The following is a 50,709-nucleotide window of genomic DNA, read 5'->3' as shown; positions in this document are numbered from 1 at the left end:
ATTATATTACTACATATGAAAATATTATTGATAATAAAGAAGAAGCTTATATTAGACTGTGTGACATGAAGTCTTATATGTATTGGTTTAAATGTGATTACTCTCAAGCAATAAATACATGTGAGGAAGCATTGTATTTACTAGAAAAAGCAAAGCAAGATGAYAAGTATAATATTGCTCATACTCTTGCTCTTTCACAACGAGATAGTGGTAACCTGGAAGATATTAAAAAATCTTTAAAGTATTTTAGAGGTGCAACAAGTATTGAAGAACTTCTATCCACAGACAACATAACCAAGTCGAGTGATGGTCCAATGCTTGGTAATGTAGGAAAATGTATGTATCTAAGTAGAGATATGGATGGTGCCTTAGTTTGTTATGCTAAGTCATTCTACTACTTGTTTGAGAGTGATTCATACAACAGGCTTATAAATTTAGGCTATGCATCTTTTTGGCTAGCTGATTTATTACTTGAACTTGGAAAGAATGAAGCGGCATATTACTTTTATAGTTTTGCTTTTGAATCATGGAGTAGTTCATCTCCTGTGTTATCTAACAGAAATAAGTCAAAAATTACTAAGTTTGAAGACAACTCTACATATCGATCAATATCTTCTCAGGAATTATGGCGAATAGAAAAATACTGCAACAGTTGGATAAAGAACCATCTCGGATTAAACTAAAATTCCATGTTATGCAGAACGATTTATGTTCTGCTTACCGCCAATGTACTTTTGAGCCTTAGCCGTTAAATTAAAGTTCATAGTTAGCTAGTATCGTCAATGAATGATGCTAGCAGTTGTCTTAAACGAGGCTTCTTATCTATGGTGTTTAGGGGGGCTTGTAATCCCCTAAACTATTCCTTCATATTCAAACCGTACAACGATTAGCTCTTAACTGTTATAAAAACCTTTAAATCCAGAGCTTTGAAAGTCGTATTGATTATCTTAAAGGCATACGCTGTGTCATCGTCGATTTCAAATGCTTTACACTCTGGTTTTCTGTTACCACCGAGCAAATTCCACTTCGACATCTTCGAGACTAAAAGAACTATCAAGTTGCTCTTCTAAAAGAAATGAGCCATTTGAGGGCGATCGAGTTCCCCCTGAACTCGACCTGTTCCAGACGCGCAAGCAAAGGCGTTTGGTTTCTGGCGTACTCATAAATTAACCAATTTCAGTTTGTTGTGTAAATAATCAATAGCTTGGCAATTGATAGGTAGGTCGTATTTCGTTGTGCAAAAGCATAGAAATGAATGATGGCGAGAGTGAGGGCTGAACTCATGCAAGGGGGCTGGCGTATTGAAGCGAAAGGGCTGACACAATATGAAACATGGCTTGTCAGTTAATAATATCGTTAAATTTAAATTTGTAGGGATTTATAACTAGCTAGTGGGGTGTGCTAGTTTTAAGAGTTGGTCATCTTTTATTCTAGTGTCATACACTGATTTTTATTTATCTACTGGATTTAGCGTCTGAATTATTAATTATGACGGGATAAATGATTGTTTAATGTTGATTTGGCAAGATCTTTAAGTATCCTTAGTGTGAATAAAATGTTAAATATCGAAAGTTAATTAACAATCATGAAGGAGTCGATGATGTTACATGCTCACGAAAATACCCTACATATTACCCACCTCAGTAACCACGCGGTTGAGGAGTTGTCACCTTCATTCTCTCAGCTACCAAGCACAGAGCATGCGGATGGCCAGTTCAGATTGAGAAGGTACTCAGTGGTTGAATTCAGTCATGGACAAGTCGTTGAGCTAGACAAACATAACTTTGTTCAGTCTGAAGACATTAATCACTTTCAAGGTGACGTCGTTCGTCAGTTCGAGCCGATTGAAACACAAATTCTCAGCAGCGAAGGTATGCAAGAGATGTGTGAGCTTTTTATTGAAACCAATGGGCTTGAAGACGGGCAAGAAATTGAAATTCATCAAATTCGTATTGCCGCTATTTTTGAAGAGACACAGGTTGCACCCGAAGGTGTCCACCAAGATGGTTTTGACCACATCGCGATCATTGGTGTTACTCGCCACAACATCGTTGGTGGTGAAGTGATGCTGTACCAAGATAGCCACGAAGCGCCATTTTTTAGAAAAGTACTTGAAGATGGCGAAGTCGCGATGCTTGCTGACAGTAAGCTGTGGCACAACGCACAACCGATTCGCACCATAGACCACGATGAGATGGGTTACATGGATGTGTTTGTACTAACGGCTAAGGATGCGCGCAATGTCCTTCATTCTTAATAATGTACGCCAGCAATTTAGCGCGTTAGGCCAATATCACAATGGCAAGCCAGTTACTTTCTTTGATGGCCCAGGCGGTGCTCAAGTGCCTGAGAATGTTTTAGCTTCAATGAGCGAATACCTAGGGCATTTTAATTCCAACTTAGGCGGTCACTATTTTTCTAGCCAGAAAACGACAGGTATGATGCAGCAAGCTCGAGAGTCGGTTCAAGCGCTACTGAATGCGGAATCATCTGACAACGTTGTGTTCGGCGCGAACATGACCTCGCTGACTTTCCAACTGAGTCGAGCGATCAGCCGCGATTGGCAAGAGGGTGATGAAGTTATCGTCACCGCGTTAGACCATTACTCAAATGTATCGAGTTGGCAGCAAGCGGCAGACGATAAAGGTGCGATTGTTCGCCAAGTTCGCGTAGACGAGTCGGATTGCAGTTTGGATATGGCGCATTTTGAGTCACTACTTAACGAGAAAACCAAACTTGTCGCAGTCACGTTTGCTTCGAATACGACAGGCTCGATTGTCGACATGGATAAAGTTATTGAGCTTGCACACCAACATGGCGCGCTGGTGTATGTCGATGCCGTGCATTACGCTCCACACCATCTGATCGATGTCCAACAACTGAAGTGCGACTTTTTAGCGTGTTCGGCGTATAAGTTCTTCGGCCCGCATGTGGGTATAGCTTACATTGCACCTCAATGGCTGCATACGTTAAAGCCTTACAAGGTTGAGCCTGCCACTAACATTGGCCCAGGTCGATTTGAGACAGGAACACAAAGTTTCGAAGGCCTTGCGGGTGTGATTGCGGCGGTTGATTACTTGGCACAGTTTGGTGAGCCTACCGACTCATTACGTTCTCGCTTAGAGCAAAGCTACGCGCTTTATAACAAGCATGAAAGCCAGCTGAGTGAGTACTTCCTAAAACGGTTGGGTGATCTGGAAGGTGCAAAACTCTACGGTAAGACGGAGTTTGATTCGAACCTGAGAACGCCAACGTTCGCCATCACCTTTGATAACCACTCTCCAGAGTTCATCGCTAAGAAACTGGGCGAGCATAATATCTGTGTGTGGAATGGGCATTTCTACGCGTTAGGGCTAGTGAAACAGCTGGGTATTGAAGAGCAGGGGGTGGTGCGTATTGGTTGTATGCATTACAACTCGATTGAAGAGATCGACTTATTGTTCAATGTACTGGAGAGTGTTTTAAGAAGTCGCTAACGCCTTTACACTAATAAAACGAACAAAGAGCAGACGTCTCTCATGAATATTGAGTAGGAAGTCGGCTCTTTTTTAATTTAACTCCCCGATCTAGCTCGTCCCGTTATTAATCGCCCCTTTTAAAAGCGTGGTCTCATTAAAACAACTATTTCACGAAAGTTCATGTATCAGATCTGTGGGCCGATTTCGGGATCCGTTTTGGTCCAGTTATTGAATTAGGATCAGTGGCAGAAAGCGAATCGTTCGTTTGATTGCGACTGGTTCGGGAATCTCATTTAACGCCAGATGCTTTATTTTTGAGATGTGAGCCGAATAATGGCAATAAAAATCTTGTCTGATTTTAATACATTGTATTGCGATTGAGTTGTAGAGAAGTGTGCAACAGTACGATATACTACATGCAATATTAGTGCCTCTAACGCATGAGAAGTAGTGTAATAGCGTTGGCAGGTTGTGTCGTTACGTTCCAGTATATGAAGTGTAGTTAGAGTGCGGAGTTGGCAATGCCTTCAATAGATTTCGAATCCACGTACGGTGTTATCATTATTCAAGATATGAATATTGTTAGCGTTGATGCTAATTATGCTCGCATCTATGGGTATCAGTCACCTGAGGATCTGCTTACCAATAGCAATAGCTTTCTGGATTTGATATCAGAAGATTATCACGTTGCGGCGTGTCAAAATTACCGAGACACCATGTCGGGACAACGTGAACCGAGAGGGCATACTTACACCAATGTTGATCGCAATGGTAGAGAGTTCACGGTGTTTACTATCGATCATCTGACCGAGTGGCAAGGTCGGCCTGCACTGCAAGTGACGGTCATTGATCTTTCCCCTGCGATTGAGCTGCAAAATTTAGTGCGTAAGCAAGATCAAATGTACTACGATATGATCATGCAGTCAGCACAGGGCATCATAGTTCACCGAGATTTCAAGCCGTTAATGGCCAATCCCTCATGGGTAAAACTCCAAGGCGGAAAATCTATTGAGCAAGCTTTACAGCTAGACTCTATCCTCGATCTTATTCCACAGAACAATACCAATGACATCCGCAAACATTACCAAGCCATTGTCTCTGGTGAGTTATCGGGAACGAGTACCGTTGTTGAAAACATTGGCTTCGATGGTATTCATCGATTTTTTAATATTTACGACAATGCGATCACTTGGGAAGGGGAAGTCGCCATTCAGGTTGTGCTTGAAGATGTGACTCAAAAGGTCTTGTTGGAAAAGCAATTGGTACATCAAGCGAACTACGATGAAATGACCAATTTGTTCAATCGCAGAGCGATTTACGAATGGTTTAGGGCACACCTTGTTTCTGATGAACATCTCGCATGTATGCTGCTTGATATCGATGATTTTAAATTGATCAATGATACATACGGGCACATGGTTGGTGATGAGGTTATTAATGTATTGGCTGATATTACCAAGCGAAATGTCGAGCAAGTGGGTGGGGTTGCCGGTCGATGGGGGGCGAAGAGTTCATCGTCTTTATTCCAAATGCATCACCCAAAGTTTCGCATCAAGTATCCGATCAGATCTGCCACCAATTTAATCAAACCGAATTTAAAATTGGCGAGCAAACTCGTTTCAATGTGAGTGTGAGTATCGGAGTCAGCGATAGCCGGTCTTGTGAAGGCGCAGTTTCTATCGATGCACTTGTTAACCTAACGGACCAGTCGCTTTATCAAGCGAAAGCGTGTGGAAAGAACTGCGTATGCAGAGCTTAAGTGACAATTTAGCCTTTAACTTCAACCACTCAAGCTAAATTGTCTTGATCATATAAAATGCTCTGAAGTGTTTGCAGGCTTCAGAGCGATTCTATTCTAGCGACGAGTAATGGTGCGCTCAATTTTTGAGGCGCACACGTTGTGCTCATTATGCAGAGACTTCAACTTCATAAGATCCAAACTTACGAATGTTAATCACACCAGTATCTAAAATAAGGTATTGGCCTTTGATGCCTTGTAGAACACCGGCCACCTCTGGGTTTTTGTCAAAGTTATTCGATACGATCTTCACTGGATGCTGTTCAACAGGATAGCTCAATGAAGTGACATTTTCGCTTAGAACCTCGATAGCATCCTCACCGAATGTCGCTTTGATCTCTTGGATTTTATCCTCAACTAATGGCAACAGTTCTTTGGCTTTTTCTACCAACGCCATATCATCACTATCGCCTTTCAGCAGCGTGCGCCAATTGGTTTTGTCGGCAATGTATTTTGCTAACTCAACTTCAATCAGACCGGAAATTTGACGCGTTTTTACCTTCAATATAGGCAGGCCTTGAGTGGCGCCTTGGTCGATCCAGCGTGTTGGAATTTGAGTATGGCGAGTGATACCGACCTTAAGGCTAGACGTATTTGATAGGTAAACGAAATGGTCAACCATACAGTTTTCTTCACCCCATTGAGGCTCACGACAAGTGCCTTCATCGTAGTGACAAGTTTCTGGTTTCATGATGCACATATCACAGCTTGCGAGTTTTTTCATACAGACAAAACAGTGGCCCTGAGAGTAGCTTTTCTTAGTTTTTTTACCGCATGAGCAACAAAAAATATTGCCAGTATGGGTAAGGTTGATGGTTTTACCCATCAGAGGGTTTAGCTCGACAAACTCTTCACCGATTGGTAAACGGTAGGTAACCGTACCATCGAGCGAAGCACTCATTTTTTTAAGCGTTCCTTTTGCTAATAAAGACATGACATTACTCGTTGTATTTTGATTATTATTTCGTCGACTAACATACGTTGTAAGCAAGCGTTGTGGTTAACGATGATTTGCGATGAGTATAACAAATAGAGCCTGATTTAATACGCTATATTACCGAATTGTTGTTATGGTAAGCACTCGCCTTAGATGAAGGTATGACATTTTTTTGAAGCATGGTATAACGTTATTGAGTAAATCATTAGTATGAGAAATGTCGACATACTTGACTTGTTTTATATCGTTCAATCCCTGGTTTTGGGACCTTGATCTGGAAGTTTAGACGTGAAATGGACCCATAAGATAGTTATCTTTTTAGTTATCGCAACGTTTGCCATTGTGCAGTATTACCGTGTGAACGGGAATCGTGTGGTAACCGAGATTACGCCGGATGATTACAAATTTATGGCGACCAACGATCAAGTTAATAACGGAGCCAGCACGTCCGAATTGTCCTATGAAAATGGCCAATATGTTCTCGATTGTGAACTTAAAAAATCGGACTATCCTTGGCCTTATTGCGGCCTATCGATTCATATCGATCCTGATATTACCCGCGGCCTTGACCTTTCCCAATACCACCTCTTTAGATTCAATATTGAGTATCAAGCAGAGGGTGACTCTCGTCGCCGTTTACGAACTTATCTGCGTAATTATAACCCTGCTTACTCTGTTCCTGATGATGAGTACACGCATAAGTACAATGGGCTAGAGTTTTCTGTTGACGGGGATGGTGGAGTGATTGAAATCCCTATCGCTAATCTTCAGGTGATGACATGGTGGTTAGCCGACAATAATATTTCACTAGAGCATTCAGCCCCTGAATATTCAAACGTTAACATGGTTGAGTTCGCTACAGCCTCTGGAGCTAAACTTGGTCATCACCGAATTGTGATAGACAGCATTGAGTTTGAAGGTTCGTACATTACCGCAGAAAACCTGTTCTTAGGCTTATTGTTCATTTGGGTCAGCACGGGTATTGTGTTTTTACTTTCAGAGCTGAACAGTGCACGTAAACGTATGATTATCGCTGAGAGAAGGCATCACCATTTGGAAAATGTGAATCAATATCTGAGAGAGCAAAATGATGAGTTTTCTGAAATGGCACACTATGATGAATTAACGGGCACTCTTAATCGACACGCGATTCGAGATTGGTTAGGAGTGCAGTCGCAACACGTTAAGCTCGGTCATGGTAAGCTCACGGTGTTGTATATGGATATTGATTACTTCAAGCATGTGAATGACAAATTCGGACATCAAATGGGTGATGATATTTTACGTGAGTTCAGTATGGTGGTCGGCCGTTCGATTGGCGCAACGGATAAGTTAGTGCGTTGGGGCGGCGAAGAGTTTATTGTATTTTGTCCTGAGATCGGAGCGGATGAAGCGTTGTTGAAAGCGGAAAAAATTCGATTGTTAATTTGCCAACACCTTTGGATACACGGTGATCCGCTGACATGCAGTATTGGCGTTGCCGAGATGGAACCCCATAGAGTGGCTGACACCATTGAGCGCGCTGATGAGGCTCTATACCAAGCCAAGCGCTCAGGGCGAAATCAGGTGTTCTTGAGTCACTAATCTGAACATTGTTTCGATTCGTTTATGAGCCACGCGTGCACATCTGACGTGTGGCGTTTTTATGGCAACTGGTTGAGTCGCCTTTGTTTATTTGTGTGGATAACGTACAAAAATGATCTCGTTGTTCTTTAAATGCCTGCTGGGTGCGGCCGCAGTTTTATTGATTGCGTTGCTGTCGAAGAGTAAGAGCTTTTACATCTCTGGTTTAGTACCGCTGTTTCCGACCTTTGCTCTGATTGCTCACTACATTGTCGGCACGGAACAAACCATGGTGGAGTTGCGCACAACAGCACTGTTTGGCCTGTTTTCGCTAGTGCCCTATGCCGCTTATCTTAGCGCTGTGTATCTGTTTAGTTATCGCTATAACTTAGTATCGACACTTTCGTTAGCGACCTTAGTGTGGATATTGTGTGCTTCAATGTTGCTGCTAGGTTGGACGCGTTTGATGCCAAGTACGATTTGAGAGCCTCGTTTTATTGGTGCCCTAACATCAAGAGTGGTGCTTATTCGGTACGAGGTATATTGATTTGATGCCGGGTCAGACTTTATTAGAAGAATGTTACCCAAGTTAATTAAGGCGTATTGGTATATTTTTGCTTAACAATGGGGGAAGTGTGGGGCAACAAATTCCACATAGGTCTTTTTCTATATATCGGTCTCGGCTGGGTGTGCAATAGGGTTTGCAGTGGGGTCAGCAATAGGATTAGGAATTGGCAACGGCTCCTGCTTTGGATTGGGTTGGATGGGCTCTTTAGGACCAAGAAACTTTGGTGTCGTCCCCATAATATACAGATCAAGAAACGCTTTGGTGCGCGCAAAGACTTCACGTAAACGTATGGTTGATCCTGAATGATGAGTCGGCCCTGAAACGGCTAAACATTGAGCATGAATATCGTAAGAGCTTGCGATGAGCAGGGCTCTTTCACAATGGAACTTCTGAGTAATGATCAGGAAGTTATCGGTATCAAATATCTTCTTAGCTCGAACAATTGAATCCAAAGTTCGAAAGCCCGCATAATCGAGGTTGATGCGCTCCTCAGGAACTCCCGCTCTCAAGAGATCACGTTTCATTGTCCAAGGTTCATTGTAGGAACGATGAGCGTTGTCACCACTGAGTAGGAACTGATTGACCTTTTTATGTTCAAACAACTCAATCGCGGACTCAATTCGGTATTTATAATAGTCGTTGAGTGTTCTCCCTAAATATTTACTGGTGCCTAATACGACAGCAACGTCCACCTTAGGCACTTCATCAATATCATAGATAATACGATCTTTTGCCTGCCATGAAACCCAGTAATCAATGGCAATAACCGACGCGCAGCCAACTAAGAAAACCAGAAAAGCGCCAAACAGACACGTTTTTAGCTTCGGATAAGTTTTTAGTAAGTATTTACGGTAACTATGAGAATCAAATTTCACTCTCGGCATAACCCTTTGGCTGAGCATTCATTTTTGAGGGTTCGATAATACCAAATAAAAATGAGAAAAATCAGTTAAAAAGACAGACAGCAGAAAGAAAAAAGCCCCTGCAATTGCAGAGGCTCAGGTTAAGAAAGGTTCGTCCGATTAATTAGAATGCAGTACGCTTGTAGCGACGGTAAACCGGCTGCCAGAAGTGCTGGTTAATCGCTTGTTGCAATGCTTCTTCTGTGATCTCTAGTGCAACACCTTGTTCAATCGCTTTCTTACCAACGGCAAGCGCAATCTTCTTCGATACGGTGTGGATCTCTTCCAACGGCGGCAGTAGGGCGCCTGAGCCATTGATGGCGAGTGGAGAACACGTTGCTAATGCACGGCTTGATTCCATCAGCATTTCATCCGTGATGCGTGCAGCGTTCACAGCCAGTACTCCTAAGCCGATGCCAGGGAAAATGTAGCTGTTGTTACACTGAGCAATTGGGTAAGTGGAACCGTTATGAGTGACTGGTTCAAATGGGCTACCAGTTGCAACTAGCGCTTGGCCATCCGTCCAACGAATAATATCGTTGGGTGTCGCTTCAACGCGGCTCGTTGGGTTAGACAGTGGAAACACGATAGGGCGTTCACAGTGCAGGTGCATCTCTTTGATGACTTCTTTGCTGAATAGACCTGGCGCACCTGAAACACCCACTAATACCGTTGGTTTAGCATGACGAATGACATCGAGCAGGGAGAAACCAGCGCCATCGCTTTCCCAGTTTTGGGTGTTTGCGTTGTTTTGTACTAGGCGTTGCTGGAAATCGAGCAAGTTCTGCATACCTTCCTGTAGCAGGCCCCAGCGATCAACCATGTAAACTTGAGAACGAGCTTGTGCGTCACTGATTCCTTCTGACACCATTTGCGCGATGATAGCTTCTGCAATACCACAACCCGCAGAGCCTGCCCCCAAGAAGGTAATGCGCTGTTGTGAAAGTTTGCTGTTTGCAGCTTTACATGCTGCGAGCAGAGAACCAACCGTCACAGCAGCTGTGCCTTGGATGTCATCATTAAAACAACAGATACGATCTTTGTAACGCTCAAGCAACGGCATTGCGTTCTTTTGTGCGAAATCTTCGAACTGAACCAGAGCATCGGGCCAGCGGCGTTGAACGGCTTGAATGAATTCTTCAACGAACGCATCGTAATCAGCCCCTGTGATACGAGGGTGACGCCAGCCCATGTACATTGGGTCGGCCAGTCGCTGAGGGTTGTTAGTACCCACGTCAAGTACAATTGGCAGCATGTAGGCAGGGCTGATACCACCACAAGCGGTGTAAAGAGCTAGCTTACCAATTGGAATCCCCATGCCGCCGATGCCTTGGTCTCCCAAGCCAAGAATGCGCTCACCGTCCGTAACCACGATAACTTTAACGTTGTGGTTTGTCGCATTATTCAGTAGGTCATCGATACGTTCGCGGTTCGGGTACGAAATAAATAGCCCCCGACCACGACGATAAATATTTGAGAAGTTCTCACATGCTGCGCCAACCGTTGGCGTGTAAATGATAGGCATCATTTCAGAGATGTGGTTTTGAACTAAACGATAAAAAAGGGTTTCATTGGTATCCTGAATATTACGAAGGTAGATATGCTTATCCATATCATTTTCGAAATTACAATATTGTTTGTATGCTCGTCCTACTTGTTCTTGGATTGTTTCGGTTGTTTCTGGTAACAAACCTTCAAGGTTAAAAGAGCTACGCTCTTCAGCAGTGAATGCGCTGCCTTTATTCAGAAGAGGGGTGCTTAATAGTGCAGGACCTGCATAAGGGATATACAGAGGGCGTTTATCGTTGTTCATTAGATGCCTAATATGGGAGAAAGGGTAACTGAAAAATGATAACGGTTTAGTTATACAATTGTAAATAGTTTCCCTCCGATCTGCGCAAACAAAGTGCTATTCTTACTTGTGCTCCACACTTATCGAATTTGACTGCCACAATTCGTTCTGCTCACGCTTTTTTGGAAGAAAAGTCTAAGGTGTCCCTTAGACTTTTAAATAGAGATTTACCGTTAAGCGATTAACAAACAACCTTGATCGCTAATCCACCTTGAGAAGTCTCTCGGTATTTAGCGTTCATGTCTTTGCCTGTTTCGAGCATTGTTTCGATCACTTTATCTAAAGAAACAGTAGGAGCAGAAGAGCGTCGCAGTGCCATACGCGTTGAGTTAATGGCTTTTACTGCGGCAATACCGTTACGCTCGATGCATGGTACTTGTACTTGGCCAGCAACAGGGTCACAGGTCAGGCCTAAGTTGTGCTCCATTGCGATTTCTGCCGCCATACAGACTTGTTCAGGGCTACCACCCATCAGCTCTGCAAGGCCTGCCGCAGCCATAGAACATGCCACGCCAACTTCTCCCTGACAACCCACTTCAGCACCAGAGATAGAAGCGTTCCGCTTGTAAAGACCCCCGATCGCGCCAGAAGCCGCGAAGTAACGGATGTAGTCCTTCTCTGTGACCGTTTGGATGAACTTATCGTAATAAGCCAATACTGCAGGGATGATGCCACATGCACCGTTTGTTGGAGCGGTGACGACACGACCGCCTGCTGCATTTTCTTCGTTTACTGCGAACGCAAACATGTTCACCCAATCAACAACCGTCATTGGATCATTGGTTGTTTTTTCTGAAGTGATCAGAAGTTGGCGCAGTGAAGCTGCACGACGAGGTACACGCAGTGGACCCGGCAGGATACCTTCAGTATTCATACCTCGATCCATACATTCACGCATCGTTTTCCAGATGTTCGCGAAGTAAGTACGAGACTCTTCGTCTGAATGGTAAGCCGCTTGGTTTTTCATCACCAATGTACTAATTGAAAGCCCGCTCTCCTTACATTGATTAACCAGCTCTTCCGCTGTGGTAAATTCGTAAGGCGTTTTGATTGGATTTTGTTCTTCTTTGCCGAAGTTCTCTTCGTCAACGATGAAGCCGCCGCCAATCGAGTAGTAAGTCTTTGAGTATGCAACTTCGTCGTCAACCCAAGCATGAATGCTCATACCATTCTCGTGTAGAGAAAGGTTGCTGGTTTGGAAGTTCATACCGCCATCGCGTGGGAACGATACGGTATGACAGTGCATGCCAACAGGAAGGCGTTCAGTTTCTTCTACGCGAGCAATGAAGCCCGCAATCGAATCGATATCGACTTTCTCTGGGGTGTTGCCAGCAAGACCCATGATGATTGCGATATCTGTGTGGTGACCTTTCCCTGTCAGTGATAATGATCCATATACGTCCACGGTGATTTTAGTGATGTCGCGCAATTTTCCCATTGAACGTAGGTCATCAATAAATTCTTTACCCGCTTTCATTGGTCCAACTGTGTGTGAGCTCGATGGACCAACACCGATTTTATAGATATCAAATACACTAATCATAGCGATTACCTCAAAAGAGAACCTCCCAAGGGGAGTAGGGAGGCTCATTTATTATCATTATATTTTTTGTCTAATCTCGCGATATAAGATGGGTGTCATCTTATAAAAGGCTTGAGATCAAAGCGCGCCGTAGATTACAGAACTAATAGCGGCTAAACCACATAAAGCTGTAAAGATTTGTACAGGAGCTGATGTTTTGTACTTAGCCATCGCTGGGACTTTTTGCATCGCGAAAATCGGCATTAGGAACAGGATAGCGGCAATCATTGGCGCACCCATGGTTTCAATCATGCCTAAGATGCTTGGGTTAACGACAGCAACAATCCAGGTAGTAACAACGATGAACGCAAGAGACGCTTTTTCAATCGTGCTGATTGATGAACCTGAGCGAGACTTGACGAGGCCAACAAGACCTTCATGAGCGCCTAGGAAGTGACCGAAGTAGCTAGAAGTAATGGCTGCAAACGCGACTAGAGGCCCCATGTAGGAGATAAGTGGCGACTCATGAACGTTAGCTAGGTACGAAAGAACAGAGATATTTTGCGCTTGTGCTGTAGCGAGTTGCTCTGGAGATAGAGAAAGTACGACAGAGAACACAAAGAACATGACAAAGCCCATCAGCATCATTGCCGCACCACCAGTGATCGCGTCCGTTTTCTTAACTGCGTCTTCACCGTATACACGACGTTGCTCTTTAGAGAATTGTGAAATGATTGGGCTGTGGTTGAAAGAGAACACGATGATTGGAATAGCAAGCCAAATAATAGAAGGCATTGCTGACCATTCAGGACTTGTTTCCATCATTGAAGTGTTCCAATCAGGGATGAGGTAAAAAGACAGGGCGAGTAGGATGAATACCAGTGGGTAAACCATCGCGGAAGTTGCTTTCAACATCAACTCTTTGCCGAAGACAACACCGGCTGTCATCGCCAAGATTAGTGCACCAGAAAGAAGAGGGCGTGGAATGGCTGCCATCCCTATTTGGTTTACTAGGAAAGAGTCAACCGTGTTGGTGATACCAACACCGTAAATAAGAACGATTGGGTAGATGGCAAAAAAGTATGCAAAAGTAATAAGGTTGGCGCCAGTCTTACCAAAGTGTTCTTCAACTGTATCTGTAATGTCGGCTTCTGGGTTCTTAGAAGACAAGACAAAACGAGCCAGAGATTTGTGTGCGAACCAAGTCATTGGTGCCGCGATTAGCGCTAGGATAACTAATGGCCAAAAACCACCCGCACCTGCTTTGATTGGAAGGAATAGTACGCCAGCACCAACGGCTGTACCGAATAGTGATAAACACCAGGTAAAATCTTTATAGTTAAACTTGCTTGAATCATTAACGGCATTTGCCGAAGAAGTTGTTGTGTTCATGTTAAATTACTCATTTTTTGGGAACAGGAAATAAGTTGGCGCTGATTTTGCAGAATTTTCTTCTACAAAAAATAGATCTAAATCATGTAATGAAATGGCGTGTCACATGATATGCGAAAAACGGATTTTTGATCACGAAAATAGCGTGCCACAGGTGATTTATGTTAATGCTTGCTATTAGTTTTATTTATGTGAGAGATGAAATTGAGTGGCTTTATAAGAAGGAAACGGTTGCGTAAAATGGCATTAATAAATTTGTTCTATAGAAAGTCTGGGTTTTGTTAACAGATATCAAACAAAATGTAGTTGCTATGTGGTTGGTTGCAATACGTGCTGCTGCATAGATTGAATAATTTGCGCCGTAACGCCCCAAATGAGGTGCTCTTGGAAGGGCATTGCAAAAACACGATGTTTGATTTTCTTAAAATTGACGGTATGGCTATGAAGCTTGGCTTGGTCTAAAACATAAGAGGCAGGTACTTCAAAAATAGAGGCAACTTCGTTCTCATCAATAATCGCTTGGTAATCAGGATCGACCATTACAACAATGGGGGTCACTGAGAATTTACTTATGGTACTCAAAGTGGGTAATTGTCCTACAATCTCAACTTGATCCGAACGAATTCCGACCTCTTCGTGGAGCTCTCTGAGTGCAGTGAATTGCAAAGAAGGGTCAGAGAGTTCATGTTTACCTCCGGGAAAGCTGACTTGACCGGGGTGATGCTTTAAATGAGCAGCTCTTTTCGTAAAAATAACATGTAAACCATCTTCTCGTTCCACTAAACCGACCACCACAGCCGCTTTACGCAATTGATCGCCACTGATATGCGAAACACGTTCTATTGACTCGGGATGATAGCCAACCGTAGGGATGAGTTGGAATTGTTGAAGGAAGTTTTCTTTATTCATATCAATCCAATATATTGATTATTTTGAGTTTAAGTATAGACATAACCGTGAGCTGATTACCAATATTGAGTTTTTCTTCATTTACTTTGTCTCTTTCGCCATGAATGGAGCGTCATGAGTGCCACTTTATCGATCAACCTCCTCAAAAGGGTGATTTTTTCTCTATTTAATTATCTGCATATAGGCAAGTAGCGTTATCTAGGTCATAAAATTGGGTGACGAAACGTCGATTTTTTGTTTAAGAATTTGATAATAACAACTTAGTGGACCATTCTAAAAAGAAATAACAGGAAAGGTAAGCGATGAAAGGAATCATATTCACCGAGTTTTTAGATCTTGTCGAAGACAAGTTTGGGTTAGAGCTTTTGGAAGAAGTTCTAGAAATGTCAGAAGATGAAGGCATTTATACGTCGGTTGGCAGTTACGACCACAAAGATCTTGTTAGGTTGATTATCAACTTGAGTAAGAAAACCGATATTGATGCGGCAAGCTTGCAACGGGTGTTTGGCCAGTCTGTATTTAAGGACTTACTGGCCTCTTTACCGAATAAAGCGAGCCTTGCTCACAGCAATACCACCTTTCAATTTATTCAGCACGTAGAGCGCTACATTCACGTTGAAGTGAAGAAGCTCTATCCGGATGCTGAGCCACCTGAATTCAGTTTTATCACCACGACCGAAGCACAACTTGTTTTTGACTATAAAAGCGCAAGGTGTATGTCTCATGTCTGCTTAGGACTTATAGAAGGGTGCGCTGAATATCACGGTGAATCTATCGCAGTGGAGATGACACCGCAAAATGATGACCAAAGCGTGGTTAGGTTTCATCTCAAAGTAGAAAAGTAATATGGATCTGGCATCTGCCCTAGAGAAGAAGCTTAAGCGTCAAATCGCGGCAAGGAAAGCGGCTGAAGGATTGTTGGAACAGAAGAGCCTCGAACTGTTTGAGGCTAACCAACAGCTTGAGCTTGCTTTGCGTCAGTTAGAAAAGCGCTCCAATGCGAATATACGCCGTATTGAATTCCAAGAACAAATCGACAACCTGTTGATTGATTTTGGACGCGCGTTTCTAAGAAATGATCTGGATGATGTCATGCTCTCTGAGTTAACAACGAACGTGACCAACAGCTATTTGATCGAAGCCAGTCGTTTAATTTTACCCCCCAAGCTCATCCCTCAGTTACACACCTATGATTATGGCGACGAAACCGTTGAAGTGTTAGAGCAAGACATTCAAGAGCCGCATTGGCAAGCCAATCTACTGACTGTGCCTTTAGAGGTTGAAAAAGTAATCGTCGGCGCGTTAATCGTGAAAGTCAGGTTATTAGACCAAGACTACGAGTTTATCGAAAGCCAACTGTTGTTAGTCACGGACCTCATCTGCAGTGCTTTAACCCATCAACTTGCGATTAACCGCAATATTGAATCACGTCAACGAGCGGAAGAGTCTGAAAGGGCTACGCGTGACTTTGTGGCCATGATTAACCATGAGTTAAGAACGCCACTTAATGGTTTACTCGGCAGTGCAGAATTGCTCAGTGATACCGAACTGAACAGCTCTCAACGTGAGATAGTGAATAACTTAAGTCAATCAGGAGAGTTTCTTAGAACCATCATTAATGACTTACTTGATTTCAGTAAAATCAATGCAGGGATGTTGGAGCTTATTCCAAAGAAATTTGCGTTGGGTGATTTAAGAAATACAATTGAAAGTATCTTCGTTAATCGCGCAATAGAGAAGCAGCTGGAATTTAATATCAGTGTTGCAGCAAACGTTCCCTCACATTTTCAAGGCGATTTGGAACGCATCACCCAGGTGTTTGTGAATCTAATCGGTAATGCGATTAAATTTACAGAAAAAGGGTATGTGAACGTTGATATCAAGTGGCACAAAAACCAGTTTGTTTTCTCTGTGGAAGATACCGGGGTCGGGATTGCAGAATCGGCGCATAAAACGCTGTTTGAACCTTTTACGCAAGCGGATAATTCAAGTAGTCGAAATTATGAAGGCACAGGGCTGGGATTAGCGATTTGTCGCAAGCTGGTGGCGCTGATGAATGGCGATATTGGCGTGACCAGTGTCGTTGGTTCAGGCACCAAATTTACTATCTCGATGCCTCTACAAGTTGTCGACGTCCCCGTTGAGAGTGATCGTGTAGGCAAAGACTTCGAGTCAGAGACTGAATTGTCACAGCTTAAAGTACTGGTAGTTGATGATATTAAGATGAACCAGATCATCATCCAACAAATGTTACGCAAACATGAGATTGACCCCGCCATTGCAAGTAATGGTGTCGAAGGGGTTGAGCTCGCGTCACACAATGAGTTCGACATTGTATTTATGGATTGCAGAATGCCTATCATGGACGGATTTGAAGCCACAGAGAAGCTAAGAAAGGAAGGCTATTCCAAGTCTATAGTCGCTTTGACTGCCGGAACGACACTTGAGGAACGGGAACGTTGTATTCAGTGTGGAATGGATGACATTCTTAGTAAGCCTTATACCGCCATCGATCTTAAAGAGGCACTTATTAAATGGGGTGTCTCTGCTGTTAAGGTCGCTTAAACACGTGAACAAAGTGTTGTCAGTTAAATACTCTTAATTAAGCCTAAAAAACCGAAGGCTCTTGCGATCCTTCGGTTTCTTTTCATACCGTGTTTTTGCCAGTCGTTAAGCTGTGGTACTTAGCTGTTTTCAAGTACCGGTAAAATACGGCTCAGCTTATCCAGTGTTTCTTGATATTCAGAAGCGCAATCACTGTCAAATACCACACCACCGCCAGCCCAAGCATAAAGCGTGTTGTTCTCTGCGACTAATGTACGAATGGTAATGCTGGTGTCCATTCTATTATTTCGACTGATGTAACCAATACTGCCGCAATACGCTGAACGTCGGTGTGGTTCCAACTCTTCAATGATCTGCATCGCACGAATTTTTGGTGCGCCCGTAATCGAACCGCCAGGGAAGCAAGCTTTTAACAAATCGGTTGCCGAATATCGATGATCAAGGTCAGCCCGGATGGTACTCACCAAGTGATGGACGGCTGGAAAGCTTTCGACCTCAAAGAGTTTGGGCACGTGAACGGTTCCTGGTTTCGCCACTCGCCCAATATCGTTGCGCAGTAGGTCAACGATCATCAGGTTTTCTGCTAAGTCCTTCTCTGCACAAGTCAAATCTTGAGCGTAGGCATCATCAATCTCAGGATCGTCTGAACGTGGGCGCGTTCCTTTAATTGGCTTTGTTTCAATGACATTATCTTTAAGCTCTAAGAAACGTTCTGGCGAAACACTGATGATTGCGCAGTTAGCCAAACGGATGAAGCTAGAAAATGGCGCAGAGTTATCTTGCTCTAATTTCTCGTATGCTAGCCACTCGCTGCCTTTGTATTGAGCATGAAAACGTTGCGCTAAATTGATTTGGTAACAGTCTCCCGACAACAAATACTCTTGAACACTATCGAATTTGTCGGCGTAGTTCGGTTGACTCATGTTGGACTGCCATGGCGTGGTTAATCCAAAAGCTTGATGATTGGCGGTTATCTCTTCACTATTTTTCTCTTGCTGTTGAGATAGCCAAGCCCAATGGGAATCAATATTTTGTCCAACGATACATGCAGTACGTCGTTTGTGATCGACCACAATCGCCCATTCATATAAGCCTATTGCCATATCAGGGGCGTCAATATCGCGCACAGCAAGGGCAGGGAGCTTTTCAACTCTGCGCCCTAAATCGTAACCCAAATAACCTAAAGCCCCGCCAATGAACGGTAATTCAGGGTGTGCTTTGATTGATGGCAGTAACTGTTGTTGATATTCATCGAGCAGATCAAAAGGATCTGCGCTTGATATTTCGCTTTTTCCGTTAACCGTGATGGTCGTTTTGATGCCGACTGTCTCGAAGGTGGCGATAGGTTGAGCCACCAAAATGTCGTATCGACTGTCTACATGGCATTCTGAGGCAGAGCGTAATAACATTGCCCACGGTAGGTTTTCAATATGAGAAAACAACTGTTTAGATAAAGTTGATTGATATTCAAGCGGCTTGATTTGGATAGAGCGAAATTCGTTGTTATTCATTTGTTTAATTTGTGACAAAGAGTTCGATCACTGCATGGCGTGTGGGAGGAAGCAAGAGTATCATAAATTGGAAATAAAATGGGCTCTTGATCAGAACGGCGTCAGCTTATGATTTCGTTTAAAGCTATGCAAGTCATCGCACAGGCAACGAAATACAGCTCAATAGAATAAAAAGCCAAGTGGACGACTCTGGCAAAACAAAGCCGTCAACTTAAGAGCTCACATGGAACCAGAACAATAAAGAGGCATGCAATGACGGTTATTCGTAAGCAAGATGTGATCAGCAGTGTCGCTGATGCACTTCAATACATTTCTTATTATCACCCTTTAGACTTTGTCCAAGCCCTAGGCAAAGCGTATGAGAAAGAAGAGAGCCAAGCAGCAAAAGATGCAATCGCTCAGATTCTGATCAACTCTCGTATGTCTGCTGAAGGTCATCGTCCCATTTGTCAGGATACAGGAATTGTTACTTGTTTCGTGAATATTGGTATGGATGTTCGGTGGGAAACGGATCAAACAGTACAACAGATGATTGATGAAGGCGTTCGTCAAGCTTACAACAACCCAGATAACCCATTGCGTGCATCTGTCCTAATGGACCCTGCAGGTAAACGTATTAATACCAAAGACAACACACCCGCGGTTGTGCACATTAATATGGTGCCAGGTAACAAAGTTGAGATTCAAATCGCCGCTAAAGGTGGTGGTTCAGAAAATAAAACTAAAATGGTGATGCTCAACCCTTCTGATGATATTGCAGAATGGGTTGAGAAGACGTTACCAACAATGGGGGCTGGCTGGTGTCCTCCGGGTATGCTAGGTATCGGTATTGGCGGTACAGCGGAGAAAGCCGCAGTGCTTGCAAAAGAGTCTCTTATGGAACATATCGATATCCAAGAGCTTATCGAGAAAGGCCCTGAAAACGCAGAAGAAGAGCTTCGTTTAGACATCTTCAACCGTGTCAATAAGCTGGGTATTGGTGCACAAGGTCTTGGTGGCCTAACAACGGTTGTTGACGTGAAAATCAAAACAGCACCAACGCACGCAGCCTCTAAACCAGTATGTTTGATCCCGAATTGTGCGGCAACGCGTCATATCCACTTCACATTAGACGGTAGCGGCCCAGCCGAACTCACACCACCTAAGCTAGAAGAGTGGCCAGACATCACTTGGGAAGCGGGCGAAAATACACGTCGTGTGAATCTTGATGAAGTGACGAAAGAAGACGTACAAGAGTGGAAGACAGGTGAAACGGTTCTTCTGTCGGGTAAGATCTTAACGGGTCGTGATGCCGCTCATAAGCGTATTCAAGGCATGCTTGAAAATGGCGAAGGCTTACCCGCTGGCGTTGATTTCAAAGGCAAGTTTATCTACTACGTGGGTCCTGTAGATGCCGTCGGTGATGAAGCGGTCGGTCCTGCGGGTCCAACCACGTCAACACGTATGGATAAGTTCACGGATATGATGCTGAACGAAACCGGCATCATGGGCATGATCGGTAAAGCAGAGCGAGGCCCTGCAACCGTTGAATCAATCAAAGAGCACAAAGCGGTGTATCTAATGGCGGTTGGTGGCGCTGCGTATCTTGTTGCAAAAGCCATTAAAAAAGCCCGTGTTGTCGCGTTTGAAGATCTCGGTATGGAAGCTATCTACGAGTTTGAAGTTGAAGACATGCCAGTCACTGTGGCAGTTGATTCTCATGGTGTGAACGCACACCAAATCGGCCCTGACACTTGGAAAGTGAAAATTGCAGAAGCTGAGAAAGCGTAATTAACGAACGCCGAAAACATGCAAATTATCCTGTTTTGAGTGTTTGAATTGTAAAACAGGACTGAAAGTGAAGAATAAAAATGCAGCATTATCTGCACTTTTGTCATATTATCAATGATATAGTGATAAACACATCGTTTGATATAAGAACATAGGAGAGAGGAATGCCTCGTTTTATTCGGATCCTACAGATTATCTTGGCAGTGGTGATAGGTGCTTTTATTGGTTACGACCTGATCTTGAAAGGGATCAGTATCTTTGATAATAAATACGTGACAATTACTTGTGCGCTGTGGTTAATTGCAGAGATAGCACTATTTGTTATCTACAAGTTGATTGAAGACGATTAAAAGTCGGATATCGTAAGAAATTCTAAAGCCCCTGATTATGAATGTAGTCGGGGGCTTTTATTCATCTAACATTAAGAATGTGTATTGCATACTAATCAGCAAAACCACCAATATTCAACAATCCCTTGAGGGAGCAGTCAGTCGGTTAACGCTGCAACTTTTAATACTCGTTAACTGAACTATTACGGAGTCGTTCAAATGAAACACCTAGCTCAAGAAATGAGTGACTTTATCAGTAGAGGAACGGATTCTCACCTTAGAGTCGCGGTTACGGGACTCTCTCGTGCGGGTAAAACAGCGTTTATTACTTCGTTGGTTAATCAGCTTCTTCATACTTCTACTCACAAAAATTTGCCGCTTCTTGCATCGGCTAGAGATGGCCGGATTATTGGAGCAAAGCGTGTACCACAACATAATATGATGATCCCACGCTTCTCTTATGACGAAGCCATGGAGTCATTAAACACGCAGCCTCCAGAGTGGCCCGTGCCAACACGTGATGTCAGTGAAATTCGTTTAGCCATCAAATATAAGCCAGCGAAAGGTGCCAAGAAGCTACTGAGTAAAAACAGAACGTTGTATCTCGATATTGTTGATTATCCGGGCGAGTGGCTACTTGACTTGCCTCTGTTGGATATGGATTTTGATACTTGGAGCCAATCTCAGTTTGCGGCATTGAAAGGCGATAGAGAAACTTATTCGCGAGACTGGAATACCCTGCGCGGTGAGATTGATTTATTGGCAGAAGTCGACGAAAAGAAATTAGCCGCCATTGCGGATCGCTACACTCAGTATCTTCATGCGTGCAAGCGCCATGGTTTGCATTGGGTACAACCAGGGCGCTTCGTATTACCGGGTGAGCTTGAAGGCGCGCCTGTGCTGCAATTTTTCCCGTGTGTGGCGCCTGAGGAGCGATTTTCTAAAACCAGCAACTATGCGGTACTGAAAGCGCGTTATGAAGAGTACCAACAGAAGGTCGTCAAAGCGTTCTACAAGAATCACTTTGCGACCTTTGACAGACAAATCGTACTAGTGGACTGTTTGCAACCACTCAACGCGGGCTATGACTCTTTCATGGACATGCGTGGTGCGTTAGAACAGTTATTGAAGAGCTTTAAATATGGTCGAAGCAATATATTAAGACGTCTATTTGCGCCGAAGATCGACAAGATCTTGTTTGCCGCGACCAAAGCCGATCACGTGACACCGGATCAACATCCGAACTTGGTGTCACTGTTACAACAGATGGTGCATCCGGCTTGGCAACAGGCCGCGTTCGAGCACATCGATATGAGTTGCATGAGCATCGCATCTATTCAAGCGACAAGTGCAGGGTATATTTCATCAGGTGCATCAAACGTCCCTGCGCTGCAAGGTGTGACTTTAGATAATGTCCCTCAAACCATGTATCCCGGTGAGGTGCCGCGCAAACTGCCGAATAAACAGTATTGGGAAACCAACCAATTTGATTTCACAAGCTTTAGGCCGATGGAACAACACTCTGATGAACCTTGCCAGCATCTAAGAGTCGACAAAGTTATAGAGTATCTCATTGGCGATAAGTTGAAGTAAACGAGGTAATCAATATGAGTGAATTAAAAACGAAACAGGTCTTTGATGAACCGTTGAAGGCCTCTTTTGATGAGCAAGACAAGAGCACAGTTAGCCCGGAATTGGGCGCTCAGCAGCTATTCTCCGAACAAGAAAAATTCGTACCAGTTGCACCACAAGTTGAAACGGAACTCGATGGTGAAGCCGAACAACAACTGGAACAAGTGATTCGTCCAAGTAAGAAGAAAAAGCGCTTTGTTTCTGGTTTGTTGATCGCGTTTTCAGGCTTAGTTGGCTGGCAAGCGATTGACTCAGTCATCACCGCGATTCAATCAGCAGACTGGCTTGCGCTCGGTTGGGCTGGTTTCATTGCTGCGATGGCTTCGTTGGGCTTGGGCGCAATAGGCAAAGAATTGTGGAAGCTGCGTTCACTGAAAGACCACTTCACTGTGCAACAACAGAGCGAAGAGCTATTACGAAGTCAAAGTGTCGGTAAAGGCAAAGCATTTTGTGAAAATATCGCTAAACAGGGCGGTATTGTTGCCGAGTCTCCAGCGTATGATAAATGGCGAAACAGTATCAATCCTGCACATAGCGATGCGGAAGTGTTGGATATGTATGATGCGCTCGTTGTGAGTCAGCAAGATAAGCTCGCGACTCAAATCGTCATTAAATTCTCAACGGAATCTGCGGCTTTGGTTGCGGTTAGCCCGTTAGCGGCGGCCGACATGTTGCTGGTGGCGTGGCGCAACTTTACGATGATAGACAAGCTTGCTGATGTCTATGGTATTGAGCTTGGTTACTGGTCGCGTATTAAGTTGTTCAAGTTGGTCTTGATCAACATGGCCGCTGCGGGTGCCAGTGAATTGGCGATAGATGCAAGCATGGACCTGGTCTCAATGGACCTTGCCGGTAAAGTCTCTGCAAGGGCTGGACAGGGCTTAGGTGTCGGTATTCTAACTGCACGATTGGGTTTAAAAGCCATGACGTTACTTCGTCCGATACCTTGGCATAAGGATCGAAAAGTAAAGTTATCAGACCTCCGCAGAGCTGTCCTTTCTGAAATAAAGCGTATTACTTTGAAATAAAAGTGCATAGCGTTGAAATAAGTGTATGAGACTTAAGCCGTTTAATCAGCAAGAGTAAACATATGTTTACTCTTCTTCTTGACTGAACTTAGAGCTTAATCCACACTACTGTCAACTTATCCTGACACCTATAATAGGACTATCTGTGCGTCTTGAAGTATTGTGTGAAGACAGACTCGGCTTAACACGTGAGTTGCTCGATATCTTGGCCTCAAAAAGCATCGATTTAAGAGGCATTGAGATTGATATTAAAGGCATTATTTATCTTAACTGCCCAGATATTCATTTTGATGCTTTTAGTGAACTTATGGCTGAGATCCGCCGAATTTCAGGTGTTAAGGATGTGCGTAAAATCCAATTTATGCCGAGTGAAAGGCATAACACCGAACTGATTGCACTGCTCGCAAATTTACCTGATCCCGTGATTGCTATTGACCTGAAGGGTTCTGTCGATATGGCAAACCACGCGGCACTGAACCTCTTTGATAAGCAAGAAGAGGAAGTGATCGGCGAACCATTGGCAACGTTCGTTCCTAGCTTTAATTTTGCTCGCTGGATCGAAGGCAATGTAGCACGCCATCGAGAAGTTGTGGTGCTAAACGGCTTAGATTTTTCTATAGAGATATTGCCGATTTATCTTGGCGGCGACGTCAACGAAGCGGTGCTAGCGAGTGCCGTCATGACGATTCGCTCTTGCAACCAAGAGATGAACGCGACAGATGTTATCCCAGAACAGAATAATCTAGGGTTTGAACATTTTGTTGGTGTCTCTAATCGTCATAAGGTCTTGATCAGTCAAGCGAAAAAGCTATCCATGCTAGATCAGCCTCTGCTTATTGAAGGGGATACCGGAACCGGTAAAGAGATGTTGGCGAAAGCGTGTCATAACCGTTCAAATCGATCTTCATTCCCTTTTCTGATTCTAAGCTGTGCGTCGATGCCGGATGACGTCGCTGAAACGGAATTATTTGGTCATGCTCCGGGTTCGTTCAATCATGAACAAGGCCACAAAGGCATCTTTGAACAAGCCAATGGCGGTACAGTATTTTTAGATGAAATTGGTGAAATGAGCCCACATCTACAAATCAAATTACTGCGCTTTCTGCAAGATGGTTCATTCCGTCGTGTAGGGGAAGAAGAAGAGATGCACGCAGATGTTCGTATTATCGCATCAACGCGTCACCGCCTTTCTGAACTCGCAGATTCAGGTTCGTTTCGTGAAGATCTGTTCTACCGCTTGAATGTATTGACTCTATCGATCCCCGCTTTGCGTGAACGCTCTAACGATGTCGCGCCATTGTTGGAACTTTTTGTTGCGAAATACTCGCAGCAGCTCGGCATGCTTAAGCCTAAACTCACTCAAGAGTTGATCGACCAGCTCAGTAATTATCAATGGCCGGGTAACATCCGTCAGTTGGACAACATGGTCTTACGTGCACTCACCGAGTTGGATTCAGATACGTTAACCGTTGAGCAGTTTCATTTGCCACAGCTTGATACCATGACGGCTGGAATGGCGAACTTAAGCTTAAACGGCTCGCTTGACGAGATCATGAAGGATTACGAATCGCAGATACTCGAGAAGCTTTATCAGTCGTTCCCATCGAGCCGTAAATTGGCAAAACGTTTGAACGTCTCTCATACCTCAATTGCGAACAAGCTTCGTGATTATGGGATCAGAAAGAACGGATGAAACCGAACAAGTTAACGGGTTAAGAAACAACAAATGGAAGATTTAAGTACACCAGAACGCGTTTACATGCGCGATGGGAACCTCATTCTACGTACTGCGGAAATCGAAGACGCAAGTATGATCAGTGAGTACTTTCAGATAAATAAAGAGCACCTTAAAGCATGGGAGCCTACTCGTGAAGAGGCGTTCTTCATAAGAGAAGGTTGGGCGCAACGACTGATTAAGTTAAGCGAGCTTCATAAAATGGGGCTCGGTTATTACTGTTTACTGATCAATGCTGACTCCAATGAGATGCTTGGCACAATATCTTTAGGCAATTTGTCTCGATTCCCGTTCTATGCGTGTAGTGTGGGTTACTCACTGGCTGAACGCGCACAGGGCCAAGGGTACATGCGCAGAGGCTTGAGAATGGCAAAAGACTACATGTTTAATGTGCAGAATATGCACCGCCTTATTGCAACTTACATGCCTCATAATGAGCGCAGTGCTAGTGTGTTGGCACATTTAGGTTTTGTCCGTGAGGGATTTGCTAAAGATTATTTGCAGATCAACGGTAAATGGGAAGACCATATATTGACGGCGTTAGTTAACCCAAATTGGCAAGACAAGCGCGTTCTTTAGACATAAAGCGTCATTAGACGTAAATACCCGTTCAACCGAAATACAGGTTTAGCGGCAGCGAATATCTAAACGATGCTCAAGTCGCCGCTGCACCAAAAAGAACAGATAGGCATGGTTATCCATTCGCCTGAGAAGATATTTGAGGAAATTTGATGTCATACACCACTTTGGACGAATACCAAAGAAAATGGATTTTTACTCACCAGTCGATGCCTTTGCCAATAGAGGACTTGGAAAAAATTAAGCCAATGACACAGGCAAGAGCGTCTCAGTTTTGGAAAGAGAACGTAAGCCCTCAAAGCCCAGACGCAGAGAGACTCAGTTCACAAGACTGGCCACGCAAAGCGTCTAACTGGAAAGAAGAGATCAGCTGGATGGCAAATTGGGAAGCCGACGAACCGGACATGCCAGAAGAGATCCTTAACTTTATCGATTGGCAAGATGACGTAACGGTTTATTTTTGTTACGAAAAATACAACATCCTTGAAACGAAGTGGTCAGTGTTTAAAAAACATTGGAAGAATTTTTTGTTCTATGATGATGGTCCTATTTTGTTGGGGCGCCGTCGTTCTGAAGCGCTTTGGTTCGCTACCAACGGCACGGTGAAAATTGGCAACCGTGCATAAGTTAAGCGTGATATAACCAAGTCAAGCGTGAGGGAATGAAACGGGTAGCGTGTTGACGGTATCGATAGGAAGCGAGTATTTAGCTCGCTTTTTTTGTACGTGATGATCTTCGAGATGCATAAGGAGTGACTGGTATTTGGCTTCGATGGTTGATGAAAATTTCAGGCTGTTAAATACTGATAGTTTACTAAATTGAGATCGCTATCTCATTGGCTTACTTGAAGTTTTTTGAGTTTTAGCTATATTGATAATACTGCCTTAGTGGAGGTGAAGTATTATGATTTGGGAGACTCTCGAACGTGTAAATAAACTTCGCAAGGAAGCAATGGAGGATCCAGAATTTTTGGATTCAGCAAAAATGCATGAGCAATGGCTTTTAAGCGAAACTCATAATCAACCAAATAAAGGAGCAAAAGAGAAGAAACCGAAAAAACTATCTGATATTTATGAAAATACGGATTTCCCTATCAACCCAACTGGAACTAAACATTAACAATGATCAACAGCAACACGGCTGAGGCTATTAACCAAACAGCGATAAGTCGATTAAACCTACCAGCCTTAAGCCACCAATAAAAAAGCCACTTTCAACAAATCGAAAGTGGCTTTTTCTTTTCTAATTGATGACTAAAATGGATCGTCTGTCAAACTCACCGCTTTTCAAACTAGCTATTGATTAGGCTCAATCCGCTTGGTAATGCATCGCCAAACACGCGTTTAGACTCACTTTCAGAAAGCTCAGTCACTTCACTCACTAATGTTAACCATGAATCAGGGACCTTGCTTTGTTTAAGCTTCTCAATCACTTGATTGCGATAGTCGTCAGAGATATCAAACTGACGGTCACCGGTTTTACGACAAATCATCACCGCTGCAAAGGCGATCATCTGCTCTTTATGCCAGTTCTGATCAAGCAGTTTCGGTAACCACTGTTCAGCTTGCTCTCTAGGAATCACGCTGTGTTGGCTACCATACAAAGGCGTTCTTGAAGCCAATCGACCTAGCGCCCACCAGTGCGCTTGTTCAAATTGGTTATGGTTGATCGCTTTGCTTAAGAACCAACTTGCCAGCAGCACTTTGTCTTCCACCTCAAGTTGCTCAAGTGACGCTGCTAAACGAACCATGGCTTCATAACCATTGTCTTGTGCATCTTTGGCTGTCTTAGGGTTCTTCATTGCGCCTGGGTGAAGGTACTTAGCGATGTCCGCTAAGATACTTTCTTGTTGCTCTTGGTTAAGCCCGCCAGCGACACGGCGCCAGAATACCCACCAGTCTGTCCAGCCTTGGTGGTTCTTGAACTGAATGCTCTGTTGGTAAAGGCCCCAAATCTGTTCGATACGCCATGAGTCTGTCGGATCACCAAACCCAGGACGTAGCGAGTATCCCGCTAAACGCAGCCAGTTCTTCTCGTGTGCTTCTGATCGACGACGACGCTTGCGGCCTGTACAGAAGGTATCAAACAGGTGACGAAGGGTTGTGAAATCCCATTCGTCACGTTTGCCAAGTCGTTTCTCAAGATCTTTGGCAAGTGTTTTGATCTCTTTCGACTCTGCACTCTTCTTGTTGCCGCTATACAGGCGAGAAATCAGTTCCTTGCATTCGCTCAATCTTGGATGAAGTGTGGAGGTATCAGATTCATCGCTTTGCTTGTTTCTGACTTCAAACTCCAACAACCAACGCTTAGCGTCATCTTCAGTACTTACGCACTCCATTTTTAGGGTGCCGACTTCGGTTAGCTGGCAGGCTAGCAGTACTTCAACACGCTCTTTTTGGTTGGCTTGAAGTTCTGTAGTACCGGAACCTTCCAGTGTAGAAATATACGGTGGAAGAGGGGAGAACAAGTCTGCATCGACATTGACCATCATGCCGTTTTGGATAACGGTATCGTGAGCGATTTGATCGTGTGTGGAAGTCAGTAGATTAAATCGTACCGGCTCACCTAAAGTCAGTGAGAAACGACGGCTGTTTAAGCGTATCTCTTGGCCTTCTTCAGTCCCTTTCGCGAGTAGGCAAAGTGCTTTACCCATCTTGTTCTTTTCTTGCAAATGTAAGAAGTAAGAACGAGCGGCACCGCCACCAATTTTCAGTTGTGCGCCACGGCGAGCTTTACCAAAGGCCACCGCACCCAATGCAACAGACCAATCTGGATGAGGGTTATCAAGCACTGTGATTGGAGAACCGTTCCAGTTGCCCAGTAGCTGAGTGATTCGCTCAGTGACCAATTCACTGTTAAACACACCACCATTGAGTAGCACGCCAACTGGAATGGCAGGTTTGGTGTCATCGAACTCAATCGAGTCTGAATTTTCCAATGCCGCTTTAGACACTTGTTGATGTGTTGCTAGGAATTCTGCAATGTGCTTACTCACCGCAGGGTCAGCTACGTAAGGCAGACCAAACTCAACCACAGCACTGCGGCGTTTGTCTGGCACTTCTGTAAACTCAGAAAGGGGGAAGAAACCTTCCAATGTGATTTGATGAACTTCTTGTTTGGTTAAGCCAATACTCTTAGTACCGCCAAGCAGTTTTGAACCGCTGCCCAGCATGGTGATCTTCACATCATCGGGTGCATTGCTTGAAAGCAGGTTCTCTTTGGCGGCGCGAGTTTGTTGAATCAGTTTAGTTAGGCTAGAGGCATTGAGCTTTTTGTTTTGATTGAAGCGTTGCTCAGCAAGGTGAGCGAGTGCTAAATCGAGGTTATCACCACCTAACATCAAGTGTTCGCCGACGCCGATACGGTCAAGTGCGAGCTCGGTATTTCCGTCGCTATTCGCATCGAATTTGGCTTCAATTAAGCTCAAGTCGGTGGTACCACCGCCAACATCACATACTAGAATCAGCGGGATCTGTTGAAGTTCATCTGCTGCAGTTTGTTGGTGACGGGCATACCAGTCATAACATACTGCTTGAGGCTCTTCGAGTAATAGAACCTTACTTAAGCCCGCCAGTGCTGCCGCTTCGAGTGTCAGCTTACGTGCTGTCTCATCGAACGAAGCGGGAACGGTAACCACAACGTCTTGGTCTTCAAGCTTGTTGCTTGGATTACGGTAGTTCCATGCTTGACGAATGTGGTTGAGATAGCTTGCACTTGCCACAACAGGGGACACTTTATCGACGTCAGTTGCGCCTGCCCAAGGCAAAATGTCGGAGTTACGATCCACCGCTTGGTGTGACAGCCAGCTTTTAGCACTCGATACTTGGCGACCTTCAACCTTGGCACCCAATTCTCGTGCCCATTCGCCTACGATGACATTTTGAATGTCGCCTTCAACTAAGCTTGGCTCCCAAGGCATGGTGAGATCGGAAGGGGAGATCTGTCCTTGTGCCGGATGATAGCGAAATGAAGGTAATAACGGTTTACGAACCACTTCGCCGGGGCCGATGAGTTGGTCAATATCGAAAAGAGAAACGGGAGCATGTTGTAGGTCGTCGTTGATTTCACAATAAGCGACAACCGTATTGGTTGTGCCTAAGTCAATGCCGACTAAAAAACGAGGAGATGCCATACAAAACCTTATTCTGACAAAGTGATGACCAGTTTGTTGATAGTTTTGGTCTTATTATTGTTGTTCATAACAACGGAGTTCCCTATAAGGTTTATGACTGAGGCGGGGATGGGCGCTCACTGTCATTGAATTGATACTCCCTGTTTAGATTGTCGTTTGAATTCTTTGAATACAGGGCTAGGGAATCGCATTGATAAAGTAACGGCACCCGCTAAGGTGCCGTTGATTCACTATGCTTGTTCGTTTGAGTCGTTATTCGAATCTTCACGAACGTCGAACTCAACGTGCCACTTCTGACCGTTGTCAGTGGCAATCGCTTCTAGGTATAAGGTACCAAGCTCAGTAACACGAGAAGCCAAAGTGACAGGAACCACTTCACCTTCGCGACGGCCTTCAGAAACAGGCAGCGTCACTTGAATCTCTGGAAGTTCATCCAGATCTTCGGGTGCCCAGTGATCTAAATGCGTGCCCGCTACGTCTTCACGACGAGTGGTTGAACCGAAGAACTGGAAGTGGACTGGCTGACCAATCACTAGGCCGAACTCTTGGCTAGGAACTTGTACACTTGAACCTTCTTCCATACCAAATGGTGCAACACACAGCGCTTCCATTGGAGGAGCCATACCTGGGATTGCTGGCATCGCACTTTCAATTCCTACGTAGTAAGAAGAAGCGATACCACCGCGGATACGAACGCCTTGGCCACGACGAACTGCGCCGTAGTATGAAGCGCCACTTGCAACCGCTAGGTCTAAGTCTAGGCCTGAAAGCTGTTTAGCGAATTCTGCGTCTGCATTAATTAGCCATTCATTGATGGTATCTGAAAGACGATCCGCAAGTAGGTTCGATTTTAGAACACCACCATTGAACAGAATTGCGGTTGGTTTGATGAAGTCAGCCGCTGGCGCTTCTGCACCCGGCATACCCGGCATGTTTGCAAACGGGTTGAAATCTTGCTGAGCCGTTTCGCTATTTCCAGAAAGCGCATTGGCTTGCTTCGAAAGGAATGCGGCAATGTGACGAGTGATACCTGCATCTTGAGCGTAAGGCAGACCCATTTGAGTCAGTGCACCACGCGTCTTTTGAACTGGGTGCTCAGTCACGGCGACTTTCGGGAAGAAGCCATCAACCAATGTTTGTTGAACTTCTTGCTGAGTCAGTTCTGTTTTCAGTGTTGCGCCCAGTAGCTTAGAACCACGGCTAGGTACAACGATAGGCACACATTGCAGTTCAGTATCGTTAAGCAGTGCTTCTTTCGCATCACGACAGGCGTGAGTCATTGCTTGAACCTGCCAAGGCGCCAACTCTTTACCTTCTTGAGCCAGTTTCATTTTCAGGCGGTAAGCCAGTGCTAAGTCCATGTTGTCGCCGCCAAGTAGGATGTGTTCACCTACTGCGATACGATTCAGGCTTAGGTTACCGTCATCTTGTGTTACTTCAACTAACGAAAGGTCGGTTGTACCACCACCGATATCGACAACAAGAACGATGTCACCAACGTTGACTTCATCACGCCATGTGTCGTTGCTGTTATCAATCCAGCTGTAAAGCGCAGCTTGTGGCTCTTCTAGAAGCGTTAGGTGAGTGAAACCAACATTACGTGCCGCTTCTGCTGTTAGGTCACGAGCCGCAGGATCAAACGAAGCAGGAACCGTGATAGTGACATCTTGGTCGGCCAGTTTATGTTCTGGGTTTGCGTGGTTCCAAGCGTCTTTAAGGTGCTCAAGGTACAACTCAGTTGTCTTAAGCGGAGAGACTTTTTCAACTTCTTCAGGGCTGCCAGCTGGAAGGAACGCATCACGACGGTTCACACCACCGTGGCATAACCAAGATTTTGCACTTGCGACTAAACGGATAGGGGTTTTAGAACCCAGGTTACGAGCAATCGCACCAACCAGCGCTTTCGGTTCTGAAGACCAGGGCAAAACGCGAGAGCCGGCATTCATTTCATGTTCGTGCGGTTGGTATAGGAACGAGCCCAGTTGGCTGCGAGTTTCTACTGTACCTGGCGCGGTCAGTTGAGGGATTGGCATCACCTCTACGCGGGCGTCTTCATTGCTTGTGTCGATGTAAGACAACACGCAGTGAGTGGTGCCTAAATCGATACCAACACTGAACTTAGGTGCTTGCTGCTGTTGTGAATGCTCTCGGTCTTGAGAAGATAGCTCTTGAGCTGAATGACTTTGGTGTTCCATTATAGCTCCACCTCTGCCGGTGCAATCACAGATGCATCGTAGTTTTCAGCAAGCTTAGGCAGGTTCATGTCAGTGGCTTTCCAACCTTTGTGAACCAGTGTACCGTTGAATGGCGTGTTACCCGTTACATTGCCTGTTAGGCGAATTTCTTGTGGATTGAAGCCTTCAACAACCGTGATACGTGTTTCTTCATCTTCAGTGCGGATGTGAGACAGTGTTACGTAGTCTGCCAATACTTTTTGACCGCCAGTGTGAATCACACGTGCTGCTGCGCCAACTTCTTCATCAGAGAATGACGTTAGATCTTCTTTTAGGAAATCAATTAGGCGCGCTTCTTGTTGCATGATAGACAGAAGTTGCATTGCCGAATCGGTCGTTGCTGTTGCTAGTTTTGATTCAACTTCTACGACTTTTTCGATCACTTTCTCAACTTCAATCACTTTCTCAACTTCGACAATCTTCTCAACTGGCTTTTCAACTTCAACTATCTTCTCTACTGGTTTTTCAACGACTTTCTCAACCACTTTGGTTTTACGAGAAATGGCGATAAGCAGTAGTAAAACGCTTGATGCAGTGAGGCCTGCGTGAAGCATATCAAACGTCTGTGGGATTAGGTTCAAATCAACGATCATAGTGATTTTCTCTTTAAAATGACTTAACAGTATATTCATTGGTTACGTTGAATATACGGGTTGGAAAGAAAACTCTGAAACCCTCAGGCAATACGGGTTCTTTCAAGCTATAAATATGGATGAATACTAGCATATTCAAGGCGTAGAGCAGTATTTAATGTTTTTAATCAAGTGGGATTTTGGTGTGTTTTGTAAAAATTCGTCGAGATTTGATTGAATAACAACCATTGGTATGCTGGGAAGGTAAACTAGTGCCTATTTTGTATCAGTTTTAGTTATAAAGACGCATGGAGCCTATTTCGTTTACGTTATATACTTAACTGTCTACAGAATTCAACATGGGATATGCATGCCTCATATTATCGACTCGTATACAGGGTTGAAGAGAAAAACTTTACCATTAGTTGTTTTTTTTGCCTTCTTTCTGATTACGGCATTGTGCTTTGCGTTAGTCGCCCTCAACCAAAATCGTGCCTTGAGCACAAATTTGGAGCACTTTGCTAAAAATCGAACCTTAAGTCTGAAAGCCTTTATTGACAATGACATCGCTTATATCGGATCTGGTGCCAATTATTTTTATGCTAACGATTTTAAACATTGGGTTGGATTCGATCGATTTGCAGAACAAACCATTAAAGATTCAAAAAGCTTAATCAGCTTACAGTGGATGCAAAAAGTGCCGGCCGATGAAGTGGCGGAACATATGGCGAAGATGAAAGAGGTGTACCCATCCTATGAGGTGTACACCATACCGAAGCACGAACCTAAAACCACGGGTTACATCTTAGATGGTGAGCCTGCTTTTATCGTGACGGATGTCTACCCAAACACGGAAGAGAATAACAAAGTACTTGGCTTTTATTCTTCTCGAGAGCGATTTAAGCGAGTTCTGGACAATATGTACCGAACGCGCCAAGCGAATGTTTCAGACAACGTTCGTTTAATACAAGATGGGGTAGATCCAAGTATTCCTAAGAAGGGGATATTGGTTTATCACCCTGTTTTTGACGGTGATAGTGATAATCTACTCGGTATAGTGATTGGTGTGCTTCATACTGCTGATTACTTTGACAACCTCTTTGCGTCGGCTATCAATGATATTGACGTTTATATCCGTGTTACTGATATAGGTTTTGAAGCAGAAGACGCGCCTATTTTGTTTGAAAGCGAAGGTTTTGAAAGTGTGTCGGGACACCATTCGACCCAAATGATTAACTTGGTTAACCGAGATTGGCAGATCGACTACAAGTTAGATTCATACATCACATTTAATGGTTACCTTGTATTAGTGGGTATTGCTTTGGTTGGCACCACCATATCATTCCTGCTGGCCTACATCGTGAACCTGCAAATTCGTGAGAAAGAACGTTTGTATAAAATGTTGGATAAAAGGACAGAAGAACTTCGTTTCTTAGCTGACCACGATAGCTTAACCGAAGTTTATAACCGACGTGCTTATAATAAAAGAATGAGTAGCGCCATTGAGAAAAACACACATTTCAGCCTTATTGGATTTGATATCGATGAGTTCAAAGGTATTAACGACCAATTTGGCCACCCTGCTGGCGACGCTTTGCTGATACATATTATCAAGTTGATTTTGGATAATTTAAAAGAAGGGGATGATGTGTTTCGTATCGGCGGCGATGAGTTCTGTATTATTTCTAATGTCACAAATCATGAGGCGTTGAAGACTTACTTAGAGTGTATTTTAAATTCGGTGAGCCACTCTCATTGTAAACATAAAGACCGAGACCTTAGCTGTACCTTGAGTATTGGTGCGGTTATTCGTGATAATGAGAACAGCGAAGAACTGATGCAAAAAGCGGACAGTATGCTCTATCAAAGTAAGATCAATGGTCGAAATAGAGTCACAATTGCAGCCTAAATGAACACTTGATACAACTAAGGTCGAGTTCTTTATTGGGCTCATGTACAATTTTACAAAATATTTAAAGAGATAATTAGGCGACGTATGAATCACAATCGAGTGGTGTGTTTCGATTTGGAAATGTGCTGTTGGAGTGAAGATGGTGTAGGAACAACGGGCGAGATCATCGAAGTGGGGCTTGCTGAGATTGATCTTCTCTCTGGGACTATCGTGAAGCGAGCACAATACTACGTTAAGCCGGAGAAAGATGAGATATCTCCTTTTTGTGCAGAGCTAACGGGTATTACACCACGTAAAATCGAAAAGCAGGGGCGTCCATTAGAATCTGTGATTAAGTCGATGATTAAAAACTTTGGCGGCCCTAAAAAAATCTACGCAGCGTGGGGGCGTGACGACCTTATCTTACGCAAAGAGTGTATCGAGAAAGGCATCGAGCCTCCTTTTAGCGAGTTTATCAATATCGCAACACTTTATCGGGTTCAGAATCGATTGAAAGACAAGCGCATAGGCCATCGCGCCGCTCAAGAAGAGAAAAATATTGAGTGGGAAGGTCGTCAGCATTCAGGTTATGTCGATGCTTATAACTTGGCAAAGCTTACTTTGACCATGCTTTAGAGGCTTATCTTTTCCGCAATCAAACCGGCGAATGACCAGTGCTCGTAATCAAAGTCCATTCCAACCTGATGGGCAATGGGCTTCACTGTTATTTAATCGACAGCGATGAGTATGTGAACTGTCGCTGTTGATCCTATTCAGCGCTTAATCTTCGCCCAACACATTTAGCTTACTTTTGATAAAATCTTTGTGGTCAACATAAAGTAATTCTGCGGTTTTTCGGATCACGGAATCTTCAAGTGGATCAATCTCTCCATCAGCATGCGCGACTTCCCACATTGCTTTAATCAAGTCTATGCGAACCGGCTGTGAAAGCTCGCGTAGTTGAGAGGTAAAGTCGTACAGAGAAACAGATTGTTCAACTTGAGGCTCAGCTTGCGCCAATAAAGCTTTTGATTCTTCTTCGGTTATGTCCAATAAACGTTGAAGTAATTGTATCTTAGCCTCTTGTTCTGAGTCATTTATCGCGTGGTCTGCACCAGCGACTTCGCATAACAAGCTGGCAATCGCTAAATTCGGAGAGGCGATGGACGTTTTGCCTAGATCAGAGCCTTCGACTAATTGTTTAAATAACGAGGTAAGTGAGTTAAACATAAGAGCATTCCAGTTATGGTGAATATTATTACTATTAGGCCTACAGAGTGTGATCGCAAGCCTCTTTACTTAAAACTGACATTACGAATAGGCGAGCAGAAAGGAGCACTTTTAAATCGGGTTTTGGAAAGTGCGTGACTTCTCCATTATCCCTTAGCGTTGCAATTGCTTGTAGTTTGGCCATCGCTACCTAATTTGCGTTCACCAATCCCACTTCGCTTTGCAAGGCGATAGAAGTTTTGATTGCTAGGACGTCGCTTCTCGATTCGCGCGCTTATGTATGGCGAAGTCGTTCAACATTGAGCGCGGGCGAGATCATCAGCGGTGGGGTTAGTTGTCGAGTGTTTTTGTTTCGAGCGCAGCGTGTTCAGACTCAGTAGCCTCAAGTATTTCGATAACTTCAGAGCTAGACAGTTCATGACCCATTAAAAATATTGCTAATAGGGCATCGGCTTTGGTTTTGGTGTCGGAAGGGTCGTCTAACACTTGTTCAAGCTTTTCGCGAATCATCGTAATCTCGTGCTCAACAAAACCTCTTCCTTCCTCGTCCCCTTGATGGTCGTCGGGGACGTTATCAAACTCAAGAAAAAACAGGTCACCGTCTAGGTTAGTATTCACCAAACGCTCGGGCAACCACGCTTCACCCATAACAACATCTGGGTCGGAATCACTGGGTAAGTGGTCTATAATGGATTGTAATTCTGAGACTTTCACAATACTTCTATTTCACTGATAATATTCTTCATTGTAACGGCCAATGCAGATCAAACCTAAAATTAGTTTTCTGAAATAGCCTAAAACTGTCTATTCAGTAACACCATATTAATGACAAAGAGTAATAACATAAGAATGAAGCGCAAATATTTATCGACTCTCACTGCCTCTGGCGTGATTTTACTCAGCAGCGCTTTCCTAGGCACGAATGTGTTGGCCGCGGAAGAACAAGAGTGGGGTATCGCCGCAATGTACCGAACTGCCAGCATCCCTTATGACACGTCTGGTGGCGATCAAACGGTTAGCTCTTTTGTTCCTATGCTATTTTTCAAGAACGACTATGTATTCATTGATGGCACTGAAATGGGGGCTTATCTCTATCAAACTGACGATGACAAATGGTCTTTAAACGCGATTTCTCGGACACGATTTATTGATATTACCGCTTCGGAGCAAAATGCGATTGAGGGCGATACTGCCGATTTTGGTGCGCAAATCCGTTATCAATGGAATGAACAGTGGACGTTCGAAACCGAGATCATGAGCGACAGTGAGTACAATTTTCACGGTAATCTGCATGCTAAAACAAAGTATGATATCGGCGATTGGGAATTTACTCCGACAGCGACACTTCGTTACAAAAGTGCCGATTTTAATAGCGCCTATTATGCTGCCGCTGGCGAGTCGATAGGGGCGGGGGTCGATCTGAACGTCGGTGTTGAAGCGCGTTACCACGTGATTTCAAACTTGTACTTGTTGGGTTCAACCAGTGTGACTCGATTGGACGACAATGCTTATGATTCGTCGATTGTCGAAGACCGTTATCAAGGTGAGTTGTACCTGGGTTTTGGTTTCTTCAACGACAAAGAAAAAGCACCGAAACCGAAACTGAGTAATGCCCCCTATTTACGGGTCGCACATGGTTGGGCAACACCATCGAACATTGGCGACATCATGAAGTTCAATACCGAGAAAGATGAATACAACAATCAATTGACCTCATTGTTCTACGGCCATCCGTTAACCGATGAGCTTTTTGGTTTGCCATTGGACCTGTATCTTACGCCGGGTATTGCCCATCACTGGCGTTCCGATGTTCAATCAAGCAGCACAGAATACATTGTTGCGATCAAAGCTTATTACACGTTCAATTGGCCAGCACAGTGGCGATTTGGTGTTGCGGAAGGGATGTCTTACATCGATTCGATTACGTACATTGAAGGTACTGAAATGGATCGTAAAGGGTATACAGCAAGCCATCTTTTGAACTACTTAGATTTCTCATTTGATGTGAATGTCGGCGACTTGATCGGTAAGAATGACTTGAACAACTTATGGTTGGGTTATTCATTGCATCACCGTTCTGCGATCTTTGAAAAAGCCTCTCAGTTTGGACGAATCAAAGGCGGCAGTAACTACAACACGGTTTACTTCCAATATGAGTTTTAAGCGCAGTTTTTAACGTTATCTTTAAACCAGAGTTTACTCAGTACAACTTACATTTGACCGCGCTTCCATCGCTCTTGAGAGTGCTAGCGTGATTAATCAGCCTGATAGCAAAAGGTTTTCCCTTTGCTGTCAGGCTTTTTTGTTTGAGACTTGTGATATAATCGCGCGAGTTTAATAAGTACAACAATAGGACACGCTTTGACTTCGTCTCCGGAAAAAGCAGACAACAACAAGAATGCAGCACAGCCAAGTTCTTCACAGAGCCAAGCGAAACCCAATCAAGCTGCATCGAAAAAATCTGTTGAACAATCAAAGAACAAACAAGCTGAACAATCAGCGACAAACAACAAATCATCTCAGAATAGCCCAGCCTCTCTTCGTAAAGCGCTCAATGAATGTATGATGCGCGATCGCTTCCGTTTGAGTAAGCGAATTGCTGGTGCGAGCAAAATTAAGAATGAACAAGCTAAGCACGCTGTCTTTGATGAGATTGCGTTAGACATAGCTAAGTCGATGATGACAGCCACACAGCGTGCGGCACAGAAACCGACGATTGAATACCCAGAAATTCTACCGGTTAGCCAAAAACGCGAAGACATCGCGAAAGCCATCGCTGAAAACCAAGTGGTTATCGTCGCGGGTGAAACGGGTTCGGGTAAAACCACTCAGTTACCCAAAATCTGTTCTGAACTTGGCCGCGGCCGCTTTGGCTTAATTGGTCACACTCAGCCGCGTCGTCTTGCGGCGCGTTCGGTTGCCAACCGTATTGCTGAAGAGATGGAAACACAGCTGGGTGAGTTCGTTGGTTATAAGGTTCGATTCAACGACCAAATTTCTGACAACACCCAAATCAAATTGATGACCGACGGTATTCTACTGGCGGAGATTCAGCACGACCGATTCTTAAATCAGTACGACACCATCATCATCGATGAAGCGCACGAACGTAGCCTGAACATCGATTTCATCATGGGCTACCTGAAAGAGTTGCTGCCAAAGCGTCCTGATCTGAAAGTGATCATCACGTCGGCAACCATAGACCCAGAGCGTTTCTCGAAGCACTTTAACAATGCACCAATCATTGAAGTCTCTGGCCGTACTTACCCTGTGGATACACGTTACCGCCCATTAGGTGGTGATGAAAGTGATTCAGACCGCGACCAAATTGAAGGCATCTTCGACGCGGTTGATGAACTGTGTGATGAAGGCCTTGGCGATATCTTGATCTTCATGAACGGTGAGCGAGAGATTCGTGATACCGCCGATGCATTAAGTAAACGTAACCTACGTGATACTGAAATTGTGCCGCTTTACGCACGTCTATCGGCGGGTGAGCAGAACCGAATCTTCCAGTCTCATACTGGTCGACGCATCGTTCTGGCAACCAACGTGGCAGAAACCTCGTTAACGGTTCCGGGCATCAAGTATGTTATCGACCCGGGTACGGCGCGTATCAGTCGCTACAGTTACCGTACCAAGGTACAGCGTCTACCGATTGAGCCCGTGTCTCAAGCGAGTGCCAATCAGCGTAAAGGTCGTTGTGGTCGTGTTGCGGAAGGTATCTGTATTCGTCTCTACTCCGAGGAAGATTTCGAATCACGTCCAGAGTTTACTGATCCAGAGATCCTTCGTACTAACCTAGCATCGGTAATCTTGCAGATGACAGCGCTAGGCCTAGGCGACATTCAAGCGTTCCCATTTGTTGAAGCGCCCGATAAGCGCAACATTCAAGATGGTGTCAGATTGCTTGAAGAGTTGGGTGCGATCGCGACAGTTGAACCGTCAGCGAACAAAAACAACAACCATGGCGATGATAAGAAGAAGCTAACTGCGATTGGTCGTAAGCTGGCGAAGCTGCCGATTGATCCACGTTTAGCACGTATGGTGATTGAAGCGCCACGTAACCGATGCCTACACGAAGTGATGGTGATTGCGTCGGCGTTGTCGATTCAAGATCCACGAGAGCGTCCATCAGATAAGCAACAATCATCTGATGACAAGCACAAGCGTTTCTTCGATAAAGAATCTGACTTCATCACGTTTGTTAATTTGTGGGATTACGTTAAGCAGCAACAAAAAGCGTTGTCGAGTAACCAGTTCCGCAAACAGTGTAAGCAAGATTACCTCAACTATTTACGTATCCGTGAATGGCAAGATGTGTACTTCCAAATTCACCAAGCAATGCGTGAACTCGATACTAAGCTGAATACAGAACCGGGCAGCTACGATGGCATTCACATGTCCCTGTTATCAGGCCTGTTGTCGCACATCGGTATGAAAGACCAAGAGAAGAATGAATATCAGGGTGCACGTAATGCGCGCTTCCATATCTTCCCTGCGTCTGGCCTATTTAAGAAACAGCCTAAGTGGATCATGTCTGCTGAGCTGGTGGAAACCTCAAAACTGTGGGGCCGTGTAATTGCTAAAATTCAACCTGAATGGATTGAACCGCTAGCGAAACACCTGATTAAGCGCAGCTACAGCGAACCGCATTGGTCGAAGAAACAAGCGGCGGTCATGGCGCACGAAAAAGTGATGCTTTACGGGATCCCAATCGTACCTAAACGCCTTGTGAACCACGGCGCGATTGATGCCACCGTCAGCCGTGAGTTGTTTGTACGCAGCGCGCTTGTTGAAGGTGAGTGGGAAACCAAACACGCTTTCTTCAAGCAGAACCGTAAGCTGCTGCAAGAAGTCGAAGAGTTAGAGCATAAATCGCGTCGTCGTGACATCTTGATTGATGATGATGAACTGTTCGATTTCTATGACCAGCGTGTGGGCGAAGAGGCGGTTTCTGGCCGTCACTTTGATACTTGGTGGAAGAAGACCAGTCAGAAAACCCCTGAGCTGCTTAACTTTGAAAAATCGATGCTGTTCCGAGGCGATGCCAGCCACGTTACCGATCTGGATTACCCGAACTTCTGGCATCAAAATGGTATCAAGCTCAAGCTGAGTTACCAATTTGAACCGGGCGACGACAACGATGGTGTCACGGTACACATTCCGCTGCCTATCTTGAATCAGATTGATCAAAACGGGTTTGATTGGCAGATCCCGGGCCTTCGTCAGGAACTGGTGATTAGCCTAATTAAGTCGCTGCCGAAAACACTGCGTCGTAACTTTGTTCCTGCGCCGAACTACGCTGATGCGTTTTTAGCTCGCGTCACTCCGTTAGAAACGCCGCTATTGGACTCTCTTGAAAAAGAGCTACGCCGCATGACGGGTGTTGAAGTGGTGCGTGATGATTGGAAGTTAGACCAGATACCAGAGCACTTAAAGGTAACATTCCGTGCTGTGGATCATCGCAAGCGTAAGCTCAAGGAACAGAAAGACCTCTATGAGCTGAAAGAGAGCCTAAAAGACAAGGTTCAAGAAACGCTTTCTAAGGTTGCTGACGATGATATTGAACAGCAGAACCTGCATACGTGGAGTTTTGGCGAATTACCCAAAGTCTACCAGCAGAAGCGTGGTGGCTACGATGTTAAAGCTTTCCCAGCGCTGGTGGATACCAAAGACAGCGTAGAGATCAAACTGTTCGAAACCGAGCAAGAGCAGATCTCTGCGATGAAATCGGGTCAGCGTCGTTTAATCTTGTTGAACGTGCCGTCGCCAATCAAATACTTGCACTCGAATTTGCCGAACAAATCCAAGCTTGGCTTGTACTTCAACCCATATGGCAAGGTTCTCGATCTTATCGATGACTGTATCGCTTGTGGTATTGATAAGCTGATCGAAGAGAAGGGCGGTTTAGTTTGGGAACCTGAGCAGTTTGAAGCATTGAAAGAGCATGTACGTGCAGAGTTGGGTGATACGGTTGTTGAAATAGCTCAACAGGTTGAAACCATATTAACCACGGCATTCAATATCAGTAAGAAGTTAAAAGGGCGAGTTGACCTTTCCATGGCTTTTGCGCTTTCAGACATCAAAGCTCAAGTAGAAGGCTTGATTTTTAAAGGGTTTGCCACGGAATGTGGTTGGAAACGCCTGCCAGATATTCTACGCTATATGAAAGCGATTGAGCGTCGTATGGAAAAACTACCGATTGACCCAAATAAAGATCGATTGCACATGATCAAAGTTGAGTCCGTAATGAATGATTACAAAGAGCTGCTGAATAAAATTCCAAAAGGTATTGCGGTTCCAGAAAACGTAAAAGAGGTGCGTTGGATGATAGAAGAGCTTCGTGTAAGCTTCTTCGCACAGCAACTTGGTACACCTTATCCTGTTTCAGACAAGCGAGTTAAAAATGCAATTGATGCTTGTTAAGGGAATAAAACTAGACGTAGTGGCATGATTTGGGTATAAATCTTGCTAGTATAATTATTAATTGAATAGTGATTACATACCGGGCGACTTGGTGGCAATTTATTACCACACAAGGTCGGCTATTAGGATAAAAAGGTTGAATATGAAAAAAACGTTATTGGCACTCGCACTGTTAGGTGCATCTTCAACAGCAATGGCTGATTCATGGATATACGGTGGTGTTATGGGTGGTCAAAACTCATTTGCCGGCGAAAATGAAATGGCGGTGGGGATTCATGCAGGTACCGGTATTCTTCCATTGATCGGTGTTGAAGCGGGTTACTGGAATCTTGGTTCTTTTGATAACATCAAATACGGTAATCGTAACCTAACTAACATGGATGCAAGCACCGTATACGCAGCAATTAAGCCAAGTATCGACATCGGTCCTCTGCACATATACGCGAAGGGTGGTCTTCACTCTTACCAGCTAAAGGCAGACAGCTTCAAGCAAGACGAAGTTGATATTATGTACGGTGTCGGCGCAGAATACTTCGTATTTGGCCCTGTCTCTGTTGGTGCTAGCTACCAAAAATTCAAAATGAAAGATGACGACTCAGACGTATTTACGCTAAATGCCACTATTCACCTACTGTAATTAATCAGTCAGGCGATCGTAAGTAACGATCGGATAGTCGTTAAAGAGTTCGTTAGAATTGATAAAAAATGCCAGCTTGATAGCTGGCATTTTTGTCTCTGATGTTCGGGCAACATCTAAAGAGGGACGGTTATACCAAAATCACAGTCAGTAATTGTTCAGAAATAGCGCAGGAAAAAAGCTTGAGAACAAGGCCGCTCTTTTCGACAAGCAGCTTCGATAAGGCGTTATTTTACAATCAAACAGTCTAACGAAGTTATCGAGGTTTTTAACAAGCTAGGATGGCCGGTTATTTATCACCATTAGTATTACTTCTTGCTGTTTAGAATACGCTGAATTCTTGGATTAATCGCTTTACCGTGTTGGCTTTCGTACTCTTCACGTTTTAAATCGTTTAGGTTCTTCACTGAGTTAGCGGCAAGCAAGAATTGTGGTAATTCAGTTTCAAGCATCCCTTTCTCTTCTAAACGTTTCGCTTCCAAGTAATACTTTTTAAATAGCCCATCAAGTTTGTTCTCTGCTGTGCGTTTCAAGTCATACAGTTTGTTTTGAATCAGCCATTTTTCGATTTTGTTCACCGCTGTGCGCGACAATACACGAATGCGGCTATCTAATAACTCTTCTTCAGTTAAAGAGTCTTTCAGAATCCAAAGTTCACCCATTTGAGGCGGCCAACTGTTACCGAGTTGAATTCGCTCATGACAGTGCATTAGCACTCGATTGAGGCCATCAGAATCGACAGAGTGGGCAAACTCAATGAACTTACCACTTGGCTCACTGCCGTATTGGTATTCCCATTGTGTTTCGTACACGCTCAGGAAAGAACCGAACACATGGATACACCAATCTGTCAGCTCGAGTTCTGCCGGATCTTGATCAACGACAGGCACTTGCTGAGACTTACCAGAGTCAGTCGCGTTAGGTGTTGTCACCCTGACTTCGGTTGTTTGTGCGGCAATCACTTCACTCTGTATTGGCGCATTGGACTCAACCGTTGGATCTGGCTCAGAAGGTTGGCTTTTTGCCTTTTTGAATGAGCTGCTGCCTGAAGCGTTCAGATGGGCTAAGCTTTTGTCGATACCCATTTCCTTGAGCTTGTCCTGCATTTCCTGAATATTGAGAGGTTTTCTGGTGTTGTCTTTCATTTTGTTTCTCGTTAACTAGCCAGTATTGTAGCTTGGATTCAATTCTAGATAGTGGCATTAATTCATTGGCTTTGGCTTTATACCAGAGGACAAATTTCTTCCATACTAAATTATGGTCACCGGCGAGGCCGGAGAATTTAAACGCACGCTCTGCCCATGATGGTATCTCTTCTTCGTTCAGGTCATGCGTCGAAACGGTATTACTGTTGGTTGAACCTCGACCTTGAGAGGGCGGCTGCATATTTTGCATTGCCGGCGGCGCGGGTTGAAACTTAGGTGCAGTCGAGTAGACCGGTATACTATTGACCGGTTGAGCCTCAACGTGCTCCACCGCTTGCTTTTGTTCAATCAGCATTTTGAAAACGTGAATCTCTTTTTTATCTCGATAATCCACTTTCACCTTATCGAGTAAACCTTGGTCGACTAAGCATTTCAAGCAGTCTGCTAAACCAAATGTAGAGAGAGCACACAGTTCACCTGCTGTTTGCAAGCACACATTGGTGTAACCGAACTCGTCAGCACCGTCTGCAAGCATCAATAAAACCAGCTTTTCTGCCGGGCTAGACGTCTGCACTTGCCAGGCTAAATAAGAATATTTGGCGCTCAATGTTGTGTTCTCAAAAAAAGGTAAGTCGTTGTCACTATTGTAAGTCACCCCTTACTGAATTTATAGCAACTTAACAGAAAACGGGGTCGGTTAGGCAAATATTAGCCGTAACCAGAGGCCAAACAGAGAAAGTTAGCTTTAATGGCTAAAGGTCAGTTGGGTCTTTTGACTATTGGCATCACCCATTTGAATGATTTTGGGTTTTCTAGCATTAAAATTGCCGTGTTTTTAGCCAATAACAGTCTCTTTTAACGATTCAATTTGGCATTGTTAGCGTGTTTGATTAGTATGTGTAGCTATCTAAAAAAACTAATCATCCGATACGGACACTACCAACTGGTAGATGAGGAAATGATGCAACATCTAGAAGAGATCATTGCTAATGCAACGACTGCTATTGATACGGCAGATTCGTTAGTCGCACTTGATGAAGTGCGAGTTCAGTATTTAGGTAAGAAGGGTGAACTCACTCTTCAACTACAAAGCCTAGGTAAACTTCCACCTGAAGAGCGTCGCACTGCTGGTCAAGAGATCAACAAAGCGAAAGGTGCTGTTCAACAAGCGATCGCAGCTCGTAAAGACGCACTTCAACGTGCAGAGCTTGAAGCGAAACTCGCTGAAGAAACCATCGATGTGAGCCTACCAGGTCGTCGCATTGAGAACGGTGGTCTTCACCCAGTGACTCGCACCGTTGAGCGTATCGAACAGTTCTTTGGTGAGCTTGGTTTTAACACTGAGTCTGGCCCTGAGATCGAAGATGCATTCCACAACTTTGATGCACTAAACATCGCAGACGATCACCCAGCTCGTACTGATCACGATACTTTCTTCTTCAACCCTGATCTCATGCTACGTACGCACACTTCTGGTGTTCAAATCCGTACGATGGAAAACGGCAAACCGCCATTCCGCTTCATTGCTCCGGGTCGTGTTTACCGTAACGACTACGATCAAACTCACACGCCAATGTTCCACCAAGTGGAAGGTATGTTAGTGGATGAGAACGTAAACTTCGCACAACTTAAAGGCATTCTTAACGATTTCCTTTGTAACTTCTTTGAAGAAGAAGTTGAAGTGCGTTTCCGTCCTTCATTCTTCCCGTTCACAGAGCCTTCAGCTGAAGTTGACGTGAAACGTAAAGATGGCAAATGGCTAGAAGTTCTAGGCTGTGGCATGGTTCACCCTAACGTACTTCGCGCTGTTGGCATCGACCCTGAGAAATACTCTGGTTTTGCATTCGGTATGGGTGTAGAGCGTCTAACGATGCTTCGTTACGGCGTAAATGACCTTCGTGCGTTCTTCGAGAACGATCTTCGTTTCCTTAAACAATTCAAGTAATCCGGGGCAGTCAAAACTATGAAATTCAGTGAATCTTGGCTACGCGAGTGGGTTAAACCTGCAATTAACAGCGAAGAGCTAGCTCACCAAATCACTATGGCTGGTTTGGAAGTTGACGATGTAGAACCTGTAGCGGGTGTTTTCACCGGCGTTAAAGTAGGTAAAGTGGTTGAGTGCGGTCAGCACCCAGACGCAGACAAACTACAAGTTACAAAGATCGACATTGGTGAAGAAGAGTTGTTAGACATCGTATGTGGTGCATCTAACTGTCGTCTTGGCCTAACTGTCGCAGTCGCAACCGTTGGCGCAGTATTGCCTGGTGATTTCAAAATCAAGAAAGCAAAACTACGTGGCGTTCCATCGAACGGCATGCTTTGTTCTTTCTCTGAGCTAGGTATCGACGTAGAGTCAGACGGCATCCTTGAGCTACCAGAAGGCACAACGCTAGGGTTGGACGTACGTGAGCTTCTTGAGCTTAACGACGTCACTATCGACGTAGACCTAACAGCAAACCGCGCAGACTGCTTCAGCATCCGTGGCCTTGCTCGTGAAGTTGGCGTACTAAACCGTGCAGACGTGACAGAGCCAACCGTTGACGCTGTTGCAACAAGCATTGAAGACACAGTATCTGTTGAAATCAAAGCAACGGATGCTTGTCCACGTTACCTTGGCCGTGTGGTTAAGAACGTAAACGTGAAAGCGGAATCTCCAATCTGGATGCAAGAAAAACTGCGCCGTTGTGGTATCCGTTCAATCGACCCAGTGGTAGACATCACAAACTACGTGATGCTAGAGCAAGGCCAACCAATGCACGCATTTGATCTCGCTAAGATCGAAGGCGGTATCGTGGTTCGTCTAGCAGAGCAGGGCGAAAAGCTAACACTTCTAGATGGCAACGAAGCTGAACTCAACAGCAACACACTTGTTATCGCTGACCACAACAAAGCACTAGCCATCGCTGGTATCTTTGGCGGTCAAGATTCAGGTGTGACTACTGAAACGACTGACGTACTTCTTGAAGCAGCATTCTTCGCACCGGATCACATCCGTGGTCGCGCACGTGCTTACGGCCTTCACACTGATTCTTCTCTACGTTTCGAACGTGGTGTTGATTCAACACTTCAAGCAACAGCAATGGAGCGTGCAACACAGCTTCTCGTTGAAATCTGTGGTGGTGAAGTTGCGCCAGTAAACGGCAGCGAATCTGAAGCTGATCTACCTAAAGCAAACGTAGTTGCTCTACGTCGCGCTAAGCTAGACAGCCTACTAGGTCACGAAATCCCATCTACAGACGTAGTGGAAATTCTTACTCGCCTAGGTTGTACTGTTTCTGTTGTAGAAGATACGGAAACGACAGAAGCTGGTTGGACGGCAACGTCTCCATCTTGGCGTTTTGATATCGCAATCGAGCAAGACCTAATTGAAGAAGTAGGTCGTATCTACGGTTACGATAACATTCCAAACCAAGCGCCTAAAGCGGCACTTAAAATGAATGACCACAAAGAAGCTAACCAACCGCTTAAGCGCGTTCGTGACCTTCTTGTAGACCGTGGCTACCACGAAGCAATCACATACAGCTTCGTAGAACCAGAACAGCAAAAATTGGTTGTACCTGGTGTTGAGCCGCTGATCCTGCCATTCCCAATCTCTGCGGACATGTCAGCAATGCGTCTTGGCCTAATCCAAGGTCTTCTAAACACCGTTGTTCACAACCAGAAGCGTCAACAGCCACGTGTTCGTCTGTTCGAATCTGGCCTACGTTTCATCCCTGAAGCAACCGCTGAAAATGGCATGCGTCAAGAAATGATGCTTGCGGGCGTTATCTCTGGTGCTCGTAGTGAAGAGCACTGGGACATGGCAACGAACACTGTCGATTTCTTCGATCTTAAAGGTGATCTAGAAGCAATTCTTGAGCTTTCAGCAAACGAAATCGCTTACAGCTTCAAAGCTCTTTCTTCAGAAGCAAAAGAGCGCAACCCAGCACTTCACCCAGGTCAGTCAGCAATGATTATGGCTAACGGCAAAGAAGTGGGTATCATTGGTACTGTTCACCCAGAACTCGAGCGTAAGTTTGGTCTTAACGGCCGTACTATCGTATTCGAAATCGAATGGGCAGCGATCAACACTCGCGTGCTTCCAGAAGCCGTAGCCGTATCTAAGTTCCCTGCAAACCGTCGTGATATCGCCGTTGTTGTTGACGAAGCAGTTGCTTCTGGCGACATCGTAGAAGCGTGTATCGCAGCGGGTGGCGAATTCCTAACAGGCGCTAAATTGTTCGACGTATACGTTGGTCAAGGCGTTGAAGAAGGTAAGAAGAGCCTAGCTATCGCACTTAGCCTACAGTCTGTAGAGCGCACGCTTGAAGATGCAGACATCGCTGGTTCAGTAGATGCTATCGTAGCTTCAATCTCAGAGAAATTCGGCGCAGCACTTCGCGACTAATCTCTTCTGATAGATAGAAAAACCAAAGGCCTCGCATTGCGAGGCCTTTTTTGTCTTTGTTTCTAATCGGCATTTGACATAGCTATATTCTTTAAACCCAAAGAAGAAGTTAGTGTATGTTTAAGTTGTTAAGTTAACTTTTAGGCAATTAAGCTAGCAACTTCATTTATACACAAGGTCGGCATTTTGRGCTTATGTATATTAACGCTTTGCAATTCAGCTAAATACCCTTCGGGCTCTTCGTTGTCACTAAAATTTAAACACCTATCCAGATGAATAGCAGTGAAGCGAGATAAACCAATTGACATTAGATTTAGAACGCTCTTTTTACATGAACCAAATTCAAGATATATATGATAAGGTTCTATTGCTTCGGCGGACTGTAGCCCTTGTTCAAGAGCGATATGCTTTAAGATTTCTAAATAGGCTGAAAAATATTTTACCATCTTAAAGCGTATGTCTGTCTCAAGAACTTTTAGACAAGATCTTACTTCTCTTGTTGGGTTAACACTGCCAGTGTCTCTGACCTTTTCTAGGTAAGATATTCTCTCGTGGAGTATTTGACCTATTGGAGCCCCCCAAACCCATTGGTAGGATAAATAGCTAAGCCAAGGCTTGAATTTTTCATGTAGCTTCCACTCGAAGCTAGCTTCGAGAGTATCGATTATCTTTTCAACTCTGGCTTTTGAGCCCGCTATATATGGATATATAGGGTAGTAGTCCTCTATATTTTTCTGATCCAAGAGGTATTTATATAGCCTATCTAGCTGGTCTGGTCTTAAGGATTGGTTTCTCTGTATGATTTCTTCTGGCAGAGCAACGTCTAGTGACTTAACTATCTCAATAGTATTGTCTAACTCATCACTATTTGAGTCCGTTCGATATTGTTCCATGAAAGAAAAATCTTTGGTAATAAGGAAGTCACTGTAGATCTTCCCAATCGCTATATCAGCTTCATCTTGCTTTGTTTCATCCCTGGTTTCTTGAGATTTATCTTCGCGTATTGCCTTTTGTAGTTCTGTTCCGCCATCAGCTAAAATATTACTTATGGATGAAGTTATGGTTTGTAATTTATCTCCTGTATAGCAAGGGCTGTCCCAATCCTCTGGTCTTACACACCATACATTCCCGTGAAATTCGCTAAGAAGACGGCCTGCACGACCTGCTAAGTTTAGGAAATCTGCGCGAGTCATACCATTATCGCCAGACTTGGGGTTCTCAATAATAATGTGCTTAGCTGGGAGGTTTACACCTTGTAACAACGTACTCGTACAGAATACAACTTTAATATCCCCTTTTCTGAAAAGCTCTTCGACCCCAGTTCGTAACAAAGAAGGCATGTTTCCGTAATGGAAGGCAATACCCTTTTTAAGGCAGTTTTTCAGTGCATAGTCAGGGTGAACTTCTTGCTCGATGAAGCTTATAAACATTTTCACATCGTCACTAACCTCGATATCCGGAGCAAGAGTTGAAGCGTGAATTGCACGTTCTTCAGCACTTGATGGGGTATTTGAAAATGAAATGACAGCATCATCATCTGATAGAGTTAGAGCTAAGCTCGCTATTTGTTGGTTCTTACTACCCCTTAATGGGAAAGGTAGGTCGAACTTACCAATATCAGTAGTCCCCTTGCTACTAAGCAAAGATATGTGCATTTTAGCGGGCTTTCTAGCGACTTGGTTTATTAATAAAATATTTTGAGAAACAGGAGTATGCGCCCCATAATCCCACGGGGCGTTTTAATTTCAGTGTGAGACGTTCCAAGGCAGAAGAGAGTTAATATCAGGCTCTGGCTTTACCAGTTCTTTCATACATTTGACCATGTAATCGTAGAGTATCAGTCCGTTCGCTTTCGCCGTCTCGATGATGCTATACAGCAAAGCACTCGCATCAGCACCAAGCGGATTCGTCGAGAATAACCAATTTTTTCTGCCAATGACCAGCGATTTGATTGCGCGCTCTGCTCGGTTGTTGTCGATAGATAAATGCCCATCTTCAACAT

The 50,709-nt window shown here is 44.4% G+C and carries 38 protein-coding genes and 1 pseudogene; 23 read left to right on the top strand and 16 right to left on the bottom strand.

Translation table 11 applies throughout. The annotated features are described in order from the left end of the window. The 4 genes and pseudogenes from L4B77_RS08385 to L4B77_RS08370 form a co-directional block, all read left to right on the top strand. Positions 1–683 (top strand): hypothetical protein (locus tag L4B77_RS08385; RefSeq protein ID WP_429749739.1); only part of this gene is annotated, 683 nt, incomplete at its 5' end. Between the two features lie 917 nt (positions 684–1,600). Further along, positions 1,601–2,257 (top strand): 2OG-Fe dioxygenase family protein, encoded by a 657-nt coding sequence (locus tag L4B77_RS08380; RefSeq protein WP_429749747.1) that lies wholly within the window; start codon positions 1,601–1,603, stop codon positions 2,255–2,257. Continuing rightward, on the top strand, positions 2,241–3,476 hold the full coding sequence (locus tag L4B77_RS08375) for a cysteine desulfurase-like protein (RefSeq protein WP_429749737.1): 1,236 nt from the start codon (positions 2,241–2,243) through the stop codon (positions 3,474–3,476). Before L4B77_RS08380 ends, L4B77_RS08375 begins: the two co-directional genes overlap by 17 nt. A 554-nt stretch (positions 3,477–4,030) precedes the next feature. Further along, positions 4,031–5,217, top strand: a pseudogene (locus L4B77_RS08370) (sensor domain-containing diguanylate cyclase). A 148-nt stretch (positions 5,218–5,365) separates the two neighbouring features. Here L4B77_RS08370 and L4B77_RS08365 read toward each other — a convergent pair. Then, positions 5,366–6,190, bottom strand: coding sequence for a DUF2797 domain-containing protein (locus tag L4B77_RS08365; RefSeq protein WP_429749735.1), 825 nt, complete (start codon positions 6,188–6,190; stop codon positions 5,366–5,368). Positions 6,191–6,481: 291 nt separating this feature from the next. Here L4B77_RS08365 and L4B77_RS08360 point away from each other — a divergent pair, with 291 nt between their 5' ends. Next, on the top strand, positions 6,482–7,777 hold the full coding sequence (locus L4B77_RS08360) for a GGDEF domain-containing protein (RefSeq protein WP_429749733.1): 1,296 nt from the start codon (positions 6,482–6,484) through the stop codon (positions 7,775–7,777). A 112-nt stretch (positions 7,778–7,889) separates the two neighbouring features. Further along, positions 7,890–8,240: a GlpM family protein gene (locus tag L4B77_RS08355; RefSeq protein WP_261837498.1), complete on the top strand. Its 351-nt coding sequence runs from the start codon at positions 7,890–7,892 to the stop codon at positions 8,238–8,240. Positions 8,241–8,422: 182 nt separating this feature from the next. Here the strand turns inward: L4B77_RS08355 and L4B77_RS08350 are convergent, their stop codons facing one another. The 5 genes from L4B77_RS08350 to L4B77_RS08330 form a co-directional block, all read right to left on the bottom strand. Further along, positions 8,423–9,199: a SanA/YdcF family protein gene (locus tag L4B77_RS08350; RefSeq protein ID WP_429749731.1), complete on the bottom strand. Its 777-nt coding sequence runs from the start codon at positions 9,197–9,199 to the stop codon at positions 8,423–8,425. 151 nt (positions 9,200–9,350) lie between these two features. Further along, positions 9,351–11,039: an NAD-dependent malic enzyme gene (locus tag L4B77_RS08345; RefSeq protein ID WP_429749729.1), complete on the bottom strand. Its 1,689-nt coding sequence runs from the start codon at positions 11,037–11,039 to the stop codon at positions 9,351–9,353. Between the two features lie 220 nt (positions 11,040–11,259). Then, entirely contained in the window at positions 11,260–12,621 is a 1,362-nt protein-coding gene (locus tag L4B77_RS08340) for an L-serine ammonia-lyase (protein ID WP_429749727.1), read from the bottom strand. 117 nt (positions 12,622–12,738) lie between these two features. Beyond that, positions 12,739–13,992, bottom strand: coding sequence for an aromatic amino acid transport family protein (locus L4B77_RS08335; RefSeq protein ID WP_261837494.1), 1,254 nt, complete (start codon positions 13,990–13,992; stop codon positions 12,739–12,741). 309 nt (positions 13,993–14,301) lie between these two features. Further along, positions 14,302–14,901 carry a CoA pyrophosphatase gene (locus tag L4B77_RS08330; RefSeq protein WP_429749725.1) on the bottom strand — a complete coding sequence of 200 codons (600 nt, stop codon included), beginning with the start codon at positions 14,899–14,901 and terminating at the stop codon, positions 14,302–14,304. 302 nt (positions 14,902–15,203) lie between these two features. On the opposite strand from L4B77_RS08330, the gene L4B77_RS08325 reads away from it, so the two are divergent. Both L4B77_RS08325 and L4B77_RS08320 read left to right on the top strand, forming a co-directional pair. Then, positions 15,204–15,746: a heme NO-binding domain-containing protein gene (locus tag L4B77_RS08325; RefSeq protein ID WP_429749723.1), complete on the top strand. Its 543-nt coding sequence runs from the start codon at positions 15,204–15,206 to the stop codon at positions 15,744–15,746. 1 nt (position 15,747) lies between these two features. Beyond that, entirely contained in the window at positions 15,748–17,466 is a 1,719-nt protein-coding gene (locus tag L4B77_RS08320) for an ATP-binding protein (RefSeq protein ID WP_429749721.1), read from the top strand. A 119-nt stretch (positions 17,467–17,585) separates the two neighbouring features. Here the strand turns inward: L4B77_RS08320 and pabB are convergent, their stop codons facing one another. Next, complete coding sequence (gene pabB / locus L4B77_RS08315) at positions 17,586–18,977, bottom strand: aminodeoxychorismate synthase component I (RefSeq protein ID WP_429749719.1); 1,392 nt, start codon at positions 18,975–18,977, stop codon at positions 17,586–17,588. Between the two features lie 252 nt (positions 18,978–19,229). On the opposite strand from pabB, the gene L4B77_RS08310 reads away from it, so the two are divergent. The 8 genes from L4B77_RS08310 (at position 19,230) to L4B77_RS08275 (ending at position 27,169) form a co-directional block, all read left to right on the top strand. Next, positions 19,230–20,747, top strand: coding sequence for a fumarate hydratase (locus L4B77_RS08310; RefSeq protein WP_261837489.1), 1,518 nt, complete (start codon positions 19,230–19,232; stop codon positions 20,745–20,747). Positions 20,748–20,911: 164 nt separating this feature from the next. After that, a complete protein-coding gene (locus tag L4B77_RS08305; RefSeq protein ID WP_261837488.1) occupies positions 20,912–21,097 on the top strand; it encodes a hypothetical protein in 186 nt (61 codons plus the stop codon). A 198-nt stretch (positions 21,098–21,295) separates the two neighbouring features. Further along, positions 21,296–22,669: a YcjX family GTP-binding protein gene (locus tag L4B77_RS08300; RefSeq protein ID WP_372065875.1), complete on the top strand. Its 1,374-nt coding sequence runs from the start codon at positions 21,296–21,298 to the stop codon at positions 22,667–22,669. Between the two features lie 14 nt (positions 22,670–22,683). After that, positions 22,684–23,736 carry a YcjF family protein gene (locus L4B77_RS08295; RefSeq protein WP_429749716.1) on the top strand — a complete coding sequence of 351 codons (1,053 nt, stop codon included), beginning with the start codon at positions 22,684–22,686 and terminating at the stop codon, positions 23,734–23,736. Positions 23,737–23,881: 145 nt separating this feature from the next. Beyond that, positions 23,882–25,429: a transcriptional regulator TyrR gene (tyrR, locus tag L4B77_RS08290; protein ID WP_429749714.1), complete on the top strand. Its 1,548-nt coding sequence runs from the start codon at positions 23,882–23,884 to the stop codon at positions 25,427–25,429. 33 nt (positions 25,430–25,462) lie between these two features. Next, positions 25,463–26,050 (top strand): ribosomal protein S5-alanine N-acetyltransferase, encoded by a 588-nt coding sequence (rimJ, locus tag L4B77_RS08285; protein WP_429749712.1) that lies wholly within the window; start codon positions 25,463–25,465, stop codon positions 26,048–26,050. A gap of 152 nt (positions 26,051–26,202) precedes the next feature. Continuing rightward, positions 26,203–26,676: a DUF2947 domain-containing protein gene (locus L4B77_RS08280; RefSeq protein ID WP_261837483.1), complete on the top strand. Its 474-nt coding sequence runs from the start codon at positions 26,203–26,205 to the stop codon at positions 26,674–26,676. 277 nt (positions 26,677–26,953) lie between these two features. Next, complete coding sequence (locus L4B77_RS08275) at positions 26,954–27,169, top strand: hypothetical protein (protein WP_261837482.1); 216 nt, start codon at positions 26,954–26,956, stop codon at positions 27,167–27,169. Positions 27,170–27,341: 172 nt separating this feature from the next. Here the strand turns inward: L4B77_RS08275 and L4B77_RS08270 are convergent, their stop codons facing one another. The 3 genes from L4B77_RS08270 to L4B77_RS08260 all read right to left on the bottom strand — a co-directional run bounded on the left by L4B77_RS08270 (position 27,342) and on the right by L4B77_RS08260 (position 33,009). Then, the gene (locus tag L4B77_RS08270; protein ID WP_429749709.1) at positions 27,342–30,182 is read right to left on the bottom strand and encodes an Hsp70 family protein; all 2,841 of its coding nucleotides are present in this window, start codon (positions 30,180–30,182) and stop codon (positions 27,342–27,344) included. Between the two features lie 230 nt (positions 30,183–30,412). Continuing rightward, positions 30,413–32,377, bottom strand: coding sequence for an Hsp70 family protein (locus tag L4B77_RS08265; RefSeq protein WP_429749707.1), 1,965 nt, complete (start codon positions 32,375–32,377; stop codon positions 30,413–30,415). Beyond that, entirely contained in the window at positions 32,377–33,009 is a 633-nt protein-coding gene (locus L4B77_RS08260) for a DUF2760 domain-containing protein (protein ID WP_429749745.1), read from the bottom strand. The genes L4B77_RS08265 and L4B77_RS08260 overlap by 1 nt, the downstream gene beginning before the upstream one ends. A 349-nt stretch (positions 33,010–33,358) precedes the next feature. Between L4B77_RS08260 and L4B77_RS08255 the strand changes: the two genes are divergently transcribed. Then, positions 33,359–34,897, top strand: a complete 1,539-nt coding sequence (locus tag L4B77_RS08255; protein ID WP_429749705.1) for a sensor domain-containing diguanylate cyclase — start codon at positions 33,359–33,361, stop codon at positions 34,895–34,897. 87 nt (positions 34,898–34,984) lie between these two features. Then, complete coding sequence (locus L4B77_RS08250; protein ID WP_429749703.1) at positions 34,985–35,515, top strand: 3'-5' exonuclease; 531 nt, start codon at positions 34,985–34,987, stop codon at positions 35,513–35,515. Positions 35,516–35,659: 144 nt separating this feature from the next. Here L4B77_RS08250 and L4B77_RS08245 read toward each other — a convergent pair whose 3' ends face one another. Both L4B77_RS08245 and L4B77_RS08240 read right to left on the bottom strand, forming a co-directional pair. Next, on the bottom strand, positions 35,660–36,109 hold the full coding sequence (locus tag L4B77_RS08245; RefSeq protein WP_261837476.1) for a tellurite resistance TerB family protein: 450 nt from the start codon (positions 36,107–36,109) through the stop codon (positions 35,660–35,662). Positions 36,110–36,439: 330 nt separating this feature from the next. Beyond that, positions 36,440–36,826 carry a VC1380 family protein gene (locus L4B77_RS08240; protein WP_261839712.1) on the bottom strand — a complete coding sequence of 129 codons (387 nt, stop codon included), beginning with the start codon at positions 36,824–36,826 and terminating at the stop codon, positions 36,440–36,442. A 132-nt stretch (positions 36,827–36,958) separates the two neighbouring features. On the opposite strand from L4B77_RS08240, the gene L4B77_RS08235 reads away from it, so the two are divergent. The 3 genes from L4B77_RS08235 (at position 36,959) to L4B77_RS08225 (ending at position 43,175) form a co-directional block, all read left to right on the top strand. Further along, positions 36,959–38,272: a MipA/OmpV family protein gene (locus tag L4B77_RS08235; protein ID WP_429749701.1), complete on the top strand. Its 1,314-nt coding sequence runs from the start codon at positions 36,959–36,961 to the stop codon at positions 38,270–38,272. 198 nt (positions 38,273–38,470) lie between these two features. Beyond that, a complete protein-coding gene (hrpA, locus tag L4B77_RS08230) occupies positions 38,471–42,538 on the top strand; it encodes an ATP-dependent RNA helicase HrpA (protein WP_429749699.1) in 4,068 nt (1,355 codons plus the stop codon). A gap of 142 nt (positions 42,539–42,680) precedes the next feature. Continuing rightward, on the top strand, positions 42,681–43,175 hold the full coding sequence (locus tag L4B77_RS08225) for a porin family protein (protein ID WP_261837473.1): 495 nt from the start codon (positions 42,681–42,683) through the stop codon (positions 43,173–43,175). Positions 43,176–43,483: 308 nt separating this feature from the next. Here L4B77_RS08225 and L4B77_RS08220 read toward each other — a convergent pair whose 3' ends face one another. Beyond that, complete coding sequence (locus L4B77_RS08220) at positions 43,484–44,260, bottom strand: hypothetical protein (protein WP_429749743.1); 777 nt, start codon at positions 44,258–44,260, stop codon at positions 43,484–43,486. After that, positions 44,181–44,927 carry a hypothetical protein gene (locus L4B77_RS08215; RefSeq protein ID WP_429749697.1) on the bottom strand — a complete coding sequence of 249 codons (747 nt, stop codon included), beginning with the start codon at positions 44,925–44,927 and terminating at the stop codon, positions 44,181–44,183. The genes L4B77_RS08220 and L4B77_RS08215 overlap by 80 nt, the downstream gene beginning before the upstream one ends. Before the next feature lie 354 nt (positions 44,928–45,281). Here L4B77_RS08215 and pheS point away from each other — a divergent pair, with 354 nt between their 5' ends. Together pheS and pheT are read left to right on the top strand one after the other, a co-directional pair. Next, complete coding sequence (gene pheS / locus L4B77_RS08210; protein WP_429749741.1) at positions 45,282–46,265, top strand: phenylalanine--tRNA ligase subunit alpha; 984 nt, start codon at positions 45,282–45,284, stop codon at positions 46,263–46,265. An 18-nt stretch (positions 46,266–46,283) separates the two neighbouring features. Then, positions 46,284–48,707, top strand: a complete 2,424-nt coding sequence (gene pheT, locus L4B77_RS08205; RefSeq protein ID WP_429749695.1) for a phenylalanine--tRNA ligase subunit beta — start codon at positions 46,284–46,286, stop codon at positions 48,705–48,707. 140 nt (positions 48,708–48,847) lie between these two features. Here the strand turns inward: pheT and L4B77_RS08200 are convergent, their stop codons facing one another. Further along, positions 48,848–50,362 carry a helicase-related protein gene (locus L4B77_RS08200; RefSeq protein WP_429749693.1) on the bottom strand — a complete coding sequence of 505 codons (1,515 nt, stop codon included), beginning with the start codon at positions 50,360–50,362 and terminating at the stop codon, positions 48,848–48,850. Positions 50,363–50,452: 90 nt separating this feature from the next. Continuing rightward, on the bottom strand, positions 50,453–50,709 hold a 257-nt coding region (locus tag L4B77_RS08195), incomplete at its 5' end, for an IS66 family transposase (protein ID WP_429749691.1).

The sequence above is a fragment of the Vibrio minamisatsumaniensis genome (assembly GCF_050337445.1).
GTDB lineage: Bacteria > Pseudomonadota > Gammaproteobacteria > Enterobacterales > Vibrionaceae > Vibrio > Vibrio artabrorum.
Note: the sequence above shows the minus strand (reverse complement) of the source record. Positions and strands in the feature narration are given on the sequence as shown.

Bases quoted from the DNA above. Each gene is read 5' to 3' on its own strand.
- rimJ (WP_429749712.1), top strand. From the start codon at position 25,463: ATGGAAGATTTAAGTACACCAGAACGCGTTTACATGCGCGATGGGAAC.
- L4B77_RS08345 (WP_429749729.1), bottom strand. From the start codon at position 11,039: ATGAACAACGATAAACGCCCTCTGTATATCCCTTATGCAGGTCCTGCA.
- pheS (WP_429749741.1), top strand. From the start codon at position 45,282: ATGCAACATCTAGAAGAGATCATTGCTAATGCAACGACTGCTATTGAT.
- L4B77_RS08305 (WP_261837488.1), top strand. From the start codon at position 20,912: ATGCCTCGTTTTATTCGGATCCTACAGATTATCTTGGCAGTGGTGATA.
- L4B77_RS08260 (WP_429749745.1), bottom strand. From the start codon at position 33,009: ATGATCGTTGATTTGAACCTAATCCCACAGACGTTTGATATGCTTCAC.
- L4B77_RS08375 (WP_429749737.1), top strand. From the start codon at position 2,241: ATGTCCTTCATTCTTAATAATGTACGCCAGCAATTTAGCGCGTTAGGC.
- L4B77_RS08220 (WP_429749743.1), bottom strand. From the start codon at position 44,260: ATGGGTATCGACAAAAGCTTAGCCCATCTGAACGCTTCAGGCAGCAGC.
- L4B77_RS08250 (WP_429749703.1), top strand. From the start codon at position 34,985: ATGAATCACAATCGAGTGGTGTGTTTCGATTTGGAAATGTGCTGTTGG.
- L4B77_RS08255 (WP_429749705.1), top strand. From the start codon at position 33,359: ATGCCTCATATTATCGACTCGTATACAGGGTTGAAGAGAAAAACTTTA.
- L4B77_RS08330 (WP_429749725.1), bottom strand. From the start codon at position 14,901: ATGAATAAAGAAAACTTCCTTCAACAATTCCAACTCATCCCTACGGTT.
- L4B77_RS08275 (WP_261837482.1), top strand. From the start codon at position 26,954: ATGATTTGGGAGACTCTCGAACGTGTAAATAAACTTCGCAAGGAAGCA.
- L4B77_RS08300 (WP_372065875.1), top strand. From the start codon at position 21,296: ATGAAACACCTAGCTCAAGAAATGAGTGACTTTATCAGTAGAGGAACG.
- L4B77_RS08270 (WP_429749709.1), bottom strand. From the start codon at position 30,182: ATGGCATCTCCTCGTTTTTTAGTCGGCATTGACTTAGGCACAACCAAT.
- L4B77_RS08365 (WP_429749735.1), bottom strand. From the start codon at position 6,190: ATGTCTTTATTAGCAAAAGGAACGCTTAAAAAAATGAGTGCTTCGCTC.
- L4B77_RS08380 (WP_429749747.1), top strand. From the start codon at position 1,601: ATGTTACATGCTCACGAAAATACCCTACATATTACCCACCTCAGTAAC.
- L4B77_RS08280 (WP_261837483.1), top strand. From the start codon at position 26,203: ATGTCATACACCACTTTGGACGAATACCAAAGAAAATGGATTTTTACT.
- pheT (WP_429749695.1), top strand. From the start codon at position 46,284: ATGAAATTCAGTGAATCTTGGCTACGCGAGTGGGTTAAACCTGCAATT.
- L4B77_RS08225 (WP_261837473.1), top strand. From the start codon at position 42,681: ATGAAAAAAACGTTATTGGCACTCGCACTGTTAGGTGCATCTTCAACA.
- L4B77_RS08335 (WP_261837494.1), bottom strand. From the start codon at position 13,992: ATGAACACAACAACTTCTTCGGCAAATGCCGTTAATGATTCAAGCAAG.
- L4B77_RS08265 (WP_429749707.1), bottom strand. From the start codon at position 32,377: ATGGAACACCAAAGTCATTCAGCTCAAGAGCTATCTTCTCAAGACCGA.
- L4B77_RS08245 (WP_261837476.1), bottom strand. From the start codon at position 36,109: ATGTTTAACTCACTTACCTCGTTATTTAAACAATTAGTCGAAGGCTCT.
- L4B77_RS08320 (WP_429749721.1), top strand. From the start codon at position 15,748: ATGGATCTGGCATCTGCCCTAGAGAAGAAGCTTAAGCGTCAAATCGCG.
- L4B77_RS08310 (WP_261837489.1), top strand. From the start codon at position 19,230: ATGACGGTTATTCGTAAGCAAGATGTGATCAGCAGTGTCGCTGATGCA.
- L4B77_RS08235 (WP_429749701.1), top strand. From the start codon at position 36,959: ATGAAGCGCAAATATTTATCGACTCTCACTGCCTCTGGCGTGATTTTA.
- L4B77_RS08340 (WP_429749727.1), bottom strand. From the start codon at position 12,621: ATGATTAGTGTATTTGATATCTATAAAATCGGTGTTGGTCCATCGAGC.
- L4B77_RS08325 (WP_429749723.1), top strand. From the start codon at position 15,204: ATGAAAGGAATCATATTCACCGAGTTTTTAGATCTTGTCGAAGACAAG.
- pabB (WP_429749719.1), bottom strand. From the start codon at position 18,977: ATGAATAACAACGAATTTCGCTCTATCCAAATCAAGCCGCTTGAATAT.
- L4B77_RS08295 (WP_429749716.1), top strand. From the start codon at position 22,684: ATGAGTGAATTAAAAACGAAACAGGTCTTTGATGAACCGTTGAAGGCC.
- L4B77_RS08355 (WP_261837498.1), top strand. From the start codon at position 7,890: ATGATCTCGTTGTTCTTTAAATGCCTGCTGGGTGCGGCCGCAGTTTTA.